At 29.2% G+C, this 57,671-nt stretch carries 49 protein-coding genes and 1 riboswitch (1 of these 50 running past the window's edge); of the genes, 1 reads left to right on the top strand and 48 read right to left on the bottom strand.

Features of this window, described 5'->3' with window-relative positions:
• The 39 genes from ACI48P_RS15750 to ACI48P_RS15560 all read right to left on the bottom strand — a co-directional run.
• Positions 1 to 1,152 carry the 5' portion of a 6-phospho-beta-glucosidase gene (locus ACI48P_RS15750; RefSeq protein ID WP_475217438.1) on the bottom strand. The gene continues 276 nt to the left of window position 1, outside the view, so the window shows 1,152 of its 1,428 coding nt (coding positions 1–1,152); it begins with the start codon at positions 1,150 to 1,152; its stop codon lies off the left edge, out of view.
• A 61-nt stretch (positions 1,153 to 1,213) separates the two neighbouring features.
• Positions 1,214 to 3,142 carry a beta-glucoside-specific PTS transporter subunit IIABC gene (locus ACI48P_RS15745; protein WP_475217436.1) on the bottom strand — a complete coding sequence of 643 codons (1,929 nt, stop codon included), beginning with the start codon at positions 3,140 to 3,142 and terminating at the stop codon, positions 1,214 to 1,216.
• 144 nt (positions 3,143 to 3,286) lie between these two features.
• The gene (gene licT / locus ACI48P_RS15740) at positions 3,287 to 4,138 is read right to left on the bottom strand and encodes a BglG family transcription antiterminator LicT (RefSeq protein ID WP_475217433.1); all 852 of its coding nucleotides are present in this window, start codon (positions 4,136 to 4,138) and stop codon (positions 3,287 to 3,289) included.
• 408 nt (positions 4,139 to 4,546) lie between these two features.
• On the bottom strand, positions 4,547 to 5,479 hold the full coding sequence (locus ACI48P_RS15735) for a prohibitin family protein (protein ID WP_475217431.1): 933 nt from the start codon (positions 5,477 to 5,479) through the stop codon (positions 4,547 to 4,549).
• 186 nt (positions 5,480 to 5,665) lie between these two features.
• A complete protein-coding gene (locus ACI48P_RS15730) occupies positions 5,666 to 5,866 on the bottom strand; it encodes a cold-shock protein (RefSeq protein WP_475217429.1) in 201 nt (66 codons plus the stop codon).
• A 105-nt stretch (positions 5,867 to 5,971) separates the two neighbouring features.
• Positions 5,972 to 6,601, bottom strand: a complete 630-nt coding sequence (locus ACI48P_RS15725) for a YitT family protein (protein WP_475217428.1) — start codon at positions 6,599 to 6,601, stop codon at positions 5,972 to 5,974.
• A gap of 131 nt (positions 6,602 to 6,732) precedes the next feature.
• The gene (locus tag ACI48P_RS15720; protein ID WP_475217426.1) at positions 6,733 to 7,536 is read right to left on the bottom strand and encodes a YjjW family glycine radical enzyme activase; all 804 of its coding nucleotides are present in this window, start codon (positions 7,534 to 7,536) and stop codon (positions 6,733 to 6,735) included.
• A 2-nt stretch (positions 7,537 to 7,538) separates the two neighbouring features.
• Positions 7,539 to 9,032: a YjjI family glycine radical enzyme gene (locus ACI48P_RS15715; protein ID WP_475217424.1), complete on the bottom strand. Its 1,494-nt coding sequence runs from the start codon at positions 9,030 to 9,032 to the stop codon at positions 7,539 to 7,541.
• Between the two features lie 21 nt (positions 9,033 to 9,053).
• Entirely contained in the window at positions 9,054 to 9,743 is a 690-nt protein-coding gene (locus tag ACI48P_RS15710) for a Crp/Fnr family transcriptional regulator (RefSeq protein ID WP_475217422.1), read from the bottom strand.
• A gap of 221 nt (positions 9,744 to 9,964) precedes the next feature.
• Positions 9,965 to 11,170, bottom strand: a complete 1,206-nt coding sequence (locus tag ACI48P_RS15705) for a M20 family metallopeptidase (RefSeq protein WP_475217420.1) — start codon at positions 11,168 to 11,170, stop codon at positions 9,965 to 9,967.
• A gap of 21 nt (positions 11,171 to 11,191) precedes the next feature.
• On the bottom strand, positions 11,192 to 12,004 hold the full coding sequence (locus ACI48P_RS15700) for a MetQ/NlpA family ABC transporter substrate-binding protein (RefSeq protein ID WP_475217418.1): 813 nt from the start codon (positions 12,002 to 12,004) through the stop codon (positions 11,192 to 11,194).
• Positions 12,005 to 12,022: 18 nt separating this feature from the next.
• Complete coding sequence (locus ACI48P_RS15695; RefSeq protein ID WP_475217416.1) at positions 12,023 to 12,703, bottom strand: methionine ABC transporter permease; 681 nt, start codon at positions 12,701 to 12,703, stop codon at positions 12,023 to 12,025.
• Positions 12,663 to 13,730, bottom strand: coding sequence for a methionine ABC transporter ATP-binding protein (locus ACI48P_RS15690; RefSeq protein ID WP_475217414.1), 1,068 nt, complete (start codon positions 13,728 to 13,730; stop codon positions 12,663 to 12,665). The genes ACI48P_RS15695 and ACI48P_RS15690 overlap by 41 nt, the downstream gene beginning before the upstream one ends.
• Positions 13,731 to 13,809: 79 nt before the next feature.
• Positions 13,810 to 13,916: riboswitch (SAM riboswitch) on the bottom strand.
• 258 nt (positions 13,917 to 14,174) lie between these two features.
• Complete coding sequence (locus ACI48P_RS15685) at positions 14,175 to 15,299, bottom strand: mandelate racemase/muconate lactonizing enzyme family protein (protein WP_475217412.1); 1,125 nt, start codon at positions 15,297 to 15,299, stop codon at positions 14,175 to 14,177.
• An 89-nt stretch (positions 15,300 to 15,388) separates the two neighbouring features.
• Positions 15,389 to 16,948 carry a BCCT family transporter gene (locus ACI48P_RS15680; RefSeq protein ID WP_475217410.1) on the bottom strand — a complete coding sequence of 520 codons (1,560 nt, stop codon included), beginning with the start codon at positions 16,946 to 16,948 and terminating at the stop codon, positions 15,389 to 15,391.
• 31 nt (positions 16,949 to 16,979) lie between these two features.
• Entirely contained in the window at positions 16,980 to 18,146 is a 1,167-nt protein-coding gene (locus tag ACI48P_RS15675; protein ID WP_475217408.1) for a UxaA family hydrolase, read from the bottom strand.
• Positions 18,147 to 18,158: 12 nt separating this feature from the next.
• The gene (locus ACI48P_RS15670) at positions 18,159 to 18,491 is read right to left on the bottom strand and encodes a hypothetical protein (RefSeq protein ID WP_475217407.1); all 333 of its coding nucleotides are present in this window, start codon (positions 18,489 to 18,491) and stop codon (positions 18,159 to 18,161) included.
• Between the two features lie 436 nt (positions 18,492 to 18,927).
• On the bottom strand, positions 18,928 to 20,337 hold the full coding sequence (locus ACI48P_RS15665; RefSeq protein WP_475217406.1) for a sigma-54 interaction domain-containing protein: 1,410 nt from the start codon (positions 20,335 to 20,337) through the stop codon (positions 18,928 to 18,930).
• A gap of 389 nt (positions 20,338 to 20,726) precedes the next feature.
• Positions 20,727 to 21,149, bottom strand: coding sequence for a hypothetical protein (locus ACI48P_RS15660; protein ID WP_475217404.1), 423 nt, complete (start codon positions 21,147 to 21,149; stop codon positions 20,727 to 20,729).
• Between the two features lie 44 nt (positions 21,150 to 21,193).
• On the bottom strand, positions 21,194 to 22,183 hold the full coding sequence (locus ACI48P_RS15655; RefSeq protein WP_475217402.1) for a lysostaphin resistance A-like protein: 990 nt from the start codon (positions 22,181 to 22,183) through the stop codon (positions 21,194 to 21,196).
• 113 nt (positions 22,184 to 22,296) lie between these two features.
• A complete protein-coding gene (locus ACI48P_RS15650; RefSeq protein ID WP_475217400.1) occupies positions 22,297 to 23,895 on the bottom strand; it encodes a HAMP domain-containing sensor histidine kinase in 1,599 nt (532 codons plus the stop codon).
• A complete protein-coding gene (locus ACI48P_RS15645) occupies positions 23,879 to 24,589 on the bottom strand; it encodes a response regulator transcription factor (protein WP_475217399.1) in 711 nt (236 codons plus the stop codon). The genes ACI48P_RS15650 and ACI48P_RS15645 overlap by 17 nt, the downstream gene beginning before the upstream one ends.
• 77 nt (positions 24,590 to 24,666) lie before the next feature.
• Positions 24,667 to 25,332 (bottom strand): Bax inhibitor-1/YccA family protein, encoded by a 666-nt coding sequence (locus tag ACI48P_RS15640; RefSeq protein WP_475217397.1) that lies wholly within the window; start codon positions 25,330 to 25,332, stop codon positions 24,667 to 24,669.
• Positions 25,333 to 25,572: 240 nt separating this feature from the next.
• Positions 25,573 to 25,803 carry a phosphopantetheine-binding protein gene (locus ACI48P_RS15635; protein ID WP_475217395.1) on the bottom strand — a complete coding sequence of 77 codons (231 nt, stop codon included), beginning with the start codon at positions 25,801 to 25,803 and terminating at the stop codon, positions 25,573 to 25,575.
• 16 nt (positions 25,804 to 25,819) lie between these two features.
• Positions 25,820 to 26,968 (bottom strand): D-alanyl-lipoteichoic acid biosynthesis protein DltB, encoded by a 1,149-nt coding sequence (dltB, locus tag ACI48P_RS15630; RefSeq protein WP_475217393.1) that lies wholly within the window; start codon positions 26,966 to 26,968, stop codon positions 25,820 to 25,822.
• Positions 26,968 to 28,482: a D-alanine--poly(phosphoribitol) ligase gene (locus tag ACI48P_RS15625; RefSeq protein ID WP_475217390.1), complete on the bottom strand. Its 1,515-nt coding sequence runs from the start codon at positions 28,480 to 28,482 to the stop codon at positions 26,968 to 26,970. The genes dltB and ACI48P_RS15625 overlap by 1 nt, the downstream gene beginning before the upstream one ends.
• Before the next feature lie 16 nt (positions 28,483 to 28,498).
• A complete protein-coding gene (locus tag ACI48P_RS15620; RefSeq protein ID WP_475217518.1) occupies positions 28,499 to 28,639 on the bottom strand; it encodes a hypothetical protein in 141 nt (46 codons plus the stop codon).
• Positions 28,605 to 29,795, bottom strand: coding sequence for a D-alanyl-lipoteichoic acid biosynthesis protein DltD (gene dltD, locus ACI48P_RS15615; RefSeq protein WP_475217388.1), 1,191 nt, complete (start codon positions 29,793 to 29,795; stop codon positions 28,605 to 28,607). Before dltD ends, ACI48P_RS15620 begins: the two co-directional genes overlap by 35 nt.
• A gap of 224 nt (positions 29,796 to 30,019) precedes the next feature.
• On the bottom strand, positions 30,020 to 30,607 hold the full coding sequence (locus tag ACI48P_RS15610) for a hypothetical protein (protein ID WP_475217386.1): 588 nt from the start codon (positions 30,605 to 30,607) through the stop codon (positions 30,020 to 30,022).
• 205 nt (positions 30,608 to 30,812) lie between these two features.
• Entirely contained in the window at positions 30,813 to 31,160 is a 348-nt protein-coding gene (locus ACI48P_RS15605) for a PqqD family peptide modification chaperone (protein ID WP_475217384.1), read from the bottom strand.
• Entirely contained in the window at positions 31,150 to 33,075 is a 1,926-nt protein-coding gene (locus ACI48P_RS15600) for an OPT family oligopeptide transporter (RefSeq protein WP_475217380.1), read from the bottom strand. The genes ACI48P_RS15605 and ACI48P_RS15600 overlap by 11 nt, the downstream gene beginning before the upstream one ends.
• A 261-nt stretch (positions 33,076 to 33,336) precedes the next feature.
• A complete protein-coding gene (locus ACI48P_RS15595; RefSeq protein WP_475217378.1) occupies positions 33,337 to 34,581 on the bottom strand; it encodes a serine hydroxymethyltransferase in 1,245 nt (414 codons plus the stop codon).
• Between the two features lie 236 nt (positions 34,582 to 34,817).
• On the bottom strand, positions 34,818 to 36,500 hold the full coding sequence (gene cydC / locus ACI48P_RS15590) for a thiol reductant ABC exporter subunit CydC (RefSeq protein WP_475217376.1): 1,683 nt from the start codon (positions 36,498 to 36,500) through the stop codon (positions 34,818 to 34,820).
• Complete coding sequence (locus tag ACI48P_RS15585; protein ID WP_475217374.1) at positions 36,493 to 38,268, bottom strand: ABC transporter ATP-binding protein/permease; 1,776 nt, start codon at positions 38,266 to 38,268, stop codon at positions 36,493 to 36,495. Before ACI48P_RS15585 ends, cydC begins: the two co-directional genes overlap by 8 nt.
• A gap of 20 nt (positions 38,269 to 38,288) precedes the next feature.
• Positions 38,289 to 38,603 carry a hypothetical protein gene (locus ACI48P_RS15580; RefSeq protein WP_475217372.1) on the bottom strand — a complete coding sequence of 105 codons (315 nt, stop codon included), beginning with the start codon at positions 38,601 to 38,603 and terminating at the stop codon, positions 38,289 to 38,291.
• 140 nt (positions 38,604 to 38,743) lie between these two features.
• A complete protein-coding gene (locus ACI48P_RS15575; protein ID WP_475217370.1) occupies positions 38,744 to 39,133 on the bottom strand; it encodes a YbaN family protein in 390 nt (129 codons plus the stop codon).
• Between the two features lie 284 nt (positions 39,134 to 39,417).
• Entirely contained in the window at positions 39,418 to 41,112 is a 1,695-nt protein-coding gene (locus ACI48P_RS15570; protein WP_475217368.1) for a sugar phosphorylase, read from the bottom strand.
• The gene (locus tag ACI48P_RS15565) at positions 41,105 to 43,762 is read right to left on the bottom strand and encodes a glycoside hydrolase family 38 N-terminal domain-containing protein (RefSeq protein ID WP_475217366.1); all 2,658 of its coding nucleotides are present in this window, start codon (positions 43,760 to 43,762) and stop codon (positions 41,105 to 41,107) included. Before ACI48P_RS15565 ends, ACI48P_RS15570 begins: the two co-directional genes overlap by 8 nt.
• Positions 43,763 to 43,860: 98 nt before the next feature.
• On the bottom strand, positions 43,861 to 45,852 hold the full coding sequence (locus ACI48P_RS15560; RefSeq protein ID WP_475217364.1) for a fructose-specific PTS transporter subunit EIIC: 1,992 nt from the start codon (positions 45,850 to 45,852) through the stop codon (positions 43,861 to 43,863).
• A gap of 150 nt (positions 45,853 to 46,002) precedes the next feature.
• On the opposite strand from ACI48P_RS15560, the gene ACI48P_RS15555 reads away from it, so the two are divergent.
• Positions 46,003 to 46,734, top strand: coding sequence for a MurR/RpiR family transcriptional regulator (locus ACI48P_RS15555; RefSeq protein ID WP_475217363.1), 732 nt, complete (start codon positions 46,003 to 46,005; stop codon positions 46,732 to 46,734).
• Positions 46,735 to 47,413: 679 nt separating this feature from the next.
• On the opposite strand, the gene ACI48P_RS15550 is transcribed toward ACI48P_RS15555, so the two are convergent.
• The 9 genes from ACI48P_RS15550 to ACI48P_RS15510 all read right to left on the bottom strand — a co-directional run.
• On the bottom strand, positions 47,414 to 49,114 hold the full coding sequence (locus ACI48P_RS15550; RefSeq protein ID WP_475217361.1) for an ABC transporter ATP-binding protein: 1,701 nt from the start codon (positions 49,112 to 49,114) through the stop codon (positions 47,414 to 47,416).
• Positions 49,115 to 49,242: 128 nt separating this feature from the next.
• Positions 49,243 to 50,202 carry a siderophore ABC transporter substrate-binding protein gene (locus ACI48P_RS15545; RefSeq protein ID WP_475217359.1) on the bottom strand — a complete coding sequence of 320 codons (960 nt, stop codon included), beginning with the start codon at positions 50,200 to 50,202 and terminating at the stop codon, positions 49,243 to 49,245.
• A gap of 123 nt (positions 50,203 to 50,325) precedes the next feature.
• The gene (locus ACI48P_RS15540; RefSeq protein ID WP_475217357.1) at positions 50,326 to 51,081 is read right to left on the bottom strand and encodes an iron ABC transporter ATP-binding protein; all 756 of its coding nucleotides are present in this window, start codon (positions 51,079 to 51,081) and stop codon (positions 50,326 to 50,328) included.
• On the bottom strand, positions 51,081 to 52,094 hold the full coding sequence (locus tag ACI48P_RS15535; RefSeq protein ID WP_475217355.1) for an iron chelate uptake ABC transporter family permease subunit: 1,014 nt from the start codon (positions 52,092 to 52,094) through the stop codon (positions 51,081 to 51,083). The genes ACI48P_RS15540 and ACI48P_RS15535 overlap by 1 nt, the downstream gene beginning before the upstream one ends.
• Positions 52,084 to 53,037: an ABC transporter permease gene (locus ACI48P_RS15530; RefSeq protein WP_475217353.1), complete on the bottom strand. Its 954-nt coding sequence runs from the start codon at positions 53,035 to 53,037 to the stop codon at positions 52,084 to 52,086. The genes ACI48P_RS15535 and ACI48P_RS15530 overlap by 11 nt, the downstream gene beginning before the upstream one ends.
• 204 nt (positions 53,038 to 53,241) lie before the next feature.
• Entirely contained in the window at positions 53,242 to 54,051 is an 810-nt protein-coding gene (locus ACI48P_RS15525; RefSeq protein ID WP_475217350.1) for a nitroreductase family protein, read from the bottom strand.
• A 191-nt stretch (positions 54,052 to 54,242) separates the two neighbouring features.
• A complete protein-coding gene (gene gap, locus ACI48P_RS15520) occupies positions 54,243 to 55,280 on the bottom strand; it encodes a type I glyceraldehyde-3-phosphate dehydrogenase (RefSeq protein ID WP_475217349.1) in 1,038 nt (345 codons plus the stop codon).
• 283 nt (positions 55,281 to 55,563) lie between these two features.
• Positions 55,564 to 55,974: a peptide deformylase gene (locus tag ACI48P_RS15515; protein ID WP_475217347.1), complete on the bottom strand. Its 411-nt coding sequence runs from the start codon at positions 55,972 to 55,974 to the stop codon at positions 55,564 to 55,566.
• A 194-nt stretch (positions 55,975 to 56,168) separates the two neighbouring features.
• On the bottom strand, positions 56,169 to 57,671 hold a 1,503-nt coding region (locus tag ACI48P_RS15510; RefSeq protein WP_475217345.1), incomplete at its 5' end, for an oleate hydratase.

The following is a 57,671-nucleotide window of genomic DNA, read 5'->3' as shown; positions in this document are numbered from 1 at the left end:
ATTTTCATCTGCTGCATCTTTAGCTCCTAAACCATTTTCTACAATAAATAATGGTTTCTCATATCTATCATATACATGATTTAGAGTAATTCTTAATCCTAATGGATCAATAGGCCATCCCCATTGACTATATGAAAGATATGGATTTTTAGCTGAAGTGAAAATATTTCCTTCTGCCATATCATCTTTATTATCATCAGTTCTAACACAACGACTGTTGTAGTAAGAGAATGAAATAAAGTCAACAGTATGTTCCTTAAGTAATTCAAGATCTCCAATTTCCATTTCTGGAGTAATTCCTTTTTCCTCCATGTATTTTAATGCATAATTAGGGTATTTACCTCTAGATTGTACATCTACAAAGAAATAGTTCTCTCTATCTAATTTTGTAGCTTCCCATACATCATTAGGATTACAACTATATGGATACACACTTCCAGCTGCAAACATGCATCCTACTAAGTTACCTGGATCCACTTCGTGAGCTATTTTTGTTGCTATAGCACTAGCTACAAGTTCATGATGAGCTGCTTGATACTTTATTTTTTCAGTATCTTCTCCTTCTTCAAAACAAATTCCGGCTCCCATAAATGGAGCATGTAAAATCATGTTTATTTCATTAAATGTAAGCCAATATTTAACCAATCCTTTATATCTTCTAAAAACTACATTGCATAATTTTTCGTAAAATCCTATCATTTTACGATTTCTCCATGCTCCATATTCCTTAATTAAATTCATCGGACAATCAAAGTGAGTGATAGTTACTAAAGGCTCTATACCATACTTTCTACATTCTTTAAATATATCTTCATAGAATTGAAGTCCTTTTTCATTCGGAGTTTCTTCGTCTCCTTTCGGGAAAATTCTACTCCAAGCAATACTCATTCTATAAACCTTAAATCCCATCTCCGCAAATAATTTTATATCTTCTCTAAAGTTATGATACATATCTATACCAGTTTTTGCTGGGTAATAATGCTCCTCATCAAAATCAAACATTTTTAGTTTTCCTGTAATTACTGCTGTTCTATCTTTACCTACTGGACAAACATCTACATTTGCTAATCCTCTATCATCTTTATTATATCCACCTTCACATTGGTTAGCAGCTGTAGCTCCTCCCCATAAAAAGTCTTTTTTAAATCCCATAGTTAAGCCTCCTATAAATTATAAGCAAAGCATTAACTTTTACCAATGCTTTGCTTATTTATTAAAATATAACTGTAATTAAATTATCTTGTAATTCCACTTCTTTGTTTTCTGTTTGTGCAATTTCTAAGAATTGAGCTGAGTTTGTAATTACAACTGGTGTAACTAAACTATATCCTGCTTCCTTTATTACATCCATATCAAAAGATAATATAGCTTGTCCTACCCTTACTCTATCACCTTGCTTAATATAAGCTTCAAATCCTCTACCCTCTAGTTGTACAGTATTTAAACCTATATGTATAAGAATTTCTACTCCTTCATCAGAAAGAATTCCTATAGCATGTAAACTTAGGAAAAGTGTTGTAACTACTCCATTTACTGGTGCAACAACCTTTCCATCAGTAGGAACTATTGCTATACCTTGACCTAATACACCTGATGCAAATGCAGCATCTTCAATATCTTCTAACTTTACAGCTTCACCTTTTATAGGGCTTACGACTACTTCTTTTGCTAGTTTATTACTTTTTATTTCTTTTGTATCTTCTTCTTTTACTTTTACTTCTTTATCCGTATCGGTTTCAGTTTCTTCTTTATAGAAGATCATAGTTAAAGCAAAGGCCACAACCATTGATATAACAATACCAATAAGTGCTACTGTTAAGTTACCCATACCACCGTCTGGCTCTATCATTGCTGGAAGTTCAAATATTCCCATTCCTCCAGTCATAAACTTTCTAAGGTTAAATAATCCATAGTAGGCTCCACCAATACCACCAGCTATACAACTTATTATAAATGGCTTCTTAAGTGGTAATAACATACCATAAATTGCCGGTTCCGTAACACCAAATATACCTGATATAAAGTTAGGAATAGCCATTTCTTTTATTTTCTTATCTTTACTCTTAAAGAATAATGCTAATACAACTGCTGATGTTGCAAATGTACAAGCAAAGAAAGGCATCATAACATTATCATATCCCATAGTCATAACATTGTTGATATATACAGGAATGAATCCCCAGTGCATACCAAAAATAACAAGAATTTGCCATGTAAATCCTACTATAGCACCTGCTAATAATGGACTAAAATCTCTTACTGTAAATACAGCTTGAGAAATAAAAGTAGATCCAAATGTTGCTATTGGTCCTATCACAATAAGTGCTACTGGTAATGTAACTATTACTGTAAGCATAGGAACAAAGAAAAACTTAACTAAGTCTGGAATAACTTTATTAAATAATTTTTCACATTTTGATGCAAAGTACACTACAAATATTATAGGTATTACTGTTCCAGTATAATCTATTGAAATCACTGGTAATCCTAGAAAATCAATATATACAGGTGATGCAAATATTGTTCCTTCAAATAAAGTATATAGCGGCTCAATTCCTGCCGATATACTACTACCTTGTATTCCTGGATAGCACATAGCTGCCCCTAATACTAGTCCCACCATTGGCTTTAGACCAAATTTCTTAGCAGCTGTATATCCTAAGAATAAAGGAAGGAATGTAAATAATGCATCTCCAGCCGCATTTATTATTAAATATTCTCCACTTGTACTAGCATATAATCCAAGGGCTACAAATAAAGCATTAAGTCCTTTTAACATACCACATGCTGCCATTATTCCAAGCACAGGTTGGAATATACCTGATATTATATCTATTCCTCTATCTAATAGACTTCCTGATTTTTTAGGTTCTGAGTTAGAGTTTGAATTTTCTAAATCAATTATGTTGCATATATCAGCATATACATCTCCAACATGATTTCCTATAACTACTTGATACTGTCCTCCACTTTTCATTACAGTAACAACATCTGACATATTCTTTAATACATCATCATTAGCTGTACTTTCATCATCTAATTTGAAACGTAGTCTAGTAATACAATGTGTTAATCCATTAATATTTTCTTTTCCTCCAACATTTTTTACTATGTCTTGTGCTAATTGTTTGTATTTCCCCATTTTTTAATCCTCCATATTTCTTATAAAATAAAACAATTGAAATTTGAAGGTTTGGCCAACTCAATGTTACCATCCAACCATAGGTATAAAGTATATTTTAGCATCACATCCTTTCAATATTATAGTATTTATACTACTGAGAGCTTACTCAGGTTGTATTTTAGAATCTTTAACTACTTTTGCTACATGTATTGTTAAATAAATCATTTCATCATCAGTTAATTTATAATTATATTTTTTCTCTATAAATTTATCTATTTTATTAACACATTCAAACTCTTTAACGTATTTAGACTTTATAATATTCAACAGTTCTTCATCTGTATCCCCTTCATGTGATGCATGAGAAAATAATCTTTGTGCGAAGAATTTAAGGTGCATAATAAACCTATAATAAAATACTGATTCTTCTTGGAATTCTACTCCAAAATGATATCTTACTATATTAAGTATTTCTTGCATTAATTTTGTAATATCCGAAGCTATATGATTTCCTTCACTTAACTGAGCATTTACTACATGAAAAGCTATAAATCCTGCTTCATCTTCAGGCAATCTAACTCCTGTCCTATCTTCAATAATGTCTAAAGCCTTCATTCCTATTTCAAACTCTTCTTTGTAAAACCTTTTAGTTTCCCAAAGTATTGCATTTTTCACATTTATACCTTCTTTCATTCTCTGAATGGCAGAAAATGTATGGTCACTTAATGATATATAAATGCTTTCATTTAGCTTTTTATTTAACTTTGATTGCGCATATTCAATAATTTCACTTGATAATTTCATATGCTCCATAGGAATATTATTAAGTAATTCTTGCAACTTATTGGAGATTTCTTTATTTGATATTCTAAAAATCTTATTTACTTTATATTCATCAATTGGCTCTCCTTTTGATTTTTGATAGCCAATCCCTCTTCCCATGACAATAGTCTCTTCACCTTTATCATCTAATGTAATTACAACATTGTTATTTAATATCTTGTTAATTATCACGTTTATCCTCCTTATAAGCATAAAAAATTCGCTTCGCTCATATCGCCAAAATTGCATGTCGTCAACGTCTATTCGGCAAGCTCATGTCCCGTTACTCAAGCGACTTCGTCCGTTGCTAAAAAACTTTTTTAAGCGACTACGTCTGCGATTTTATTTTACTTAATATTGGTCATTGGTATAACTTAGTTACATGAATTATAAACAGTTAATTAGCTATTATAATTTATTTATACGTAAAAAAAGCTTATTCATAATAAATAAACAGATTCCACCTAGGGTACTGTTTCTTATTAATGAATAAGCTTAGCTTGTACTTAAACAATTACTACCTAATTCCAACTTCTATGATAGACCATGAAACTTTTTTTGTCAACGTTTTCTTTACCTATGTTTTATATCAAATATTTATTAATCACTCTCCGAGCCTTTATTAATATCAATTAGAATACCAGAATTAGGGTCCATAACTTGAGGTAGCTTACCATCCCATTTTTCTATGTACTTTTCTCTTAATATTCTTTCATCTAGCCCTTGTGCTTTTATTTCATTTGCTTTTTTTTCACCCTCAGCCTGAATTATCATTCTTTCTGCTTCTAACTGTGCTGCTTGCTTAGCTATCTCTGCTTTTTCAAGTTGAAGACGTTGTTGTTCTACTTCTTGACTTATTTGTTGTCTTTTTTCTATTGCTTGTTGCACTTCTTGAGATGCTCTCGTTTCTGCTAATGATACATTTTCAAACATTACACCATACTTTTCAGCCTTAGTATTTAAGTGTTCTGTTAGTTTTTCATTTACTACTTCTTTTTTAGTTAAGTGTACTTCCATTGTGGAGTAATTTTTAGTTACTTCACTTATCCAGCTTCTTAGCTGACCTCTAAGCACACTATTCATTATTTCTTGCCCATCTTTACCTCTATATTGTCTTTGTACTTTTGGTACATCTTCCATTTTAAATCTATAGCTAAAAGTTAAATCTGCACTTAGTGAACCATCATTACAGCTTATTGTAATAGATTCATCTGCTGGTGATCCTTCTCTTTGGTCTTTACTCATATATACTGTCTCTATTGATATAGGAAATTCATTTACGCTTTGCCAAGGTGTCTTTAAGTTTATACCTTCAGTTAAAGTATAATCTTGTATCCCTTTTTTAAACCTGTCATATACTGCCCCTACATGGCCCTGTTTTATTGTTGTTGTACATGTTGCTATAAATATTGCTAATAAAACTAATAACGGAATTATTATTGACACTATTTTAATGACTTTAGTTCTACTACTACCATTACCTTTTTTCTTTTTCTTATTATTCACTTCATCTTTTACTTCATTTTCATCCATTTTATCCTCCCCCTTGTAATATTAAATATGTAGATTTTTATATCTTTATTCCATATTTTAACACTTAAATTATTGGATAATATATCAGATTTATAGGACATTATTTGTTATAAAATCAAAAATCTATGTTTTTTTGCAATAAAAAAGACTCTTTTAAAAAGAGTCTTAACGAATCCAAATCTATAATTATAATATAGTTATGTTTTCTGCTTGAGGACCTCTAGCACCTTCAACTACATTAAAGCTTACTTTTTGACCTTCTTCTAATGTTTTGAATCCATCAACTTGTATAGCTGAGAAATGTGCAAATACATCTACTCCACCATCAGTTGTTATGAATCCGAATCCTTTTTCACTGTTGAACCATTTTACTATTCCGTTAGTCATTTTATTTCTCCTATCAAGACCTTATATCAAGGCTTTATCTTTATTTTGTATTACTACAATATCTATTTTAACATATATTTAAGAAAATAGATACACTTATTATTTTTATGATGCATACTTTATTTCTAACTCATCATCATTTTCGTTGATATCATCGTACATAAGGCTTATAATTTTTCCACTTATTGTAACTGCAATTATTGAAAAGAAGATTTGTTTAAAGTTTAAATAGGTAAGTGACAGCACTAATACTATTAAGTCTGTAATCATATATACATGATTTAATTTAAGAGGAGTAATCTTTGAGCCTACTAAAGCAATAACATCATCTCCACCAGCTGCCCCCCCTGCCCTTACTATAATTCCTATACCTATACCAACACCTATTCCTGCTAAAATACTCGCTAAAAGCATATTATTATTTAAATTAGGAACTATAAATCCAATACTTTCCCATACTTTATACCATGTTGAAAATGATAAACTTGCAAAAACAGAAAGATATAAGAATTGCTTCCCAAAGAACCTAGCTCCAAGTGCAAACAAAGATAAATCTATTACTATAGCTGTTATAGATGGGGAAATATCAAATATATTCTTTATTAATAACAGTAAGCCTAATACTCCACCTTCTGTTACATTATTTTGATAGTTAAAGTTAAAGCTTCCAAATGCCAGTATACAACTTCCAAGTATTATTAAAGCTATACTTTTTGAATATTTTTTAAACCACATTTTAAATACCTCCAAGATGTCTTGTCTATAATAAGTATAAACTCTGGTATGATACTAATGTCTATACCTTTTTTTAAAATTTTTTCATGCACAAAAAGGTATTATCTTAACGATAATACCTTAAATACTTTCTAAGCTTTTGTATATTCTATATAAAATTTCATTTCTTCATCAGTAGGCCCTACTTCTCCGTGAAAATCTAAGCCTTCTTTTCTTACCCCATATTTTCTATAAGCATTTAGCTTGTACTTACATCTATTATTAATAATCTTAGTTGCTTCCTTAATAGTTTTCTCATTATTCATAGATGGAGCTACTACTGTTCTTACTTCATAAATCTTATCTTTTTCTAAAAGATATTCTAAATTCTTTAAAATAATCTTATTACTTGATCCAGTAATTTTAATATGTTCATCTTCATCTATACTTTTTACATCTAGCATAAACTTGTCAGTTAAGTTAACTAAATCTTCATATTGAGATAAATCTAAAGTTCCATTAGTATCTACAAAGCAGGTAAGATTAAGCTCTTCTTTTACTTTTTTAAATAATTCTACTAAAAATTCAGTATGAAGAGTACACTCTCCTCCACTTACAGTTATCCCCTGAATAAATGGACTTATCCTCTTTATTTCTTCAAATAGCTCATCAACAGAATAATTCTTTGTTTTTGGTGTGGATAAATTAGTACAGGTCTTAATACAGCTATTGCATTCTATGCACTTATCCTCATACCAAACAACCTTATTGTTAATAAATTTCAATGAATTAGTAGGACAAACATTTATACATTTACCACAATTAGCACATTTATTTATTGTTTCAGGATTATGGCAGTAAGTACATCTTAGATTACATTCTTGAAAAAATATAGCTGTCCTATTGCCAGGTCCATCTATACAAGAAAATGGAATAATCTTATTTATTAGTGCCATAATTATCCTCTAAGTTTTCTATCAAAAGCTTTTGCACCATTTTTAGCATTCATTCCAAATACTGTTGCATTATTCTTAACCGCATTACCTTTTTCAAGTTGCTCTACTTCTGATTTCTTTACTAAATATCCAGTAACACGAACTACATCACAATCACTACAATAAGCAGATATATATCTTATTCCTACATTAAAGGCTCCATCAATAATATTTACTAAAGCTTTAGGGTTCTTTTTATAAGTCTCTTCAAATACGAATATATCACCTATACCATTAAAGAAATGCTTATGATATGGTGAAGATTGTATTATATGTTCAAAGATTTCTGGCTCTTCTCCTACTGGTATTCTACATCCTGGAGATATTCCAGTGTCTGTATCTATACCTACTTGTGCATGTAATAGGTGCTTTCCACCAAAGCATCCTACATATTGAGATTTATATGAAGCTACTATTTCATTTAACTTTTCTATTATTCTTTCCCCTAATTTATTAGCTACTTTTGAATGACCAAATCTATCTTTTTCTTCAGTTGCATTTAATAAATGATTCACAGCTTCTGCTAAACCAACTATTCCAAACATTCCTGTAAATAATTCCTTCTTTATAAATCCTTCTAATACAAGAAAGTTACTTCTAAAAAATGCCGATTCCTCTACTAAGAATTTTATCCTTTCGTCTATATAGGCAAGCATTTTATTTGCTGCAAATGGTAATTTATTATCTATAAAATCTTCAACTGATTCTGATTTTTGAGCTAATCTATTTAATACAAGTCTTACAAGAGTATATCCACCACCACCGATGATGAATCCATTATAACAACTAGCTAGTGCATAGTTTTCAGTTCCAAAATCTACTACATCCATTTTATGATTTGCAAAGCTTGGCTTGGCTGTAACTAATGCAGTACTTGCACATAATTCTATAAATTCTTCTGAAGTTAAGTCCTTATCATATTTAACTGTTAAATTAGGCATCGCACATTCTAACTCTTGCATTGCTTTAAGTATTAGTCTTCCTGCCTTTGTATCTATTGGTCCTATGTTTGCATGAACAAATGAATCTGTAAGTGTTCTATCTATATGCTTTAAATATAGCTTTATAGCTTTGTAAGCTTCTTCTTCATCTTCTATAAATGGATCTAAAAGATCATCAATGTTTCCTAAATATACTGGGAATGAAGTTATTGATGGTATATGTTTGTAAAATATTAATAGGTTATTAGTTGCTTCCCATATATCACTTGGTACATCTAAATCTAAAAACTTACATCCTTCTTTCATTAGTTTTTCATAATTAGGTATAACATATCTTGGCCTATATGGTGCATTTCCTTCAAACATTGTACATATTATTTCTTCATTAAGAAGTTCTTTTGTCTCTTTATCTATTCTTAATACATCTAGATTACTTTCTGCTTGTCCTGCTAATTGAAGTACTTGTTGGTGATAAGTTAATGTTTCATTTTTTATGATATTTAATAATTGTTCCATAATTTATTTGTTCTCCCCTTATTATTTAATTTGATCTAATTTTTCACATAGTTTATAATAATTTTCTTCAGTTATTAATATTCCCTTTCTAGTAACAGTTACTAAATTCTCTTCTTTTAATACTTTTAAGTTCCTATTTATTGTTCTTATTGAAAAACCAAGTATTGATCCTATTTCTTCTCTACTTTTTTCTAAAAATACTGTTTCTAAGTCTTCACTCTTATAAACATTTATTAAGTAATCAATTAATATGCATATAGAAGGATATGCATATCCTTCTCCAGTCTTCAAAGATTGAGAATACATGCTATTACATATAAAGTGTAGTACTTCTAGTGTTAATTCTTGATCTTTTAAGAGCCACTCTAAAAAATCGCCTTTAGGTATTTCTAAAATAGTACATTCAGTAGTAGCTTGTAGCGTTGATGAGTATGTTTTCTGATTTGCCATAAGTTCCATTATACCTATATAAGCTATAGTGTTTAGAGTTGCAAAACTATATACAAATCCATTTTCAAATTGGTTTTTTACTTGCATTTTTCCATTACAACTTATATAAACACTTTCAATTTCATTGCCTTTTAATACTACTATTTTACCTTTCTCAATTTTTTTTACTTTGCTTTTATTTTTTATATTTTTAGGTATACTTTCAATGAATGATTTTACTTTTTCATTTTCTATATTCTTATCAAGTAAGTTATTTATCATATTTATCTCTCCATACGAACATCCTTTTCTTCTATTATAATTTTAACATTATATAATAATTATTAAAAAGGACATATGTCCCTTTTAATATATTTTATTATAATATTTCTAATCAAAAATCCACGACATATAACTGCCGTGGATTTTTACTAATAACTTATTAAAATCTATATGCTAAATCAATTCATTTAAGTAGAATATAACCAAAATCTACATCTTACTTAGCATAAATGCTTATTAATATCAAATTCTGATTTTATTTCCTCAAGTTTCTTATCATCTATAAAAAGTTGAAGAGCTGTTAAAGAAAGTGCCTTTATACCTGTTATTAAAGACTTGTTACCTTCGTCAGAACATGCAGCTTTACAAAACTCTACAGTATGACCTACTAAACTTTTAGAACCTATACTTATATACGGATGTAGTGTTGGTACAACATGACTTACATTACCTGCATCAGTTGAGCCAAATCCTTCTTTTGAATCTTCATTTATATCTTCTCCTAATTCTTTTATAACCTCTGCAAATAAATTATTAAAACTATTATTAACATAAAAGTTATCTACTTTATTTTGGAAGAAATTAATATTAACTTTTGCTCCAGTGGCTAATGCTGCTCCTTTTGCTATTCCTTCCACCTTCTTAGTAACTATATCTAAATTTTTTCTAGTTTTAGCTCTTATATAAAACCTTGCTTTTGCATAGTCTGGAACTATATTAGGAGCATCGCCTCCATGAGTTATTATTCCATGTATTCTTACATCATCACTTACATGTTGTCTTAAGGCATTTATTCCACTAAACAACTGTAAAACTCCGTCTAAAGCATTAATTCCTTTTTCTGGACATCCAGATGCATGAGCTGCCTTCCCTATAAACTCATAATCAACTGGATCCACTGCCAAACTAGTTCCTGTAACAGAAGTTTCGTTAGATGGATGTATCATTAAGCAAGCATCTACTCCTTCAAATAAATTTTCTCTTACAAAGCTTCCTTTTGCACTTCCGTTTTCTCCGCCTTCTTCTGATGGACACCCATATACTCTTAATTCTCCTCCAATAGCATCAAGATAAGTTGATAAAACTATTGCAGCTGCACAACTTGCTGCTCCAATTATATTGTGACCACATGCATGACCTAATCCTGGTAGTGCATCATATTCTGCTAAAAATCCAATAGTTGGACCAGGTTTGCTTTTTGATTTTCTTCTTGCTACAAAGCCTGTTTCATGACCTGCAACATCTATTTCAACTTCAAACCCATACTCTTTAAGCAAGTTAGTTAAGGCTTTACAAGCAAAATATTCTTCATTCCCAATTTCAGGATTACTGTGTATTTCTTTACTTACATTTATATATAATTCTTTGTTATTTTCTATATACTCTAATATATTATTTTTTAATTCATTTATATTTAAATTCCCCATAATATCCCCCTATAATCTCCCTTAGAAAGCTGGTATAGATTCACCTTTAAATAATTTATTTATAGCTTCTTTAATATCATCTGATTGGTACGCTTCTACCACTTTTTTATAATTTTCATTATCCTTATTTTTCTCTTTTGTTGCTATTAAGTTAATGTAGGGCTTTGAAGTTTCTAAATCAGAGTCTTCCATAAATAATGAACTATTTGTTGGAGATAAACCTGCATTTACTGCCACCCCACTGTTTATTACTGCCACATCTACATCTTCTAATGATCTTGGTATTTGTGTTGCTGTTAATTCAATTATTTCTACATCCTTTGTATATTCAACTATATCTTTAAGTGTTGGAAGTAAACCTACACCTTCTTTTAATTTTATTAATCCTGCATTTTCAAGAAGTATTAATGCTCTTCCTAAGTTTGTTGCATCATTTGGAACTGCTATTTTTGAACCTTCTTTTAATTCATCAAGTGATTTTGTGCTTCCAGGGTATATTGCCATTGGTGCAAATACTGTATCTCCTATAGATACTAAATTTAATCCTCTTTCATTATTAAAGTTTTCCAAATAAGCATGATGTTGAAATGCATTTATATCTATTTCCCCTTCTTCAAGAGCTGTATTAGGCTTAATATAATCAGAGAAACTAATTATTTCAAGTTTAATACCTTCCTTCTCTAACTTTTCTTTTACTAAATCCCAAACTTCATGCTCATCTCCTGTTACACCAAGCTTTACAGTAGTTAACTCTTCATCAGAGTTTTTACTACAACCCACAAAACTTCCTAAACATATTATTAATGTTAAAGCTAATGCTAAAATTTTTTTCATAATAATTCCTCCCTAATTTTAATAGTCTAATTTTTTAAGTAATAACTCTCCAAATCCTTGAACAATATTTACTAAAATAAGCAATATTATTACTGTAACTATCATTACATCAGTCTTAAAGTACTGATAGCCATATCTTATTGCAAAGTCTCCAAGACCTCCACCACCAATAGTTCCTGCCATTGCAGATAAACCAATTAAGCTTACAGTAGTAATAGTAATAGCATAAATTATTCCACCTAAAGCTTCAGGTAGCATCACTCTTATTATTATTTCAAATGGGCTAGAACCCATAGATTGAGCTGCTTCAATAACACCACTATCAATATCTAATAATACTGACTCTATTTGCCTCGCTACAAAAGGTGTTGCTCCAAATACTAGCGGAACTAATGCTCCTTTTGTACCTATTGTAGTTCCAACTATAAACTTTGTAACAGGCATTATTGCTGCTAACAAAATAATAAATGGAATAGATCTGAAAGTATTTATTATCTTTCCTATAATATTGTTTATAAGTTTATTTTCTAAGATACCATTCTCCCTACTTACAACAAGTGAAATTCCTATAAAAAATCCAATTATAGTTGATATTACACCTGAAATACAAACCATATATATTGTCTCAAATAATGCTTCTATCATTTCTTGATGTAGATTAACTACATTGGGAACTATACTCATTAATAAATCTTCCATTTTTTAAAACCTCCATTTCTATATTGTTCTCTTTAAGATATTTAGATGCCCCTATTAGATTTTCTTTATTACCGCTTAATTTAACTACTAGGTATCCAACCGGCGTATTTTTAACTATTTCAATATTTCCAAACAGTATACTTGCATCTACTTTATAGTTTTTAGTTAGCTTAGACATAAACGCCTGACCTGTGTTTTGCCCTACAAATACTATTTTTGCCAGAACCTCATCTTTTTTAATATCATTTATGAAATAGTCATTTTCCAATAAGTCATATACTCTATTATCTTGAAATACTGTTGCTATAAAGTCCTTCGTTACCTTTTGCCTAGGTTTAGTAACAATCTGAATTAAATCACCATGCTCTACAATTCTCCCATTTTCCATAACAACTACATTATCACAAATCTCTTTTACCACACTCATATCATGAGTAATTATTACTATAGTTAATCCTAGTCTTTTATTGATATCCTTAAGCAAATTGAGTATGGATTGACTAGTCTGTGGGTCAAGTGCTGATGTAGCTTCATCACAAAGTAAAACTTTTGGATTATTCGCTAATGCCCTAGCTATTGCCACTCTTTGTTTCTGTCCTCCACTTAATTGATTAGGATAACTACTTACTTTATCACTTAAACCAACTAAATCTAAAAGCTCCTTAACTCTTTTTTCAATTTCTAATTTACTTAATCCACTTCCCTTTAATGGATAGGCTATGTTTTTAAATACAGTTTTTGATTTCATTAAATTGAAATGCTGAAATATCATTCCTATATTTTTTCTAGCTTCTCTTAATTTTTTTGGTGATAATAATGTTAGTTCTTGGTTATCAACAAAAACCTCACCCTCTGTAGGTACTTCTAATAAGTTTATACAACGTACTAATGTACTTTTACCTGCTCCACTAAATCCAATTATCCCACAAATCTCCCCTTCTATTATTTCTAGATTCACTTTTTTTAATGCATCTACTAGGTTATTGCTAGTTGTATAAGTTTTGCTTATATTTCTAAGTGAAATCATTTTAAATCCCCTTTCTCGAAAAAAAAAATCTTCTCCTCATAATGAGAAGAAGATTTTAACGTTTATATTAATATACTTCTCCTCATCTTTCAGGATTATTAATCCTGTTGGATTTAGCACCACACTAAAAATTAGTAGGTTGCTGAGACGTCATAGGGCCATTCCCTCGATCTCTCTTGATAAGGTTTCCGATTTAATTTTCTAAATTTTCTATAAAACAATTATATTCGTAGCTTTTTTAAAAGTCAATAACTATTTCATTTTTTTACCATATATTTTATATTAAGACTACCAATTATTGGAATAAAATAGATATTAATTTTATATCAATGCCCTTCATAAGTTTCATCAGTGTATATATTTTATAAAAATCATATACACTGATGGAATTTCTAATTTATATATATTTCAAACTTTATTTCATACTTATATTTATATTTCAAATTAAAATACTCTATATTTTTCTATCACATCTTCATTTAGTTTTATACCTAACCCCGGAGAGTTAGGTACTTCTACGTATCCATCTTTAAATTCGATTAGATTTTCAACTAAGTCTGTAAATAGAGGGCTAGTACTCTTTGAATATTCCATCATATCAGTATTTTCATTAGCCGCTAAAAAATGTACACTTGCAGCTAATAATATACCTGTACTAAATCCATGTGGTATTAGTTTAGTTCCATATGATTCTGCTAAATCATATATTTTTCTCATTTCACTTATCCCACCACATCTAGTTATATCTGGTTGAACTATACTTGGTTGGGCATATTCTAAGAAGTTTTTAAACTCATGCCTTGTAGTTAATGATTCTCCTCCAGCAATTTTTGCAGTTACAGCGGCCCCTAATTTTTCATACCCTCTTAAATCATCAGCCAGTACTGGTTCTTCTATCCAATTCAAATTAAATTCTTCTAATTTTTTACACATAGATAATGAGTGCCCATATGTTCTCCACTTTGATGCAAGGTCTATTTGCAGTTCAAAATCATCGCCTAATTCTTCCCTTACTACTTTTACTATTTCATAATCAGTATTAGGATCATCTCCAAATACGCCTCCACCAAACTTTATACTAGTAAATCCTTCTTCTCTTAGCTTTGCAACAATCTTTTTATTTTCTTTAGGTATATCATGAGGTATAAATGTTCCGTAACACTTTATTTTTTCTCTATATTTACCACCTAATAACATGTATACAGGTACTCCATAGTATTGTCCTGCTATATCCCATAACGCTATATCTATAGCACTCATAGCATGTATTCCTGCTCCACGTCTTCCAACATAGTTTGATGCCCAGTACATTTTGTCCCATAGTCTTTGTATTTCTAAAGGATTTTCTCCTATTAATAAATCTTTCAAGCCATAGCAATATAGATTTGAATTCGGTGTTTCTATTAATGATTTTATTACTAATGGAGAGCTATCTGACTCTCCTACTCCTACTATACCTTTGTTAGTATGAACTCTTACTATTACAGCATCTTCTCCCCATTCACACTCTTCATTTAATCCTGGTACTCTTAAACATATTACTTCAACATCAGTTATTTTGATATCCATTTCATATACCTCTTGTTTCTTATTAGTGTTGTTTATCTTAAACCACTGTATCCATATATTATAGGATACAGCAGTTTTATTTTGCATTATTATACAGCTTTTCTTTCTGCTTCTTCTTCTATAGTAATTCTAGACATTTTTCCATAATCTTCACCTAACCACTTAAATAGCTTAAGTATCATAAGTAATAAAACTACTACTAGAGGGACTGTAACTACTATTGCCATGGTTTGAACTGTTCCAAGTGGTGCTTTTATAAACATCATACTAAGTGGAACAAGCGCTAGTATTATACACCAGAACAACTTTAATACTGGTGATGGATTTCCATCCTTAGGTAATTCCTTAGTTGTTGTAGATGCTAGTGTAAATGATGCAGAGTCTAGAGTAGTTGCTAAGAATAATAAAGTTATTATAGCAAATAATGCTATCATTACGTTGCTCATTGGCATAGTCTTTAATACTTCTATAGCTGCTACATTACCTCCAACAGTGTTTATAAGCTCAGTTACACCTAAAGCTCCTGTTAATTCTAGATCCATTGTATAGTTTGATATTATGCCAAAGAATACGAATACTCCTAAACTACCTGCTAAAAGCATAGTAAATATAACTTCTTTAATCTTTCTTCCTTTTGATATCTTAGCTACAAATAATCCCATAAATGGAGTGTATGTTAACCAATATGCCCAATAGAATATTGTCCATGCTTCTGGGAAACCACCTTGGTTTATAGGATCAGTCCATAAACTCATTTGAATATAATTTTGTAACATTATCCCAATTGAGTTAGTAGTGTTCTTTATTATAAATTGAGTAGGCCCACTAAATAAAACTACTGCTAAGAATATAAGTACTAAATAAGTATTCATATCACTTATTTTCTTCATACCTTTATCAAGTCCAACATATGAACTTAATGAGAACAATATTGATATTACTAAAACTATTCCTACTTGTAACATGAAATTGTCTGGAAGCCCTGTTATTTCAGAAACTCCAGTTGCAACTAATGGTATAGATAATCCTAATGTTATACCTAGCCCGCCTATTGCACCAAATATAAATATGATATCTACTAATTTACCAACTGGTCCTTTAGCTATCTTTTCTCCAAATACACCTTGGCATATTTCACTTAACTTAAGTCCACCACTCTTTCTAACATGGTATGCATAAGCCACTGGTAATGAAGTTATTATATATAATGCCCATGCTGTGAATCCCCAGTGGAATAAGTTGTATGCTCCAGCCCATTCAGCCGCACTTGTAGAATATGGTTCTATACCTAGTGCTGGTGTCATATAATAAAACGCCCATTCATTAAATGCCCAGTAAACTGTAGCAGATCCTATACCTGCACATATCATCATAGCTATCCAACTACTTGTCTTATACTCTGGCTTACCTTCACCTAAACGTATCTCTCCATATTTAGAAAAACCTAAACCTAAACATGCAATTAATGCAAAGAATCCAAACCATAAAAAACCACTTCCTAAGTTACCAGTTATTGACTTAACTAAATTGTCTGCAATTGCTGTTCCTTGCTCTGGAAACATTGCTAAATATGCAACTACACCAGATACTACTAGTAAACTTATTATTATAACTGGTAAGTCTACATTTGCTAGTCCTTTTTTCTTCATAATATAATTCCTCCATAACTTTATAATTTATTTATAAATGCCCTAAGCACTTTTCTAACCTTACATCTTTTTGATAAAGAGAAGCATAAGAGTATCCACCAATCTCTTCTACATTTGTCATTTCTCCATTTGCAACCCTCATCACCTTATCTAATATTCTTTTTGCTACCTCATCAGATGATTCTTCACCTTTCATTATTCTCGTAGCATCTATATCTGTATCGTCATTGATAAGGTTTTCATTACCACTTACTCTTATCACTGGAACTATAGAGTTTTCAAATCCAGCTCCACCACTTGTCCAAAGTATTAATTGTGCTCCAACTGCAGCAAAGTGAGTTGCAGAACCACCACAAAGCATAGTTACATCTGATAAATACATTCCTGGTTTATCTGGCTTTTCGTGACCTTTTGAGCTAAATTCAAGTATACCTTCAATCTTTCTCGTACCTGTTTTGCTTAAAGCACCTAATGCCTTTTCTTCTATTGTAGTAAGACCTCCCACACAGTTTCCAATACTCATAACTTCTGTGTTTGTTCCTACACTCCATCTTCTTTCTTCTTCCACTATAAGCCTTCTCATCTTTTTTGCAATCTCTGGTGATGCAGCTCTTTTACAAACTTCATCCTCTACTCCAACTAATTCCATAAGTTCTCCAGCAATAGCAGTTGCACCTAAGTCAACTAACATATCAGCAGCATCACCTACACTTGGGTTAGATGCTAATCCTGAACTAGTATCTGATCCTCCACATTTTATACCAACTATAAGCTTTGATATATCAACTAATTTTCTCTCACATTTATCTGCTTCTTCTTTCAGCTCTTTAGCTAATTTTAAACCTTCATTTATAGAGTTTTTTGTACCTTTTTCTTTTATACAAATTAATGTTTTTACAGGTTTATTAGCATTTCTTATAGGCTCAGCAACTAGCTCTGGATCTATACTTCCACATCCCATAGCTATTACAAGTACACTTGCTATATTAGGATTTAGCCCTATGTTTATCATATTGCTCAATGTTTCTTCGTTCCCACCTAACATACATGTATAATGGTTTGTTACTACTACTGATTCTTCAATCTTTGATGAAATATTTCTAGCAATACCATCCATACATTCATCAACCGCTATGATTAGAACTTTATTTCTTATACCAACGCTACCATCTTCTCTTATATATCCTTTGAATTGCATAATTATTTCTCCTTACTCATTTATCCCCATTTGCCTTTTTATCTCAAGTTGTATACTTTCTGGGAAATCTACTACTTGGCTTCTAACATTTTGTATGTGAACAAATTTGCCTTTTTCTATATCTTTAGTTGCAATACCAATTTTGTAACCACCTTTTAGTATGAACTCTTCTTTTTTTATTTGAGTAAATGCTATTTTATTACCAAATGGTATACTATCTATTGCTTTTATTTCTTCCACAACTTCATTAGATCCATATACAACCTTTACCACTTCACCTTTGTTAATATTTTCCAAAAGCGTAGCAACATTGTCATTTTTTCTCTTTAATAAAGCTTTTTTCATTGCAACATGTCCTCCTTTTTTCTTTATACTAATATATAAAGCAATATATATGCCAAATTTATATGTTTATCTACATTTTTAGTTTTTTTTCTACTTTTTGTTATTTCTATTATTTTTACTGCCTTTTTAATTTGATTTTTAATAAAAAATGAATTTATATTATATATTTATATAACTTTAAATTTTTATATTTATGCATTAGATTCATTTTTGACTCATTTTTGACTCATTTATGACTCAAAGAGTCTATATCGACTCAATAAAAAAATTCGCTTCACTTGAGCGACTACCACTTCATGCCTCCAACATCTACTCGAAAAGCTCGCACCCCGTTGCTCAGGTTGAAATCTGTTGGGATTATAACTTATCTTCAAACCAGATAATTTACAATCCCTTAATATATAAAAAAGTGATACGTTAAATTTTACTTAACGTATCACTTCTCTATATCAATACAATATTTTCTTATAAGTCTAGATGCTTTAGACTGACTAATATTAAATTTTTCAGCTAGCTTTCTAGAAGTCTTATTTTTTCTATAAGCTTGTCTTACAATCTTGCACTCATACTCTTCTAATGCTTTATCAAAATTATCAATCTCTATTTCATCAACAATCTCTTCTTTACTGTTATTTTTTTCTAAAATCCCCTTTAAGTTTTTATCTTCACCCTTTAAAAATATGTTAGGTATATCATCCTTTATTATTGTATTTCCTTTTGATGTAACTACTAGTCTCTCAACCAAATTTTCTAGCTGCCTTATATTACCTGGCCAACTATATTTCAGAAAAAAATCTAAGCAGTCACTATCAAATACCTTTGAATATTTATGTTTTTTATTAAACTTAATTAAAAAGTAAGTAGCTAAAGAAATTATATCTTCCTTTCTTTGCTTTAATGATGGTATTTCTAAATCAATAACATTTAATCTCCAATATAAATCTTCTCTAAATTTACCTTGTTGAACTAGTTTAAATAAATCTTTATTAGTAGCAGCTATAATTCTTATATCTACCTCTTTCTCATATTTAGCTCCTATTGGCATAAACTTCTTATCTTGTATAACTCTTAGTAGCTTAGCCTGTGTACTTGGTGATATTTCACCTATCTCATCTAAAAATAAGGTTCCTTTATTAGCTAATTCAATAAGACCTACTTTTCCACTATTTACTGCACCTGTAAAAGCACCTTTTTCATAACCAAATAACTCAGATTCTAGAAGTGTTTCTGGTATAGCTGCACAATTTATAGTTAATAGCGATTTTTTGCTTCTATCACTGTTTTCATGTATATACTCAGCTAACAATCCTTTTCCTGTGCCTGACTCTCCTCTTATAAGTATTGTAGTATCTACCTTTGACACTACATCACACAAGTTGATTAATTGTCTCATTTCATTACTAGTATATATTATATTATTTTTTTGAATCTTTTCTTTACTTGTAAATCTATTTTCGCTTTCATACTCAGATTCTTTTTCAAGTTTTTCTCTTATTGAATCTAATTCATACATACTATCTCTAACGCTCATTACAACAAGTTCTATTTCTTTATCTTTATTAAATATAGGTACTGCTGTTGTTATCAAATTTTCTCCTAAATATGATTTTTGTTCCATTGTTACTCTTCTTTTTTCTTTATATACTATAGGCAAGGTAGAAGGATACCAATAATCTTTATCTATAAATTCCCAAAAATTCTTCCCCATCATTTCTTCTTGCTTCATTCCATAGTGCCTTTCACAAGCCTTATTTACATATATAATATTGTAATTGTTATCATATACAAATATCTCGTCAAATGCATTATCTAATATTTTCTTAAGAATTTCATGTGATAATTCCATTAGGTAGCTCCTCTTTTAATAATTCTAAATTCATATTTATTATATGGCATCCTATGTTATATCTCAAGTGCATTGGTAATACATTATTGTAATATATATCCTTTACTCGTCAGAAAAAACATATCTATTTTCTATTTCCATGTTTAGTATTTTTTATTATTCATACTGCACTTCAGTATTTATAGATTCATTATAATAATGGAGTTCTTATTTTAAGTTTGACGGTGGCAAGATATTTTTATAGTTGCGAATAATCACTCATGGAGTCAGTCATAAGGTTCTTAGTGAGAAACTAAAATAATTAGAAGGAGATTGATTAATGTATAAAAAAATAAAAACTGTACATATTTTTATGTACAGTTTTATTTTTATTTTTATTTAGTTATACCTTAAAAACTTAAAAAGTTTTGAAATAAAAAATATCCCGTGCTTTTAAATATTATATAATATCCTATAGTTACTATAATTACTATAGTTTGAAAGCCAACCTCGTATAATACATACCTTCGTGTATCAGTATTTTCACTTTTAGTGTTTAAATAATCTAATGCACATTTATTATAAACTCCCTCTGTTATAACCAATAGTATTATTGCCAAAGTAAGATCCCCATTAAAAGATGGCATCAAGATAAATACAAGTATTATGGCTAAGCCGATATACCTTAATCTTTTAGACCTTCCAAGTTCTTTTATTTCTTTTAGATATTGCTCATTTGGCATAAGCTTTCTTTTTAATAAGTATCTTACTAAATATGATACTGTTATCAGCATTACTACTGGTGCAAGTAATACTAAAAGTAATTTTAACATACTGTCTTTTCCCCCTTGAATGACCTAATGCATTATTGATTTAATTAAATATCTAGTGTTGAACTTTCATCAACCTTATTGTTTTTATATTCTTTAGAGAATAAGAATGGCAAAAATACTATAGCATTAACTACAATACCAAATAGTAACCCTTCTAGGCTAATTATAGACTCATATCCTCCTCCAACGATAACAGCCACTACATTATTTACTAAATGTATTAATATTGGAGCCCAGATACTCTCTGTTTTCATGTAGGCATACCCCAAGAATACTCCTAAAGATGTACAATAAGCTATATGAGAAATTACACAGTACAGTGGTGTTTCTGGACTATATAGCGTGAAGCAAAGTGGTAAATGCCATATCCCCCATATAAAACCTAGTATTATCACACCAAATTTTTTTCCATAAATTTTTTGTAGTCTTGGTTGAAGAAAATATCTCCATCCAAACTCTTCTCCAAAAAATAAATTAAATCCAAAAAGGAAATTCATAACCAAACTCATAAGAGCTATTACAATATTACCTGAAGTATCTGTAGATATACTTTCATTATCGATAAAAGTTCTAATTGCAATAATTCCTATAAATATCAATATTATCATAAAAATCTTTTTAAAATTTTTAGTTAAAGATAAATTTAATACTTCAAATTGAGATTCATTATAAAGAACTGTACATATAAGGTATAGAGATATTACTGTATCTATAACTGAAGAAATCATAATACTATTTATAAAAAATACTTCAATTATAGAAACTGCTATTCTTACAATCGTAGTTATAGCAAAAACCTTAAAAAACTTATCTACTGTTGGATTAAAATCATATTTAGAAATTCTTTTTAAAACAACAATTACTGAAAAAGCAGGAATATACATAAACAATCCACCAAAGTTTATTATGAATTCGCTACTATTTGGCTTTGATAATGATAAAAATATAAATATAGATATAAAAGCAATAAGCCCAAAGTTTATTAGCAGGAAACTATTTATTTCTCTTTTTATATTCTTAATATTCGTTACCATTAAATCCCCCCTTACTAAATTTTTTAGTTACATAAATAATAGTATCAGATTTAATGGTAAAACAAATGTCAAATTGGTAAAAATTTACAATATCGTAGTATTAAATTTATATATTACTCTTTCGGTAATAATATTTCAAAGGCGGTACTAAATTCTTCACATGAAATTAGTCTTATTTTTCCATCATGTTTTTCAATAATTTTCTTAGCAATAGCAAGCCCTAAACCTGAACCTTGCTTACTAATTCTAGAATCGTCTCCTACTACAAAGGCATCAAAAACATTTTCAGATATATCCTTTGGTATTCCTACACCATTGTCTCCAATTATTATTTTGTAATAGTAATCATATTTCTGAAGAATAAAACTGATTTTAGTTCCTTTTTCATTGTGCTTTATGCTATTTGATACAATATTTTCAAAGGCTCTTTTTAACTCTATTTCATCAAAGGTACAAAGTAGCTTTTCTTCTGGAATATCTACTTCTATTTCAAACCCTATAACTTCTATGTATTCATATTTTTCTGCTACATATGCCCTTAAAAACTCACTTAAATCATTCTCATGTAAGTTAAAAGTATATTTGGAATGTTCCAATTTACTATATTCATAAAAAACATTTATTAGTTCTGTAAGATCACTAGACTTTTGATATATTATTTTTAGATATTTCTCTTTATCTCTTTCAACAATTATTCCGTCATTTAATGCCTTTGCATAACCCTTAATTATTGTTATTGGAGTTTTTAGGTCATGAGAAATATCTGCAAGCATCTTTTGCTTTTCACTTTCAAGTATCTTTCTTTGTTTCTCACTTTCTTTTAGTTTTATTGCCATCTGGTTAAAACTCCTAAAAATAGTTTCAAATTCATAAGATCCTTGATAGTCATTAATTACTTTGCTATTACCATTGGCTAATGAAAGCATAGCATTATTTAATTTTATTAAAGGGTATTTTACTTTTCTGTTTAATATAGTAACAAATGCTATAACGCATAAAATATATATTATTATAAATGTAGCAATACTTATCTTAATATCATGAAATATAACAGAAGAGATTTTATCTTCATCATAATCAATAAGCTTTAAAATTAAGGTACGATTATTACCGTTAGAATCTTTAAAAGGATACTTATATATGTTATATTGCTCAGATGCACTTCCCTCTAAATAAGATAATTCTTTTTGTGTATATGAGGTTTTATTATTAAAGTTTCCACCACTATATACAACATTTAGATTTGAATCTAGTATTTGGAATCCTTCGTGCTCATCATTTTCATCATAGATATTTTGCTTAATTATTAATATATATTTTTTTTCATCCTTCACATACTCTTTTACTGCAATATCATAAGTTTCACCCTCATAACTTGGTATGGCATCTACTTCGTATTTTGTATATGATTTTATTTTATCTTTACTGCTACTTTTAAATATAACATGATTATTTTCATCTAATATTTCTAGCCTACCATGTCTTCCAACCAAATTCTTTATATTTAGATTTGCATATTGGCCACTTTCTAAAATCTTAATTTGGTCTATAGGATCTGAGTTTGGTACATCTAAAGAATTATATATAGCTTGTATTACAATAAATACCAAAAACGAAATAATTAATAAAATTAGAATAGTAAACAAAAAATAAGATCTAAGTAAGTAAGAAAAGTGACTATCTTTATTTATAATCTTATTTGAACCTTTCAATTTTATACCCTACCCCTCTTATCGTCTTAATATAAACAGGTTCTTTAGGATTATCTTCTATTTTTTCTCTAATTCTTGATATATGTACCATAATACTATTGTCATCTATATCAACATAATCGTTTTTTATTACTTCGCCTATTTGAGCTTTTGTGTAAACTCTACCTGGAGATTTCATAAATAATAAAAGAATCCTAAATTCTGTTGGCGTTAAAACAATCTTATTATCATTTTTAGTAACAATGTAACTATCTGTATTTAAACATAATTCACCTAACTGAATTATTGAATTTTCTACTATTTCACTCGCTTCCTGAGAAGTGCTTAAACTGTAACACCTTCTAATTAGTGATTTTACCCTTGCTATAACTTCTAATGGGTTAAATGGCTTTGCAAGATAATCATCTGCTCCTAATCCTAACCCTAATATCTTATCGCTATCTAAGTTTTTTGCAGATAGTATTAGTATGGGTATATTGCTATCTTCTCTTATTTTTTTCGTAACTTCATACCCATTAAGTTTTGGCATCATGATATCTAATACTGCTAAATGTATATTATTATTTTCTATAATATTTAAAGCTTCTTGACCATCATACACTTCTAATACTACATAATTTTCATTTTCAAGGTAAAGCTTTAAAAGTTCGACAATATCTTTATTATCTTCAGCTATTAAAACGTTGTAACTCATCTTGTTCCTCCATTTTAGATAAAAGGGACTTTACAAAATATCTGTAAAATCCCCTTTAAAGTAATATTTATTAATTGTTAATCATTGAAAAATGATGTAATGTTTAATAAATCAAGTAATATGTTTATAAAATCTAAGTAAAGATTTAATATGTGTATTGATAAATCATCTTTACTATTAATATTTCCATTTTCTATCTCTAATTTTACTAAATTTACATCATATAGTACATACCCTGTAAATATTATTACTCCTCCAACACTTACTAATACATATAGTGTTTCACTAAACATAAAAAATCCTATTATAGATACAAACAATAGTCCTATTAATCCTGAAAATAGTATTTTAGTTAACCCTAAATAACTTCCAGCTTTCTTTTTATTAGATATTATTGATAATACTAAAAATAATACTATTGTTCCAGCTAAAACTGATAAGAATACACCCTTACCTAAATCTTGTATATAGTACTCTAATATAGGATACATTAGTATTCCGTCTATAAAAGTAAATAAATATACATAGTTCATAGAAAAGCTTCTAGGAATCCTTGATTTTTTAGTTAAAAAAGCTAGTAATATGAATACAAATATAAATACATAAACTAATATATTTGCACATAATACAAACTCTTCTGGTATAAATTGTTGCCCTATAAAGAAACCTATAAACATAAATACCATTGATATTGATAGGTATTTATAAATATAAGATAATGGATTTTTTGCTATATCGTTCATTGATTAACTTCCCCTTTTTATTTTATTAAATTATATATATATCTTCCATAATAATATAGTATCAAACTATTCTTTCTACCGCCTTAATCCTTTCTTAAGATTTAGAAAGATTACAGTAAATGATAAGCAAGGTTTATATCTTCATAGACCAGAAAATACTGCTTAAATTTATTTAATAATAGAAAAAGAGCTCTCACTGAACAATTTTTAATCGTTCATGTGACAGCCCATAGATATATATTATTTTCTAGCTTCTAAAAACTTAACTAAGTTATTAACTGTTGCCATATCGCTTCTTTCTAAATCAGTAGGTTGAAGAACTATACCTAATCTATTTTCTATCTCAAGTAAAACTTCAATTATCGCTAGAGAATCTAAAAGTTCTGCTTCAAATAAATCTAAGCTTAAGTCTTCTCTTATTTCATCACATTCTAAAACATCTTCAAATATTCCTATAACTACTTCTTGCATTTTAACTCCTCCTAAATTATGCATAGTGTCCTGAGAAAATTAACAATCCAAAACATGCTATATGGAATGTTATAACAATTTGTACAATCTCAAACCACTTATCTTTTTTATGTTTCTTGTAGAACTTTGATTTCTTTTGATACATATCTGTAAGTACAAGTACTCCACCTTGATATACACCATATGCTATATAGTACCATGCTAACCCATGCCAAACTCCCATTACTAACATTGTAATCATTTGGGCAACATGAGATGCTGTTGCTCTCTTTTTAAATCTCTTCTTTCTCATAGACGCTATTACAAATCTAGAGAATATATAATCTCCAAACCATCTAGAAAGACTTATATGCCATCTTGTCCAGAATTCCTTCATATCTTTACTTAAGAATGGTTTGTTAAAGTTATCTGGTGCTTTTACTCCAAATATATAACTAGTTCCTACTGCAAATAAACTGTATCCTCCAAAGTCAAAGAATAAATATAAACTATATGCATACATATAACTAACTACATTAATAAAGTTGATTTCTTCTGGTATATTTGACATCCAATATATATTTATTACAAATGCTATTACAAACTTATATCCAATACCCATAACTATCTTTTTTATTCCAGGTATTAAATAATCATTTACATATTCATCCTTAGTTATCTTCTTTTCCAAATCTTTTTCAAATCTTCTTGATCTATCAATTGGACCAGAACTTAACGTTGGGAAGAATAATACAAAATAAAGCATTGTAGAAATCTTAACTTCCTCTATTGCTCCATCATAAATTTCTATAATCATTTGTATGGTCTTAAAGTTTAGATAAGATATACCTATAAAACCGATAATCCCAAATGATGTATATGGTGAAAGTTTATTAATTATAATAGGAGACATAGAAGCTAGTAAAAATAATCTATATACTAGTTTACTATCTGTTTTTTTTCTTACATATTCATATCCTTTAACTACTGCTACTTCCAACACTATAAATCCAATTAAGTACAAAAGTCTAACATTTACACCAACGATTAAAAATATCATGAACACAGTTGCTATCATTCCATAATACTTTATATTTTTTTCTCTTAATCCTAGGATTACAGCTGGCACTATCGTTAACAGTAATAAATAAAGATAGAAATAATCTCCATACTGTGAAAAAGTCATTAATTTTCCTCCATAAGTTTCTTTCTGTCTATTTTCCCATTAGTATTAGTTGGGAACTCATCTATAACTTTTATAGTCCTTGGTATCATATATGAAGGAATATATTTACCTAACTCTTTCTTTATTGCAATTCCATTTTTTATATCACTTAATGAATTACTTTCCTCTAGCTGTACTATTCCTTTTAAGTAAGCAATTTTCTCATTTTTGTATATAGGTAGAACTATTGCATTTTTTATATTTTCTACTTTTCTTAAATTACTTTCTATATCTTCTATTTCTATTCTAAATCCATTTAGCTTTATCTGGAAATCTCTTCTTCCACAGTAATATATATTTCCATTTAATATATATCCGCTGTCTCCTGTTCTATAAGCTCTATGCTTAACTCCATCTATTTCATCATAGAAAAATACTTCATCAGTTTTTTCTTTATTATTAAAATATCCCTTTGATACGGAAGGTCCAATTATTATTATTTCGCCTTTTTCACCTTCTTTAAGTTCATTTCCATCTTCATCTAAAATCTTTATCTTACAGTTTTCCATAGGATAACCTACTGGAAGACTCTTCTCATCATTTATAAGTTCTTCAGACATATCATTTACACTAACTCCAACTGTTGCTTCTGTTGGTCCATAGCCATTTATAATTCTTGTGTTAGGGAATCTTTCTAATAGTTCCTTAGCTAAACTTTTTGGAAGAGTTTCTCCTATGAATATCATAGATTCAAGCTTTGGTAACATTTCACTATTAAAGCTCTTTTCTGTTATACATACTCCTGCAAATGATGGTGTTGAAACCCAAACAGCCATATCTGATTTTTTTAATTGATTAAATAACTCTTTGTAGTCAGCTAAAACTTTCTTTGATAAAGAAAGTAAAGTAGCTCCATGCACTAATCCTGGATATATTGTTGTAACTGAAAGGTCAAATGAGTATGCTGCTTGATTCATTATTACCTTTTCACTTCCATCAATCTTTAAGTATGGGCTTATCCAATCAACAAAGCTATCTAAGTTGTTTGAACTTATTTGTACTCCTTTTGGTTTTCCTGTGCTTCCTGATGTAAATAAGATATATGCATTTTCATCATCTTTTATCCAGCTATCTTTAGATATGGTCTTCCCTTCATAAGCTTTTATTATTTCAAAAAGTTTATCTTCATTTATAACATTTAAGTCTCCAAAGTTAGTTTCTTCACTAAAGTTGAAAAATACCTTTGGCTTAATTTCTTTAGTAACTTCGGCTACTCTATCTATTGGAAAACTTATATCTAATGGTGCATAAGCTCTTCCTGATTTTAAAGCTCCTATCATACAGGCCATTATCATATTTTCTTTATTTCCGTATATAACTATTGGCGTGTCTTCATCACCATATATATCTTTTAAGTATAGGGCAATTGCTTCCGAATACTTGTCTAATTCTCTATAAGAAAGATTTTCATCATTACATCTCAATGCTATTCTATCTGTGTTTGAATATTTTTTTATGCCTTCAATAATCTTCATATCTAATCCTCCTTATTTAAAATTCATTATATATAAATGGCAATTCTTTAAATGGCGTAAATGCAACTATTAATATAGCCGCTATTATTACTATTGTACAGCCAAGACTCATCATTAAATTTTTATTGCTGGTCAAATTCTTTAAATAACTTTTCACAAACATCTACCCAACCTTTCGTACCAAGATGCATTACATCACGTAAGTAATACTTCTCTGTTTCTTTATCTCTAAGATCTAAAACTTTAAACCCTTCATCTTTAGCCATGTCACCTGCTTTATCATAAAACGCGTGTCTTTCCTCTTTAGAAATTCCTGTTACATTGTAGAACTTATCCATAGCTGGTATCAATACTACTACAGGCTTTATTCCTAAATCTCTACACACATCTAAGTTTAGTTGATAGTCTTCAAACTCTTTTGATTTTAAAAGATTAACATCTTTATATTTATCTTTTACTTTGTCTAGGTTCTCGCCAAAATTCTTTTTATAGTAAATCTTATCAATACTTAAGTCATTGTCTCCGACTCTCTTTTTCGCATCTTCAATGGCTTGTTCTTCTTCTTTTTTCCAGTCAATAGGCTCTCCCTTTACTTGAGTTTTTTTCTCAGGTAAAGTTACTAATTCTGCATATAACATACCTTTTTCTTTAAGATTTACAGTACCCTTTCTAAATTCAAAATAAGGCGCTAGTATAACTTTCTCAATTTTCGAAATTAGGCTATCTGAAGTAAATAATTTAGCATACACAGCTTCTGACTTATATTCCTCTGAACCCATTAAAAGTTCATTTACTCTATTTGCAAACTTTATTTTATTTTCCTTTGAAATTTCGGGATTATTTAAAAAGTCGTAAAACTGAGTTGGTGAAAATCTAGTTTGGTAGTGATTATATGTAACTCCCTCTTCATCCATAAACCACTGCATAGAAACTAATAGAACAACTTTTTTATCTTTATTCTCCGGGTCAAAACTACCTAGAATAGTTGCATCCTGTAAACTTTGAGTATATGCCCTTCCTATTGTAATCACTTCATTTTTACTTCTATTAGTATTGAAATAATACGTAGGATGTTGCTTTGTTGAATGACTTAACTCTGATGAACCTAGCATCATAATACTGTCATTATCTAAGAAATATTTATTGGCAATGGTTCCTTTATCTTTAACATTACTTACTGGATCATTTAATATTGTTGTTAGATCTTTCTCTCTTAGCATGTTGTCAATACTTGAATCAAAGTGCCTATTTAACCCAAATAAAAATATACCACCTGCTACTAATGGTATAATGAAATACATTATTTTCTTCATATTTAATCTCCTCTGAAATACAAGGTAGTAGTTTTAATTACTTTCATGTTCATAATAACAAACGAATCTTACAATTTTATTACGAAATTCTTAAGATTTAGAAAGATTTTATGACTTTTTGTCAAAGCTCACCATGCTTGATATAGTACTTCTTTTAAAAACATCATGATTCCAAATAAGTCTATCACTACAAAAAAGAACCCTATTAATAGGGTTCTTAATCGTTAAATTCCTGATATATATTTAAATTGTTTTTCTAGTTCAACTCTAAACTTAGGTATCTCGTCTTTTATTATATGTAAATTTACATTATCTATAAAGACATTGTATTCATTAGATAAACTTGTATCTTCATAGCTAGCCACAATCAACTTTGCTATATCTTCTATTTCTTTACTATTCTTAATTATGCTTTCATGTAATAAGATTTTATTCTTTTCTAAGTAATCTATAAATTCAACTAAGCTAATATATAATTTGTTACTTATGCTTTCATAATTATGTTCTACTTTTTTCTTATTTCTTGAATTTCTCACATACTTAATAAGCAACCCTTGAATGTCTACAACTTTAAAGTAAAGTTCTTTTATTACCTCAGATCTTTCTTCTTGTAGCTTATTAAACTTTATTTTTTCTGATTCTAATATTTGTTGGTTGATTTTAAATTCTTCAAACTTAGAATTTAATTCGTATTCAATTGTTTTAGCTTCCATCCATTTATTTAATATCTCTTTAGATATATATATTATTATTACGGATATCGCCACTGCACCAATTAAAAGGCTTAACACAGATATAATTATATTACTCATCTTTACAATGTCACCTCACTTTATATTATGTATTTCTATTTTTTGTGAGGTATTCCTTCTTTTTGTGCAATATTAGTATATTGTAATTACTTCATCACATATTCAATATAAATACTTAAATTTATAAGCTTTCAATATAAAAAACTGCCCCATGACAATTAAAAATTGTTCATGAGACAGTTTCTTTTATAGTTAAAATTTTATACTAAGAATTTATTTGTTCTATATATTTTAAGTTCACTTCTAAATGATTTAGAAAAACTAGTAATCTTTCATAAAGTGGATTTACCTTATCTCCAAACTTGATTTCTAAGGTCTTTCCTATTTCACTAACAGTATTTTTACCATCAATTGCTAAAAAAACTTCACTGCTGTATTCATCAAGCTCAAGCTTTTTATACATAGGAATTTTAAACTTTAGTTTTCTAAAAAAGTTTTGTACCTTATAATCTTGTTTTTCAAGTATAGTAACTATTCCTTCTTTACTTACTTCATACTCAATTCCATCAGAGATTTTAAAAACTAAATTTAAAACATCTTCATTAGTTTTCATTTTTCTTCACTTTAGATGCAACTATTGGTATTGTAGTAGCTATAACTAATATAACTAATATAACAACAGCCATCATATTTGAAGCTGCAAATCCTGTTGGAACTTTAGGAGTTATAATTCCAGATACTTGTAATATTATACCGATTAATCCTATTATAGATCCACCAGCAACAAGTCCTGAAGATAAACTTATACCGTTAGCAACTTTAGTTTCTCTTTCAGCTGCATTCTTACACATTTTTTCAACAAATACACGTATTAACGCTCCTACTAATATTATAGAAGTTGTTGATATTGGTAAGTAGAACCCTATAGCTATAGTCATTATTGGTAAGTTTAATAAGAATAAGAATAAAGCTATAACTACACCCGCTATTATCATAACCCATGGTAAATCTCCTGACATTATACCAGAAGTTAATGTAGACATTAAGTTAGCTTGAGGTAATGCAAATGGTGCATCAGCTCCTGTAATAGCTAATTGAGAAGAAAGTAATAATATTGTTCCTGTAACAACAACAACTCCTACTATACTTGCTATAGCAAAGTAGTTTTGCATTTCTTTCTTACTTCCACCTATTATATAAGTAACCTTTTGAGATTGACTATATCCACCTGCTACAGATATTGCAACAACCATGAATGCAGCAAATAATAATAATGATTTATTGTCAGCATTTGAAGTCCATCCCATAGTAACGAATACTAATGTTAATATAACTAATGAAGCTATTGTCATACCTGATACTGGAAGGTTAGATGTTCCTATTGTACCAGTTAAACGTCCAGCAACTATAACAAATAGTAAAGATAATATTAATGAAACTATAGCACCAACGATTGCCATTTTGGCACTTCCAGATATCATAAATGCAGCTACGAATGCTACAACTATTCCACCTAAAAGTATTATCATTTCACCTGAGCTACCTTCTGTACTTCCATCTTTACCAGATCTAGCATTTAAAGTTTCTTTTATAGAAACAACTATTGTTGGTATAAGCTTTAATGCTCCTATTATACCACCACAAAGCATCATACCTGCACCTATATACTTAACATAACTTCCTGCTATTGAGTTAACATCCATTTGGTTAACAACTACCGATGCATCGTTCCATGCATTCATGTTGTTAGCAGCCATATCAGTAAAGTATCCTATTAATGGAGCTATACCAAAGTTAGATAATATAGATCCAGCAAACATAGTTAAAGATACTTCTAATCCAACTATAAACCCTATACCTAATAATAGAGGGTTAACTTCCATAGAGAACTTCCACTTGTAGAACTTGCTTCCTAAGAAAGTCATTGTATTATTTACTACATTTAAGAATGATCCTGTTAAAACATTTATAATACCACTTATACCAAAACCTATTCCCATGTACTTTATAGCGTCTCCGCCACCTTCAGAAGCTACAAGAGTTTCTGATATAGCCATAGACTCTGGGTACATAAGTTTTCCATGTTCTTCTACTATTAAATAGTTGTAAACTAATGATGAACATCCTATACCGAATAAACATCCACCTACACCAACTATTAATCCTTCAAAGAATGTTATTTGACTTCCTATCAGTATGATTGCTGGTAATACATAAATCATACCACTTGCTATAGATTCTCCACCACTTGACATACCTTGGATAATGTTTTTTCCAAGTATACCTTTTGACTTAGCAAATACTCCAATAAGCATCGAACCAATTATAGCACCAGGTATACCAGCTGCAACCGTTAACCCTGACTTCATACCAGAGTAAGCAGTAGATGCTGCGAATAGCGTAGATAACACTATACCGATTATTAATACTGCTAGGTTAGTACCTTTTTTTGACTTATCGTTTATGTATGGTACATAGTCTTTTCCGTGTATTCCACCATAAGCTTCTTTTGACAATTTCTTTTCCATGTCAATCATCCTTTCATTTTTGAATTTAAATAATTATACCATATTTTGATAAAAAACGACATTTTTAAATTATTTTCTAAAAATATTTTATTTTACGTTAGAATTTTCTAAAAAATCGCAAATATCGCTTTATTTCTTTAAGTTTTAAAAATATATTTTGAGTGAAAATTTAATATTTTCATTCTATTTCTTGCACAAAAAAGCTCATAACTAGTATGAGCCTTTTTTGTATATATTATAAAATTTATTTTATTATCTATCCTACTTCATTATATTATATTTTTTGTATAATGGGTATTTATCTGTAAGTCCTATAATTAACTCTCTAGCTTTTTCTTCATTGTTATGAGTTATACATAAATCTATAGCCTCGGCTATGACTACCATATCTTCTTCTTTCATACCTCTAGTTGTAATAGCTGGTGTACCTATTCTTATTCCACTAGTTATAAACGGTCCATTAGGATCAAATGGTATAGTATTTTTATTTGTAGTTATATAAGCTTCGTCTAATTTTTTTTCCGCTTCCTTACCTGTAATATTCTTATTAGTTAAATCTAATAAAATCAGATGATTATCTGTTCCACCTGTTAATAAATTAAATCCTCTCTTTGTAAGCTCCTCAGCTAAAACTCTAGCATTCTTAACTACTTGTTGTTGATATACTTTAAATTCTTCACTTAAGGCTTCCTTAAAGCACACAGCTTTAGATGCTATTATATGCTCAAGTGGTCCACCTTGTATTCCTGGGAATATTGCTTTATCTATAGCCTTAGCAAACTCTTCTTTACATAGAATTATACCTCCACGAGGGCCTCTTAATGTTTTATGAGTTGTACTTGTTACAAAGTGTGCATATTCACAAGGGTTTTGATGAAGGCCTGCTGCAATTAATCCTGCAATATGTGCCATATCTACCATAAGTAGTGCACCTACTTCGTCAGCTATTTCTCTAAACTTTTTAAAATCAATTTTTCTCGGATAAGCACTAGCTCCTGCTACTATTAATTTGGGCTTTACTTTATGGGCAACTTCTCTTACATTTTCATAATCGATTAGTCCGTCTTCCTTTGTAACTCCATATTCATGGAAGTCAAAATACTGACCTGATATATTTACAGGAGAACCATGAGTTAGGTGGCCACCTTGAGATAAATTCATTCCCATTACTTTATCTCCTGGTTTTAATATTGCAAAATATACTCCCATATTTGCGTTAGCTCCAGAATGTGGCTGTACATTTGCATGTTCCGCTTTAAAAATTTTTTTTAGTCTATTTATTGCTAAGGTTTCTATTTCATCAATATGATCACAGCCTCCGTAATATCTTCTTCCTGAGTATCCTTCTGCATATTTATTTGTTAAATGACTTCCCATAGTTTCCATTACTTCCACTGAAACTATATTTTCCGATGCTATTAATTCTATATTTCTTTCTTGCCTAACTAATTCTTTTTTCATACTGCTATACACTTCTGGATCGTATTTCTTTAAATTTTCAAACATGGTATCATCCCTTTCTTTATAAAAAATTCACTTTTTTTGAACGACTAAGTCGTAGAATCACTTCATTTCTCCAGTATCTAAAATTAATCTATTATATTCATACCTTTTATTGCTTACTTTGTAACAGATAAAACTATAAAAAATCACTCTTATATTTAAGAGTGATTTTTTAGGTATAAGTATTCAATTCACTAAAGGGGACCCCACTCTGGCTTATAAGTGGGATTTATTTTATATTAATTGAATTTAAGCGTATTATTTTTTACATAAACCTTCTTATCACATATTGATGTAGAAGACTTTCTATGAGAAACCATTATTATAGTACTATCCTTAGATTCTTCTTTTATACTCTTTAAAATCTGAGCTTCATTAAGAGTATCTAAGTTACTTGTCGGCTCATCAAGAATTAAAACTTGTGGGTTATGTAAGAATGCTCTTGCAATACCTAATCTTTGCTTTTCTCCTGATGATAAGTTTGACCCGATTTCTCCAACATTAGTTTCATATCCACTTGGTAGAGTCTCTATAAAATCATGTATTGATGCTTTTTTACAAGCATTTATAACTTCTTTACGAGTTGCTTCTTTTTTACCTATTTTCAGGTTATTTTCTATAGTATCATTAAATAAGAATGTCTCTTGACTTACTAATGACTGTGATTTTCTTAAAGCTTTAGTTGGTATAGTTTTTATATTTTTTTTATCTATTTCAATACTTCCATTTTCCACATCCCAAAATCTCATCATAAGTTTTAAAAGTGTACTTTTTCCACATCCACTTTCACCTATTATTGCAACCTTATCACCTTTATTGATATTAAGATTTACATTTCTAAGTAATACTTCATCTCTACCAGCATACTTAAATTCTAGATTTCTTATTTTAGTACTATTCATTTCTAAGTCAGTATTTCCAGCTACTTCATCTACTGCTGGTACTTCGTCTAATATATCAAATAATCTTTGAGCACAAGCAAATGTATGCATTAAGTTATTTGATAAGTTACTCAATGCTACTGTTGGTCCAAATGAACTAGCTAGTAAAACTAAAGCTACTATTACTTGTCCTAAGTTTATATCTCCTACTTTATATAACTCTACACCTGCATAAAGTGTCATAAGTATTGCTATCATTATAGTTATGTCAGTTAAAGCTCTTATTAAACCTTCATGACCTTTTATAACCTTCATTTTTTCATTTAATCTATCACTATTTTTATTTATTGAATCTAGTCTATTCTCTCCTTGACCAAATAATAATATCTCTTTTATACCTCTTAATGAATCTAATAAGAAACTGTTAGTTTTACCAAATTCATTTCTGTAGTCAAATCCTGCTTCACTCCCTAATTTAGATGATAAAACTGGTATTATTAATCCTACTATTACGTAGAACACTACTCCTATCATTCCGAAGTATGGATTTATAGTGTATAGAAACACAGCTATTATAGCTGATGTAATTATAGCTATTGCTATTGGAGCTATTGTATGAGCATAAAAAACTTCCAGTAATTCTATATCACTAGTTATTACTGAAATAAGATTTCCTTTTTCTTTACTTTCAAGCTTAGCTGGTGCTAATTTTCTTAAAGCCTTATATACCTTATCTCTAAGTATAGCTAATATTTTAAAGGCTATATAGTGACCTGAATATTGCTCTATATATCTTAGTATTCCTCTCATTATTCCACATACAATTATTACTTTTACTGCTGTGCTCATAGTGTATCCCATATTAACGCCTATAACATCTCCCATAGCTATAGCTCCAAAAGTAGTTATTGCTATAGCTGCTAAAAATCCTAACACTCCAAAGCTTATTGTTATCATCATTACAGGAACTAGTGGCTTTAATATTTTTATAAGTCTAAGCATTATCTTTGCCCCAGATAACCTCTTTCTTTCATTATTCACTTATAGCCACCTCCTTAATTGCTTCATTTTCTTCTTTGTATATATCCTCAAGCTTTTCTTGGTTTATATATAGTTTTTTATATACTGAATTGTTATTCATTAATTCTTTATGATTTCCACTTTCAACTATATGTCCTTTATCTAATACATATATTTTATCTGCATTCTTTATATTAGCTAATCTATGTGATATAACTGCTACAGTCTTTTCTTTTGCTAATGCATATATTGTTTCAAGTATTGAGTCTTCACTTTCAACATCAACATTTGATGTAGCTTCATCAAATATATAAACTTCTGCGTCTGTAAGTATCATTCTAGCTAAAGCTAATCTTTGCTTTTGACCACCCGATAAATATGATCCATTTTCTCCAACTGGAGTTTGTAATTTTTTATCTAATCCCATTACGAAATCATATAAATTTGCTTTCTTAAGTGCATTATATAGCTCTTCTTCACTTGCTTTTTCTTTACCCATTCTTAAGTTTTCTTCAATTGTAGAATTAAATATATATGAGCTATGGCTTATAAAGCTTACTTTCTTTCTTAATTCATCAAATGGTATATCGTTTAAGTTTATTCTATTTAATAAAATCTCACCTTTATTAACTTTATTTAACTTTAGAAGTAAGTTAGTTATTGTACTCTTACCACATCCACTTTCTCCTACTAAAGCAACCATTGACTTGTTTTCTATTTCTAAGTTTACATTATGTAATACTTGTCTTTCTTCGTTATAGCTAAAATCAACATTCTTTATACTTATAGATATATCTTTTAATCTTTCTTTAGCTCTTTGTGATAATTCTTTTTCTTCTTCAACCTTAGTATCAAGCAATGCAAATATCTTATCTGCTGCAGCTAATCCATTCATAGCTACATGGAAAAATGATCCTAAAAGTCTCATTGGTATAAAGAATTCTGATGATAATAGTATTATTACAACAGTAGATCCAATTGATATATTACCTTTACTAAATTCACTAACAGCTATTAATATACCTATTGCAGCTCCACCAAATGCTATTAAGTCCATTATTGTTATAGAGTTTAACTGCATTGACAATACCTTCATTGTTATATTTCTGAAAGTCTCAGCTTCCTTATTCATTTCTTCATTCTTTTCTTCATCTAAATCAAAGATTTTTAAAGTAGTAAGACCTTGAAGATTTTCCAAGAATGAATCCCCTAAGTTAGTGTATATTCCCCAATATTTACTTAAAAGTTTTTTAGCAAATTTCATAACTGATGCTATTGATATTGGTATTAATGGCACGCATATTAAAAGCACTATTCCCGCTTTAAAGCTTATTGGTGCTATTACTGCAAACAACGTTAGTGGCGCTAGTAAGCTGTAAAATAGTTGAGGTAAGTATCTACCAAAATAAATTTCAAGTGCTTCAACTCCATCTACTGATATTTGTACAGTTGATGAAGTTGATATTGTATCATTGTAATTTACACCTAAAGTTAATAGTTTTTTATATATACTTTCTCTTATAGACGTTCTTACATTTGCCGATGAATGATAAGAAAATTTCCCCGACATATAATTGCATATAAATCTTATTAATATTAATGATCCTAAGTATAATCCATAAGCTCCTATGTTAAAGCTTAAATCATTATTGAATAATTTATCTATTATATTACCAACAAATAAAACTATTCCTATATTACAAATTATTGATATCCAGTTCATTAAAACTGTTAGATATACATATTTTTGAGATTCTTTACTTAGTGAAAGTAATCTTTTGTTTACCATAATAATTCCTCCTAATGTAATTAGTGCATTATATGAAATGCTAATGATGCTGCAAATCCTATAACCGCAACTAGATGTAACCATTTGTACTTCTTTTTAACCTGGCTAGTTCCAGATATGATTATTAAAATACTCATAAACCCTACTGGTAATATTGTAAATTCTTTATCTTTAATAAAATCTACTATCGAATAAATAATCATTACTAAAGCACCTATTGTGCCTGTTACAACATGTAACTTTGAACCTAATTTCTTATTTGTAAATTTGAAGCATTTGTAAAAGCTAGTTATTACAGCTAACACAAAAAACATTGAACCTAATCTGTGTAACATTTAAATCTCCCTCTAATTTCTTTTCTTAAAATTTTCATCATCTATATGTATTTTGTTTATGATTATCATTATCACTAGATAATTGTAAATTATTTATTAAATTACTGATTTAACAGTTATACTAATTTATTTTTTTATTTCTATGCTTCTCTACTCTCAGGCTTTATCGTTTTTATCCTAAATATAAAATAATAAAACTTAAAGCATACCAACCCTATTAAAAATAATCTCATATGTAAATTGTCAACTAAAATAATTGGAAATGCCAACATGAAATCTGCAAATAACAGTATAGTTACCTTTTGCTTCATAGTCATAGCTCTTTCATTAACAAAGCTTTCTAAGTGTTTTTGATATATTTTCGTTGATTTAAACCATCTATCAAATTTTTCTGAACCTCTTACAAAGCAGAAAGATGCTAATAACAAAAATGGTGTTGTAGGCAATATCGGAATAATTACTCCTATTGCCCCAAGGACAAACGATAGCAATCCGACCGCTACATATAAATACTTTTTAATTTTACTCACTTTATTTTCTCCTTATTTTATAAACTATAATAAGATTATCACAATTGATAACCATTTTCAATACATTTTAAATATTATTTGATCGTAATTATTAGTTGATTTTCACATTTACTGTTAAATAAAGCACGCTTCTATAATTATCAATGTATTCCTATATTTTAAATTTGGTGCATTTATAACAAAAATAATATACACTTTATAAAACTATAAGAAGTGTAGCTTTTAGGCTACACTTCTTCTTCTTACTGCTATATTTTTTAATCTTAATATATTAACACTCACCACTATTTGATTTTTATCCATAAGAATCCATATGGATTTAATGTTATCTTTCCATCAACCTTAGAATTGTCTATTATATTTACTCCGCTAATACCACAATCTATCGTCTTTCTTTCAGAAGTAACATTAGTTATAAATAATATATTCTCATTTGTCTCTTTATTTTCACGCTCTAAAGCAAATATTTCTTTTCCAAAATCTAATACTTTTTGGCTTCCATATGGTGAAAAAGCACTTTCTCTTTTTCTTACATCTATTAGCTTCTTTAGCTGTGTAAATATCTTATTTCGTCTGCTGTCATTTTCTATTTCATCACAGATTTTATTGTACTCTAGCTTTTCTCTATTTATTCTTCTATTTATTCCAGACTCTTCTACTCCATTATAATAGTTCCTTGAACCTAATAGTGAATGATAGTATATAGCTGGTACTCCAACAAATGATAACAACATTGCATGTGCTGATAGTATTTTTCGTATCTGTACATCCTCTTCTATATCCTCATCTTTGTTTATAAGCGCATCTAAATAATTTATATTTAACTCATATACTGATTTAGTTCCATCTGGATTATTTTTGTATGATACTCTCCCACCATTAGTAACTGTTTTATCGACAAGACATTGTTTTTCCTCTTCTGTAAGTATACCTTCTATCGGTCTCATTCCTATTCCATCATGACTTGATAAGAAGTTAAAGAATGTAGCCTTATCAGATACTCTATCTATAGTAGATGCCCACTTAGTAAGCTTAGTAGAATCATGCGTTGTATAGGTATGAAGAGTAAGTGGCGGTAATGTAAATTGATACACCATATGGGCTTCATTCTTAGTATCTCCAAAGTAACTTATATTTTCCTTATGAGGTACATTAGTTTCAGTAATTAATTGTGTATCCTCCTTAAAGTAATCTAATATCATTCTCCATAATTGGATTATCATATGAGTTTGAGGAAGATGTATACATGTTGTTCCAGACTCTTTCCATAAGAATCCTATAGCATCAAGCCTTATTGATGTTGCACCATTTAAAGCATAATTTAATAATACTTCAGTAGTTTCTATAAGAACCGGAAAATGTTTTATATTGATATCTACCTGATCTTCACTAAATGTAGTCCATGCAGTTTTTATACCATCCATCCCCTTATACTCATGTATAATAGGGGATGTTCTAGGCCTAACCACATTTGAGTAATCAAAGTTTTTATCTCCTGATATAAAGTAATTTTGATACTTTTCATCTCCATTTAGATATCCATTAAACCATTCACTACTTTTTGATATATGGTTTGCTACAAAATCATACATAAGTCTATAATCTTTAGATAGCTTATTTATGTCATCCCAGTCGCCTAATTTCTTATCTATCTTCATATAGTCTACTACTGAGAATCCATCATCAGATGTATAATCAAACATGGGCAATAAATGAACATCAGTTATTGTATCTCCAACCTTATTATTTAAGAACTTATTTAAGGTATATATTGTAGGCTGTCCTTCTTCATATATGCTGTCGCCATAGGTTATTAAATATACATTTTTTTCAGATATAGCATCTGTTTTTTCAAAGTTTTTCCCCTCAAATTTTTCTATAGTTGACTTCATCATATTGAAAATTTCAGATTTATAATCTTCTTTATATATTGATTTAAGTTTTTCTTCTACATTTTGTAAAAGCGCATGTTTATCCATTATATTGTCCTCCTAATAACTTTAGTGTTATATATCCTTTAGGTTTTATCTTTATTTTGTCACTAGCATCATCTAATTCTCTTTCATATAAATTAGTGATTTTTATGTCGTTTATATATTCACTTTTTAAGCTTATTTCATTAGGTGAACTTGTTGGATTAAATAATCTTACTATTATTCCGTCTCTTTCGTAAGATTCTTTACATACACTCATAAACACATCTTTATTGTCTATTTTAAATAAACTATAACTTGATAAATTTATATTATGATTTTTAGGTATTTCAAATCTTTCTAATCTTTCTTCAAATAAATTCAAATTTTGATTTTGGTATGTTGTATATTTCTTTATAAATTTGTCAGTAACTTTAAATAACTCTGATGCATCTTCATTTGATTTATCAAAGTATATAGCATACTCAAACTTCATATTTTTAATAAGTTGCGCATCTTTAGTATAAACTACCTTGTTGTTAATTCCTGATGCTCTTCCTGGTCTCCAAGCTAGATTATCTCTTCCTAATATCCCAACACTTCTGTATAAGGTAAGTGCTATTTTGCTATCTTCTAAAATCTCATATTCCTTTATTCCTTCTGTTACTATACCAAATGTATTATTATCATTTTTAATAGCAACAAAGTTCTCTAATCCATAAATACTTACAGGTTTTTCTGCAAACTCTCTTTCTCTCCAAGTATCTATATACTTATTTTGATTTTCTCTTTTTATGGCAGAAAACCCTTGGTCACTTAACGATATCTTAGATGTTATGTTCGTATTATAAACGACTCTTACTCTATGGTCTTTTATGTTGTTATCTATGTCATGTGAAATTCTTATAAAGTTTTCACCTTTTCTCATTTCTATTTTAGTAGTTATTTCTAAAGTTTTTGAATTTATGTTTAACTTTCGTTCCTCTATATTAAATGGTAACTCTATACTATGCTTTAGCTTCATTATTTGTACTAAATTGCTTTTACGTACATCTATAATATGAGCTTCTTTTATTAATATATCTTTATCCATATCTAGTGGTGAGAAATCATATGAATCACCATAATCTCCACAGTTTTCAAAATAGATAAGATTTTCTATTTTTTCATTGTTAGACTTATTTACTAATGATACGTTTCTATTTTTGAATGATATTGCATATTTATCATTTTCTATTTTATTATCATTTGATTCTATCAGACTATTCGTACTATCTTTTTCCCCTTGACCTACTACTAAAGTAACAAATCCCATAGCTTTAACAGGTATGCCTGTTAATCTAATTTCTGTTCTGTAGTATCCTGGCAATTCTACTTCCTTTTCTCCTTCGGCAGTTACTAATACCTGCTTTCCTCCACTTAATATTTCTTGATTATTTATAATAAAATCAACAATTTTTCCTTCTAAAGTCTTTATTTCTATATCTTTTTCTTTAGTAAATACTACTGATTCTATTACTTCATTACTATCTTTCGCATTAGTATTAAATAATAATAAAATATCTTCCCTATTTAAATATTTACTAACTGCTATTGTTATCTGCTTTTTAATAAGATTTGCTATTCCATCGCACATTACATTAACTTTTTGAAGTCTTGTTAGTATATCTCTGTTTGTGTCATCTGAATTGCATCCACCTATACTATCATGTGCATGCGCATCAAATAATAACTTCCACATGATATCTAACCATCTTGTCTTATAGCTTATTCCTAGCGATTTGCCTATAACCCCTAATGGCTCTAATACATAAAGTATTTTATTCTCAACCACGGTGTTTAAGTATTTAATGTCATATCTTTGAGACTTTATAGTATTGTGTATTCTTGATTTTTCACAAGCTACAAGCTCTCCATGTATCTCATTATCAAAATCTTTAGTCCATGTATCACTCATAAAAGTTTCATAGTCTGATAATAAAAACTCATACTTATCTTGCTTTTCATTCAATTCTTTTATTGTTTGTGGAAAATGCTCTCTTACTAAAACTTGATCTCCTCCAGCTGGTAAAAGCAAGTTATTACAATCTTTATTCAGACTTTCTAGTTTTTCTAACATTGGTATTAATTTTTCTTCTATATAAACACTATCTGAAGATAAAAATTTACCAGGTCCATATCCTAAATAAATATTATTTGCTCTAACACTTTCATTATCAGGAGATACCCATTTAAAGTTTAAATTTTCTTTTAAATCCTCTGTATATACTCCTCTCTGTAAAACACTATCTTGTATATCAAATCCTTTAAATATAGATGGTAAATATGCATTTTGTCCAAATATATCTGGAAGATATCCAACATTCATGCTATGACCATACTTATTGCCTAGTCTAGTTCCATATAAAAGGTTTCTTATTATAGATTCTTTATTTACTAAAATAGAGTCTGTTTGAGTATACCAAGGACCTATAAATATTCTTTTATCACTTACTAAATTTCTTAGTCTCTCTTGTTCCTCTGGATATAACTTAATTAGTTCTTCCACAACTGAAAGTTGTGCATCAAAAGTGTAAGACTTATACTCTCTGTCATGTTCAAGCATATCCATTAAATACGGCATATTTTCACTTAATAATATATTTGAATCTTCTATTGTAAAATACCACTCTCTATCCCAGTGAGAATGAGGTACTACATATACTTTTTTCTTCATTTCTGCCTCCATATATAACCTTGATGCTAATAATAAACCTTATTTTTAAAAATAGGAATTATTCAAATCCATATAACTTTGAATAATCCCCCTATATATTAAGATACTTTTCTCAATTTCTCATCTTTATCATTTAAACTTCTTGTTTCTTCTTTCTTTATTAAATGGAATCTTATAAATATATTAGCAACGGCTATAAACATAGTACCTACTAATAATCCTACAATATAAGCCCATAAGTTCTCAACTAAAGGCCACCCCCATATCGCTGGCAGTGGATTCCATTGAACTGCACCTAGAATTACTGCTGTTACAGAACCAAGTATAGCTCCTAACATGTTTATAGGTATTGTTATTAATGGGTTTTTTAACATGAAAGGTATTGCACCTTCACTTACAGCAATTAATCCAAGTAATATAGATGTATTACCTACTACTCTTAAGTTGTCATCAAATACTCTTCTCTTAACTATAACTTTATCTAAGACAGTCGCTAATCCAAGACCTATTGGAGGTATTACGATTGCTAATACTCTTCCTGTTAATGGGAATATACCATCCGCTGCAAGTCCTATAGCTATTGCACCGGCCGCTTTGTTTACTGGTCCACCTAGATCAAATGCTGTACATGCTGCTATTACAGCAGTTAATGCTATTGTAGAACCTGTTCCAAATGATGCTATTATATTTGATAACCATGCATTTAATCCCCCAAATACCGGATCTACAAAATAGAAGTTTAATAAGAATACTACTAATACTGATATCCCCGGTAATAAGAACATCGGCTTCATAGCTTGTAAGTTCTTATGTAACTTTATCTTTTCATTTAAGAATTTAGTCACATAACCCGCTACTAAACCTAGTATTAATGCTCCTAAAAATCCTGATGGAACTCCACCTTCAACTCCCCAAAATGTAAAGTGTAATCCACCTGCAAAAGCACCACCTACAAACCCTGCTACTAAACCTGGTCTATCTGCTATTGAATATGCTACATAAGCTGCAAATAGTGGGTATATAAACTTAAATATCATTCCACCAAATTTATCTAGGTATCCTAATAACACTAAGAATTGATTTCCACTCTCAATAAACATTCCCATATTGTCTATTTCACCTATTGCCATAGCTGTTAACTTAGCAATTCCCATCATTAGACCTGCAGCGACTATTACAGGAATCATATAAGATATACCTGTCATTACTGCTTCCATCACTTCTTTGAATATTCCATTTTTCCCTGATAAATCTGATTTTATCTCCACTTCATCACCTGAAGCTTCCACTTTTCCATCTGGCCTCTCTAGTACTTTAGTCAATAGTTCATCTGCATTCTTTAAAGGGTCTGCAACCTTGACTTTTACAAAAGACTTCCCTTTATAACGTTCAATACCTTTAACAGCAACATCACTAGCAAAAATCACTCCATCAGCTTTTTGTATTTGTTCTTTTGTATGTCTGTCTTCAATACCATTAGCACCTTGCTTTTCTGTTATAACCTTAATTCCCATTCTTTGACCTGCTTTTTCAAGCGCTTCAGCAGACATGTATGTGTGAGCTATACCAGCTGCACAAGCAGTTATTGCTAGTACTGTTTTTGTGTATGTTTTTTCTTCTTTATTCCCACTTTTTTTGTTGTTTAAGTTTCCCATAAATTCATTAGCATTTTTAGAAGTTCTTAGACCATTGTAAAAATTCTCATCCATTAATGATACCGATAATTTAGATAACAACTTTAAATGAGTTGATCCTTCTTCTACCTTAGGTATTGCTAATAAAAATATTAAATCTACTTCATTATTAGGATCTATACTTTCCCAGTCGGATATCTTATTATTTAATCTTGCTACAGCAAATGCAGCCTTCTTTACAGAGTCGCACTTACCATGAGGTATAGCTAGTCCTCTCTCTAACCCAGTTGGTGAGTGTGATTCTCTTTCCATTACAGTATTAAAAAACTGTTCTTTTGAGCTAATCACACCCTCATTGTAAAGCTTGTCTATTAATAACTTTATAGCCTCTTCTTTGCTAGATATATTCAAATCTAACATGATTAATTCTTTGTCTGTCATACTAGCTAAATTCATTTTTTATCCTCCCTTATAAAGTTTACTTAAATATGTCTTTAACTTATAATAGTATTATATATCACAGGAAAAACATTTTCTTGTACACAAAAAGTATATTTGTACTTTTTATTAAACACAAAGGTGGTGATTAATATTAGTAATTTTTTGATGAAGTTTTCTCATAAATTAAGCACTCTTAGCCATGCTGAAAAGCATATATTTTATTATATAGATTCTAATATTGCTGCATCAAAGGATTTATCACTTACAACTTTAGCTGATATGAACAATGTAAGCACTACTACTATAATAAGAATGTGTTCTAAACTAGGGCTGTCTGGATATTCTGAACTAAAACATATTCTTAAGGGCCTATATAGAGAAGAATATTATCAAGATAAAGAAAAGCAAGTTAGCAATATAATAGCTAACTTAAATCAAAATATATCAAACCTTAATACAGCTAATATAAACAAGCTAGCTAAAAGTATTAAGCATGCAAATAAAATAGTAATAGTAGCAGTAGGATTATCAAAACCTATTGGTGAATATTTTTCTAAGTTATTAATGCAAGCTAATAAAAATAGTTTTTATGTATATGAGTCTCATATGATTGACTTACTAGACCAAACTATACAAAGTGGAGACTTAGTTATATTTGTATCCAACAGCGGTGAAACAAATACACTAATTACTTCATGTGAGAAGTTTAAATACAAAAACTTCAACACAGCTGCTATTGTAAATAGCCCTAACTCTACACTATCAACTTTAGTTGATATACCAATAAACACATGCTCTCAAAAGATTAATATATCAGGGTATGATACAACACCTAGATCTACTATATTAGTAGTGATCGACATCTTATTCGAAGCTTATTTAAGCATAATTAAATAAATAAAAAAATCATATCAAACTTCGATATGATTTTTTTATTTATTCACTTTTATTATACCATTTGGCTCATATATCTTATTTTTTACTGCAAACAACATTCTCATATTAACAAGAAGGTCACTTTTTATCTTTCTATCTTAATTACCTTTGAAACTATCATAGACACCATATCCTTAAAAGTAGATACCATTACCACTAGGCTCATATCCTATTCTTAATTATTATCATAAGCTAATAATTACTTGGCACCATATCTAATTATTGATAAATACTAGAAACTTTTTTGAGTCTTATAGCTATATTTCCAGAATTATTTATATATAATACCTATGCATGAGGATATTTTTAATGAAATAATTAAATACCTATGCTTGCAAAGCAAAATAGTTTCATAAAAAAACATATCCCGACTAAAGAAAAAGCTAGCCTTACTTGAATTACTACGCTGTGAGAATAATAATTCTATGATAACATTTGTATAGGTAAACTATAAGGCTAATAACAATGAAATATCTTATGACGGAATCAAAGACTTAATTATCTTCATAATAATCTATTTATAAAAATGAATTTTTATAAATATCCCTGATATTTTACAGCCATCATTGGATATATTAGTTTATATATTAACTCTTTCTCTTATTATATATATAACAACTAATAAAAATAATATATATTTTTAATTTTTATGAAGTTTTGCGTATACTCCATCTTTTTTAATCAACTCTTTATGAGTTCCTCTTTCTTCAATTCCTTTGTCAGTTAATACTAATATTTCATCTGCATTTTTTATTGTTGTTAATCTATGTGCTACAACAAGATTTGTTCTGTCTTTACTTAATTCCTCTAGTGATTCTTGTATTTCTCTTTCTGTAACATTATCTAGTGCTGAAGTTGCTTCATCTAGTATCATTATTGGTGGATTCTTTAAGAAAATTCTAGCTATAGATACTCTTTGCTTTTGTCCTCCAGATAACTTAACTCCTCGTTCTCCTATATATGTGTCATACCCATCTGGTAATGTTTCTATAAACTCATGTATCTTTGCCTTTTTACAAGCATCTACTATTTCTTCATGAGTAGCATTAGTTTTTCCTATTTTTATATTGTCTCTTATCGTTCCTGTAAATAAAAATACATCTTGTGCAACTACACCTATATTTTTTCTCAGAGAATTTAAACTTATATCTTTAACACTAGTATTATCAATCTTTATATCTCCACTATCAAATTCAAAGAATCTCGGTATAAGGTTACATAGTGTTGTTTTTCCACCACCTGATGGACCTACAAGAGCTATTGTTTTACCTGCATCTATTGATAAGTTTAGCTTATCTAATACTTGCTTATTATCTTCATAAGTAAATGATACATTTCGTATTTCTATACTTCCCTTTACATCTTTAAGCTCAATAGGATTCTCACATTCTTTTTCTGTTTCTTCATTTATTATCTCTACAAACCTCTCAAAGCCTGTCATACCATTTTGATATTGTTCAGTAAAGTTTATTAATTTTCTTATCGGTTGTATAAACATCTTTACATATAATAAGTAGGCTGCAAAATCTCCTAAAGTTATTTTATTCATATATGTGAAATAACCTGCTACTATAAGCACTACTAATTCTAATATATCTATTAATAAGAACATACCTGAGAAATACTGAGCCATAACTTTATAAGCGCCTTCTCTCGCATGCTTAAATACTTCATTAGACTCTTTAAATTTTTTTAATTCTTCCTCTTGAGTACAGAAAGACTTCGTTACTTTCATACCTGCTATACTATTTTCTAAGGTAGCATTTACATCCCCTGTTCTTACCCTAGTTTCTTTAAATGCACCACTCATTCTCTTTCTTTGAACTATAGCGTATATTATTATAACTGGTAATATTGCAAAAACTATTAATGTAAGCTCTACATTTATTCCCATAAGTATAAAGAACGATCCTAATAACATTACTACAGATACAAATAAGTCCTCTGGTCCATGGTGAGCAAGTTCTGACACTTCCATAAGGTCATTTATAATTCTAGACATTATTACACCACTCTTATTATCATTAAAATATGAGCTTGGTAACTTTTGAAGATGAGTAAATACATAGCTTCTCATATCAGCTTGCATTCTAACTCCTACCACATGACCCCAATACTGCATAAAATAGTTTAATCCTGCTTTTAATATAAATATAACTATTAAGGTTACTGCAAATACGGTAAGCATTCTATTATCTTTATTTGGTACCACATCATTCATTATACTCCTTGTTATCATTGGATAAACTAAGTCACATAAAGCTACTGTAAATGCCGCTAGTAAATCTAGCACAAACAGCTTTTTATATGGCTTATAATACTTTATAAATTCTTTTAACATCTATTTTCTCCTATACATTAATTTTATGATATATAAGCTCTAATCCTATATATCACATTATTTTATAAAAACTTTTCTATCTTAAAAAACAAAAGTTGTGTGAAAATCACACAACTTTTGAAATATTATTATTTACTTATTGCATCATTAATTTCGTCTAACATATTGTTTGTAGATTCAAATCCACCATCTGATATATACCAAGATAATGTATCTAAGTATACTATATTTCCATTCTTAGCTGCTTTTGTACCATTTACTAAATCATTGTTTAATAACTCTTTAGCTGATGCTTGATTCTTATCCTTTGTTACAACTGACTTATCTATAACAAACATAAAGTCACTATCTTGGCTAGCTATGTACTCATATGATACACTTTGACCGTGGTCAGCTGCTTGTATATTTTCATCTGTATTTTTAAATCCTATTTCGTTGTATATTATACCAAATCTAGAATCTTGACCAAATACACTTAATTCTCCATCACTTGCCATTAATGTAGTTGCAACATAAGCTTTTTCAGTTACTTTCTTGTTTATTTCATCTATCTTAGCATTTATAGCTTTAAACTCTTTAGCTACCTCTTCTTCTTTGTTGAATATATCTCCTAAATAGTTAAGATTTTTAGTTACTGACTCCATGTATTTTCCATCTTCTTTAGACATTGATATTGTTGGAGCTATTTCACTTAGCTTATCATAGAAGCTATGTTGTCTTCCATTTATTATTATTAAATCTGGCTGAAGTTCATTTATTTTTTCTAAATCTGGCTCTTTTAATCCACCTACGTTAGCATAATCTTCTTTTGCATATTCATTTAAGTACTCTGGTATTGCTGAACTTTGAGGTACTCCTACTACCCCATCAACTCCTAATGTTTCCATAGCATCTAATGCCGCCCAGTCAAACACCACTATTTTTTCTGGCTCTTCTTGTACTTCTGTACTTCCTAATGCATGCTCTACTTTTACTACTTCCTTTTTTGTATCTTTAGCTTCACCATTACCATTGTTAGAAAAGAATAAAGCTCCTCCTACTAGTCCTGCTATAATAAGCCCTGATATTGCTGCTACTTTTTTATTCATAATAATCTCCTCCTGATTTTTTATTTAATATTGATTATCTTTCTCATCTAATTTGTAAATTTTTTTATTGTAACCATAGTTTATAGCCTTTAGATTATTAATCTTCAAGCTTTATTAATTATTTTAGAAATATACACATATTTTATCTCCATTTATGTCTTGTACATCAAATTCCATTTCGTATATTTCCTCTAATACTTCTTTCTTTATTATTTCTTCTGTTTTACCATGTTTAGCTATTCTTCCATCCTTTAATGCTACTATGTAATCTGAGTAACAAGAAGTATAATTTATATCATGCATAACTAAAATTACAGTCTTCCCTAATTCATCACATAAATTTCTAAGAACTTTCATCATCTCAACAGAATGTTTCATATCTAAATTATTTAGTGGCTCATCTAAAAATACATACTCTGTGTTTTGAGCAATAACCATTGCTATATATGCCCTTTGCCTTTGCCCACCACTTAATTCATCTATATACTTATCTTCTATATCCTTTAGCTTCATATACTCTATAGCTTCATCTATATACTTATTATCTTCCTCCGTAAGCCTACCTTGGCTATGAGGGAATCTACCAAAGGAAACAAGTTCTCTAATTGTAAGCTTTAAGTTAACATTGTTAGATTGTTTAAGTATTGCAATCTTAGTTGATAGCTCTTTATTGTCCCAATCTTCTAGATTTTTTCCATCTATTATAACTTCCCCACCATCTTTTTTCATAAGTCTAGTTATCATGGCTAATGCAGTACTTTTACCAGCTCCATTAGGTCCTATAAAAGAAGTTATTTTACCTTTTTCAATATTTACTGAAACCTTATCTACTACTGTTTTATTTGAATATTTTTTTATTATATCTTTTACTACTATCATTACATCTTACTCTCCTTCAGTAATAAGTATATAAAATATACTCCTCCTATAAAGTTTATAATTACACTTAAAGTTGTGCTAAAGCTAAATACTCTTTCTACTAAAAACTGTCCTGCGACTAACGTCAGTATGCTTATTAAAGTAGACCCTGCTATTAAATAACTATGTTTGTATGTATGTAGTAATTGTCTTGTTATGTTTACTACTAATAATCCTAAAAATGTTATTGGACCTACTAAAGCAGTCGATATAGATACTAATATTGAAACTACTATTATCATTTTCTTTACTACTCTGTCATAATCTACACCTAAGTTTATTGCATGATCTTTTCCAAGGCCTAATATATCTAAATATTTCATATCATCATATATGAAAGGTATAATGACTATAAGCATTATAGATCCTATTAAAAGTATGTCTGTGTTCACATTTGTAAAGCTTGCGTGTAAGTTATTTTGAAGAGTTGCATATTCATTTGGGTCTATTACAACCTGCATAAAAGTTGATATACTTTTAAATAGTGTCCCAAATATCATTCCTACTAGAAGTAAGAAAAATATGTTATTTCCGCTTTTTTCAAATAGCTTCTTATATAAAACAAATGATGCTATAACCATTACTACTACACATAATATAAAGTTATAATTTTTACTTGTTATAAACTTACTATCAATACCAAGTAAAAATACTATCATAGTTTGAACTAATATATACAGTGAATCTAAGCCTAAAACACTTGGTGTAAGTATATTATTATTAGTTATTGTTTGGAAAATCATAGATGAAAATGCTATACATCCTCCAGTTAAAACTATAGCTATCAATCTTGGTATTCTTTGTTTCATTGCGTAATCAAAATGATTCATGTTAACACCTACCGTTAAGTAAAGTGCTGCAAAAGCTATTATCATAAGTCCTATTATATAAATTATTTTCTTTTGCCTATTTTCTTTAGTTATAGTAAAATCAATTTTTTTACTAGCTAATTTACTTGTGCTACTAACTTGCATATGAATTCCTCCTTAATATCATGTAAAGGAATAATACACTTCCTATAACTCCAACAGTTAGTCCTATTGGTATTTCATATGGATATATAATAGTTCTTGAAAATATATCGCATACTAAAACAAATATTGCCCCAAATAATCCAGTATGCCATATACTATCTTTTATATTGTCACCCTTATACATTGACACTATATTAGGAACTATAAGGCCTATAAAAGGTATACTTCCCACCGTTATTACAACACTTGCTGTAACTATCGCTACAATTGTTAATCCTAAGTTTATAACTGAGTTATAATTAAGTCCTAAGTTTGTAGCAAAATCCTCACCCATACCAGCTATTGTAAACTTATTTGCATATATGTAAGCAATTATTATAAGTGGTATCGCTATGTATAACATTTCATAATTTCCTTTAAGTATCATAGAAAAATTACCTTGCATCCAAGATGTTACATTTTGCATTAAGTCATTTTTATATGCAATAAAAGTTGTCGCTGAACCTATTATGTTACCAAACATTATTCCTACCAGTGGTACAAATACAGCATTTTTAAATTGTAAGCTTTTAAGTATTTTCATAAACATAAATGTTCCTATTAGTGAAAATACAAATGATATTATCATTTTTCCAACCATACCTGCATTTGGTATAAGCATTAGTGAAAATACTAATCCTAACTGTGCCGCATCTATTGTAGCTCCTGTTGTTGGCGATACAAATTTATTTCTGCTTATTTGTTGCATAATTAATCCGCATATACTCATTCCCATACCTGCTACTAATATACTTATCAGTCTAGGTATTCTGCTTATTACTAAGATCTTTAGCTGGTCATTATTTAATTTAAATATTTCTGTTATCTTAATATCATGTACACCTATAAAAATAGATACAAATGATAAAATTATTAGTATTATTAGTAAATATCTTTTCTTCATCTATCCTCCTAATTGAGTCATATAAACATAATCTTAGTTTTGAATTTAAATTTAGGTAATGATAATTGTTATCATTTCGATAATTTCATTCTAACTGATAATGATAATGATTGTCAATATCTTTTTTAATACCTCTTATTTAATTTGTTAAATATAAAAAACCATATTGGCAGTTTCGCCAATATGGTCAGTTAAACATATCTACTATATACTACAACACCCTATTACTTCATAGTCTTCAGGTATTTTGTAATCTTTATTAATATTATCTAAGCTCCATTTTGAATCAAGCATAGTCGTATCTATTATTAAACCAAAATACAGCATAGCTATTCCAGCATCTATACTTTTTTCATAGTCACTAGTAAAATCATCTTTTTTCACGGCTAATATAATATTACCACCATCAATTATAAATCTCCATGGCTGTCTATTAAGTGTTGATGGTGCCATTCTAGCATAACTAAAGGCATCAAGAAGACCTCTCTCCTCTAGTTCTGTCGCAGTTGCATTTTGTCCCCACTCATTCATATATACTATTTTTTCTACACTTAATCTATCTGAACCTCTTTTACTTTTAGTATTCTTATCATTCTCATATCCTAAAGCTATAATAGATGTAACTTCTTTGTCTGATGAAATCTCTAACTTTTCTTTTATTGCATCACTATCTTTAAAAGTTATCCAACAAGAATCAATTTCTAAATCTCTTGCTTTTAATATTAATCTTTCTCCTACATACCCACTGTTTTCCATATATCCTTTTTTAACGTCTGATAGTATAACCACGTAATTAGGTGCTTCTATCATATATCCATTGTATCCAGCTATGTTTTTTAGCTTTTCATAACAATCCTTACTATCAAATATTTTAACTTCAATATTTATTCCAGGTAATAACTTTTTAGAATTTTTTATATAACTTTCTATTTCATTGAAATATTTTTCTTCTATACTTTTATTCTTAAACTCTCTTACTGATTTTCCATTTGATATAAGATTTTTATAGTTCATGATATCCCCCTGTTTAATTGATTTTTTATATTTATACCCAGCTTATAGTTTATGTAATTATATTTTATATAAAATAATATGAATTTTTATGGATATTTTTAATGTATAGCCATTGAAAATTACTTATACATTAAAAAGATAGATTATCACATTTGATAATCTATCTTCGAGTATTATAATTTATATATATCCTAAGCACTAACCTTACTTGCCATTAAAACTTCCTTTGCAACATATTCAACTAAATCTACAGTTCTACATGAGTATCCCCATTCATTATCATACCAAGCCACAACTTTTACCATATTACCATCATTAACCATAGTAGATAATCCATCTACTATAGATGAATCTGAATTTTGCTTGTAATCTATAGATACAAGTGGTAAATCTGAATAACCAAGTACACCTTCTAATTCTTTCTTTGCAGCTTCTTCTAAAACTTTGTTTACTTCTTCTACCGTAACATCTTTTCTAAATTCACAAACTAAGTCAACCATAGAAACACTAGGACTTGGTACTCTTACTGCAAATCCATTTAATTTTCCTTCTAACTTTGGTAATACTTTAGCTACAGCTACAGCAGCCCCTGTTGTTGTAGGTATCATAGAAACTCCCGCACTTCTTGCTCTTCTAAGATCCTTGTGAGTCTTGTCTAATATTTGTTGGTCATTAGTATAAGCATGTATAGTCGTCATTAATCCCTTCACTATACCAAACTCTTCATCTAAAACTTTAACTACTGGAGCTATACAGTTTGTAGTACAAGATGCATTTGAAATTATATGATGTTTATTGTTATCATATTCATTCTCATTTACGCCCATAACTATAGTCTTGTCTTCATTCTTTGCAGGCGCAGTTACTATAACTTTTTTAGCACCTGCATCTATATGTTTTTGAGCACCTTCTCTATCAGTGAATTTACCTGTAGACTCTATAACTATGTCTACTCCTAATTCTTTCCAAGGTAAATCACTTGGGTCATTAACCTTTAATACTTTTACTTTATTTCCGTTGATGATAATATTTTCATTTTCATCCGTATCTACTTTCCCCTTGAATACACCGTAAGAAGAATCATACTTAAATAAATGAGCTAAAGTCTTCGCATCACTTCTAGCATTTATAGCAACTATTTCAAAGTTTTTAAAACCATTTTCCTCTACTATTCTTAAAACCATTCTCCCAATTCTTCCAAATCCATTTATAGCAACTCTTATTTTCATTATGAACCCCTCCTGTTTGAATTTTTATATATATACGTTTTATAGTATGTCTTATTAATTTATTTAGTGTACACTTTTTGTTGTTTATACTTATATATATAACACTTTTGATGTATATAGGTCAACACTTTTCCTTCCAAACATTGAAAAAAAGATTGCTTTATTTTTATCAATTAATCTTTTTTCTTACTAGTTTTTTTATGATTTTATGCTTAAAATATAGCAAAATAAAAGACCACAAAAATAAATTTAACTTATCTTTGCGGTCTTTATGACTTGATTATTAAATTATTATACCTTCAAAATGATCTACTTCATGTTGAATTATTTGTGCAGTAAATCCATTAAATACTTGCTTATGCTTTTTAAAGTTTTTATCTAAATACTCTACTTCTATAGTTTCATATCTAGTGGTTTTCCTAATACCGGTTAAAGATAAACAGCTTTCTTCAGCTTCATAAGGTTTTTCTTTTTTTAGTATAACCGGATTTATCATGGGAATTATCATACTTCCTACAGTAAATACAAGTATACGCTTTTTAACACCTATCATGTTTGCAGCTAATCCTACACAATATTCTAAATTTGCTCTTAATGTATCTATTAAATCATTAACAATCTCTATATCATCTATAGTTGCAACTTCTGATTTTTGTTCTAAAAATAATACGTCTTTTACAATATTTCTTACCATATTTATTCCAGCCTTTCTTTTTTACTATGAGTTAATATTTCTTTACACTCTTTTTTATACTATAAAATTATACCTTAATATATTAAATTAGTGTACTTTATTATAATTGTACAAAAAAGGCAGATAACTCTGCCTTTTTAATTATATTCTATTATTTATTTTCTCTTCTTCATTAGCTTTTACTAATTCATTCTTTATATTAAATTATATCTTTCCAATAGCTCTTCAACTATAGTACCTTTAATTTCTTTCATTGCACTTTTTAATTTAACTTTAGCATTTAGAGGTAATTTAATATCTGTTAGTTTTTTTCCATCCATCATTTTAGAAGTTGAATCAAGTAATACTCTAACATCATAACAAGAAGCAAATACTTCTGGAACTCCACGATCTATATCAAGTAATGTATATACGGCTTCCATAGCTGTTCTTACAGAGTACTCTGTTGTAAATACAGTGTCTCTAACAGTATCAGAGAATTGACCTATAAATGCAAAGTTAACACTATTTTCTGGTACAACCTTAGGTCTATCCCCTGCTGTTCTTGGCATAAAGAATGATGTAATATATGGCATCATACAAGGAATACAACGAGCTGAATTTTTTGCCATATCAGGAATTTCTTCTACAGGAACACCTAAATGGTATAGCCACTCTTGAGTAATTTCTTCTCCAGTACACTCTTTCATTGGCTTTTTGATGAAGTCACCATCAACATCTGTGAATAGTCCATATACCCATACTACAAGTTGATTGTCTGGTTGTTCTTTAAAGTGTGGTTGTCTGTTTAGAGTATAACTCATTAACCAAGATGAATCCTTAGCTGTAATTATTCCTCCTGTAACTACCTTTCCACTAAATGGATTACGCTTACATACTTTTTCTATATAAGGTGGTATTCTATTATCTAAAGTTGTTACTGTTGCAGATTCCCAGTTTGTTTTTTCTATATTAGTACAGAACTTATCTGGTCTACCAAATGCAGGGTCTTGAGCAGCAATATTTCTCCATAGACTCCAGCAACCACCAGGAGTAGTATTTAAAACAGGAGCTCTATCTTGATCTCCAAGTGTTGTATTTTCTGTACAACTACCATTTGTCACAAATACTAAATCATCTTCTACTAAATCAATAGTTTCTTCTTTTCCATCATGAACACATACTATTTGCTTTGCTACTTTCTTATCTTTAGTAATATCAAATAATACATCGGTAACAACAGTATTGTATTGGAAATGAACACCATGAGCTTCTAAGTACTTAACCATTGGTAAGATTAGTGATTCATATTGATTATATTTTGTAAACTTTAAAGCTGAAAAATCAGGAAGTCCTCCAATATGGTGGATAAATCTTTGAATATATAATTTCATTTCAAGAGCGCTATGCCAATCTTCAAATGCAAACATAGTTCTCCAGTATAACCAGAAGTTAGATTCAAAGAATTCTTCAGTGAACACATCTCTAATTTTTTTATCATATAAAGATTCGTCTTTTGACATAAATAAATGTACTATTTCCATAGCTGCTTTATCAGTAAGTGTAAATTTTCCATCTGTATGAGCATCTTCTCCACGGTTAACTGTAGCTCTCATTAAAGAGTAATTTGGGTCTTTTTTATTTAACCAATAGTATTCATCTAATACAGAAACTCCTTCAGTTTCTATTGAAGGTATTGATCTAAATAAATCCCATAA

This window comes from Romboutsia sp. LXY-2 (genome assembly GCF_056171995.1).
The sequence above is the reverse complement of the archived record's forward strand: the minus strand, read 5'-3'. Positions and strand labels throughout refer to the sequence as shown.

Bases quoted from the DNA above. Each gene is read 5' to 3' on its own strand.
- ACI48P_RS15745 (WP_475217436.1), bottom strand. From the start codon at position 3,142: ATGGGGAAATACAAACAATTAGCACAAGACATAGTAAAAAATGTTGGA.
- ACI48P_RS15735 (WP_475217431.1), bottom strand. From the start codon at position 5,479: ATGGATGAAAATGAAGTAAAAGATGAAGTGAATAATAAGAAAAAGAAA.
- ACI48P_RS15730 (WP_475217429.1), bottom strand. From the start codon at position 5,866: ATGACTAACGGAATAGTAAAATGGTTCAACAGTGAAAAAGGATTCGGA.
- ACI48P_RS15725 (WP_475217428.1), bottom strand. From the start codon at position 6,601: ATGTGGTTTAAAAAATATTCAAAAAGTATAGCTTTAATAATACTTGGA.
- ACI48P_RS15720 (WP_475217426.1), bottom strand. From the start codon at position 7,536: ATGGCACTAATAAATAAGATTATTCCATTTTCTTGTATAGATGGACCT.
- ACI48P_RS15715 (WP_475217424.1), bottom strand. From the start codon at position 9,032: ATGGAACAATTATTAAATATCATAAAAAATGAAACATTAACTTATCAC.
- ACI48P_RS15710 (WP_475217422.1), bottom strand. From the start codon at position 9,743: ATGATAAATAACTTACTTGATAAGAATATAGAAAATGAAAAAGTAAAA.
- ACI48P_RS15705 (WP_475217420.1), bottom strand. From the start codon at position 11,170: ATGGGGAATTTAAATATAAATGAATTAAAAAATAATATATTAGAGTAT.
- ACI48P_RS15700 (WP_475217418.1), bottom strand. From the start codon at position 12,004: ATGAAAAAAATTTTAGCATTAGCTTTAACATTAATAATATGTTTAGGA.
- ACI48P_RS15695 (WP_475217416.1), bottom strand. From the start codon at position 12,703: ATGGAAGATTTATTAATGAGTATAGTTCCCAATGTAGTTAATCTACAT.
- ACI48P_RS15690 (WP_475217414.1), bottom strand. From the start codon at position 13,730: ATGATTTCACTTAGAAATATAAGCAAAACTTATACAACTAGCAATAAC.
- ACI48P_RS15685 (WP_475217412.1), bottom strand. From the start codon at position 15,299: ATGGATATCAAAATAACTGATGTTGAAGTAATATGTTTAAGAGTACCA.
- ACI48P_RS15680 (WP_475217410.1), bottom strand. From the start codon at position 16,948: ATGAAGAAAAAAGGACTAGCAAATGTAGACTTACCAGTTATAATAATA.
- ACI48P_RS15675 (WP_475217408.1), bottom strand. From the start codon at position 18,146: ATGCAATTCAAAGGATATATAAGAGAAGATGGTAGCGTTGGTATAAGA.
- ACI48P_RS15670 (WP_475217407.1), bottom strand. From the start codon at position 18,491: ATGAAAAAAGCTTTATTAAAGAGAAAAAATGACAATGTTGCTACGCTT.
- ACI48P_RS15665 (WP_475217406.1), bottom strand. From the start codon at position 20,337: ATGGAATTATCACATGAAATTCTTAAGAAAATATTAGATAATGCATTT.
- ACI48P_RS15660 (WP_475217404.1), bottom strand. From the start codon at position 21,149: ATGTTAAAATTACTTTTAGTATTACTTGCACCAGTAGTAATGCTGATA.
- ACI48P_RS15655 (WP_475217402.1), bottom strand. From the start codon at position 22,183: ATGGTAACGAATATTAAGAATATAAAAAGAGAAATAAATAGTTTCCTG.
- ACI48P_RS15645 (WP_475217399.1), bottom strand. From the start codon at position 24,589: ATGAGTTACAACGTTTTAATAGCTGAAGATAATAAAGATATTGTCGAA.
- ACI48P_RS15640 (WP_475217397.1), bottom strand. From the start codon at position 25,332: ATGAACGATATAGCAAAAAATCCATTATCTTATATTTATAAATACCTA.
- ACI48P_RS15635 (WP_475217395.1), bottom strand. From the start codon at position 25,803: ATGCAAGAAGTAGTTATAGGAATATTTGAAGATGTTTTAGAATGTGAT.
- dltB (WP_475217393.1), bottom strand. From the start codon at position 26,968: ATGACTTTTTCACAGTATGGAGATTATTTCTATCTTTATTTATTACTG.
- ACI48P_RS15625 (WP_475217390.1), bottom strand. From the start codon at position 28,482: ATGAAGATTATTGAAGGCATAAAAAAATATTCAAACACAGATAGAATA.
- dltD (WP_475217388.1), bottom strand. From the start codon at position 29,795: ATGAAGAAAATAATGTATTTCATTATACCATTAGTAGCAGGTGGTATA.
- ACI48P_RS15610 (WP_475217386.1), bottom strand. From the start codon at position 30,607: ATGAGTAATATAATTATATCTGTGTTAAGCCTTTTAATTGGTGCAGTG.
- ACI48P_RS15605 (WP_475217384.1), bottom strand. From the start codon at position 31,160: ATGAAAACTAATGAAGATGTTTTAAATTTAGTTTTTAAAATCTCTGAT.
- ACI48P_RS15600 (WP_475217380.1), bottom strand. From the start codon at position 33,075: ATGGAAAAGAAATTGTCAAAAGAAGCTTATGGTGGAATACACGGAAAA.
- ACI48P_RS15595 (WP_475217378.1), bottom strand. From the start codon at position 34,581: ATGTTTGAAAATTTAAAGAAATACGATCCAGAAGTGTATAGCAGTATG.
- ACI48P_RS15585 (WP_475217374.1), bottom strand. From the start codon at position 38,268: ATGGTAAACAAAAGATTACTTTCACTAAGTAAAGAATCTCAAAAATAT.
- ACI48P_RS15580 (WP_475217372.1), bottom strand. From the start codon at position 38,603: ATGTTACACAGATTAGGTTCAATGTTTTTTGTGTTAGCTGTAATAACT.
- ACI48P_RS15570 (WP_475217368.1), bottom strand. From the start codon at position 41,112: ATGGATAAACATGCGCTTTTACAAAATGTAGAAGAAAAACTTAAATCA.
- ACI48P_RS15565 (WP_475217366.1), bottom strand. From the start codon at position 43,762: ATGAAGAAAAAAGTATATGTAGTACCTCATTCTCACTGGGATAGAGAG.
- ACI48P_RS15560 (WP_475217364.1), bottom strand. From the start codon at position 45,852: ATGAATTTAGCTAGTATGACAGACAAAGAATTAATCATGTTAGATTTG.
- ACI48P_RS15555 (WP_475217363.1), top strand. From the start codon at position 46,003: ATGAAGTTTTCTCATAAATTAAGCACTCTTAGCCATGCTGAAAAGCAT.
- ACI48P_RS15550 (WP_475217361.1), bottom strand. From the start codon at position 49,114: ATGTTAAAAGAATTTATAAAGTATTATAAGCCATATAAAAAGCTGTTT.
- ACI48P_RS15545 (WP_475217359.1), bottom strand. From the start codon at position 50,202: ATGAATAAAAAAGTAGCAGCAATATCAGGGCTTATTATAGCAGGACTA.
- ACI48P_RS15540 (WP_475217357.1), bottom strand. From the start codon at position 51,081: ATGATAGTAGTAAAAGATATAATAAAAAAATATTCAAATAAAACAGTA.
- ACI48P_RS15535 (WP_475217355.1), bottom strand. From the start codon at position 52,094: ATGCAAGTTAGTAGCACAAGTAAATTAGCTAGTAAAAAAATTGATTTT.
- ACI48P_RS15530 (WP_475217353.1), bottom strand. From the start codon at position 53,037: ATGAAGAAAAGATATTTACTAATAATACTAATAATTTTATCATTTGTA.
- ACI48P_RS15525 (WP_475217350.1), bottom strand. From the start codon at position 54,051: ATGAACTATAAAAATCTTATATCAAATGGAAAATCAGTAAGAGAGTTT.
- gap (WP_475217349.1), bottom strand. From the start codon at position 55,280: ATGAAAATAAGAGTTGCTATAAATGGATTTGGAAGAATTGGGAGAATG.
- ACI48P_RS15515 (WP_475217347.1), bottom strand. From the start codon at position 55,974: ATGGTAAGAAATATTGTAAAAGACGTATTATTTTTAGAACAAAAATCA.